Origin of the sequence: Paenibacillus sp. Soil787, assembly GCF_001429545.1 — a bacterium.
Taxonomy (GTDB): Bacteria; Bacillota; Bacilli; order Paenibacillales; family NBRC-103111; genus Paenibacillus_E.
In genome coordinates this window covers 334,010-391,680 of the sequence record NZ_LMSP01000023.1, presented here as the reverse complement: position 1 = coordinate 391,680, position 57,671 = coordinate 334,010, and the positions used below count along the sequence as shown (strand labels likewise).

Genomic DNA, 57,671 nt, shown 5'->3' with positions numbered 1-57,671 from the left:
ACATTCGGCGCAGGCAGCTGTTTTCAGAGTTGATAAGCGGTGTAAGCACGATAACGGAGAAGGATTGGGAGGAAGGAGTACCGGCCTTTCAAGAAAAGGTACCATTTCAAGAAATGGGTGTTATCGTCGCTGAAATGGAAGGCTACGATGCCTTTATGAAACAACACGTGCCAGAGGATCAAACCGTTCTCAAATTGGCACTGCAAAATATTATGCAGCAATTTTTTAATGCTCATTTGTCTGTCTGGAGTGAATGGATCAGCAGTAACCGATTAGGTATCGTCTATGCAGTGCCCCAAAACTTGGAGTCAGGCACAAGTCATCTTGTCGACCTTATCGAAACCGGTCAGCAGTGGATTGAAGAGCATTTTGGCATAACCTTTGTCTATGCGGGAGGCACCACGGTTCAGGATTGGCAAGAACTTCACGGTTCCTATCGCGCAGCTTTGCAAGCACTTGGCCATAAGCTGACGCGGGATCGTAAAGCGTTGATCATGATCGAGCAGCTGTCAGGCCGTTCTGCAACAGAGACTTACAGCTATTGGCCTAAGGCGGCTGATATCGCCAAATCATTCCGGTTGACGCAAGATGGTTGGCGGCAGCAGCTTGCCGAATTGTTTGCTGACTCCAAACGCTTCGTATTACGTGATGAAGACATTATCATGATCCTTGAAACGATGATTAAGCTGCTGGAGCGGGAAGTTGGCAATGGGATAGGCGCATCGGATAATATGAGACTGGCTTGGGAACAGTCGGATTTGCAGCGCATCGTTCGGGACAGCGCTACGCTTCAGGAACTTGAAGCCAGAATGATAGGTTCTTTAAATGAATTGTACCGGACGTATGTATCCGTTTGTGAAGCCAACAGTTACCAGGCTGTTATTATCGAAATGAGAAATTATATCGAAGAGCATTTCGAGGACCCTGATCTTTCTTTAAAGCATTTGAGCGATAGGTTTGGGATTAGCGGCAAAAGTGTCAGCCACATGTTTAAAGAAGCTTTTGGGATGAAGTTCGTAGATTTTCTTATGGATTTAAGGACCGAAAAGGCGAAGCTTTTATTGACGGAAACCGAATTGGCCCAACAAGACATTGCTCAGCAAGTCGGATATTCCAATTCCATTACATTTGGGCGCATGTTTAAAAGGATTGTTGGTGTAACACCGGGTGACTACAGGAAAAAGCATTCGCTTAATCGATAACTTACCAGAGCAGGAAAGGCGAGAAGACGTTTTTTTTGCATCGCCTTAGGAACGGACATTGGCGGAGCCATCGTATTGGATTCCAAGCTCTACAAAGGATCTCACTCCCGCGCTGTCGAAATAGGATATATGCATTAGAATCTCATGCAGAACAGCATCTATGAGACGAGAGCCTCCATTTCGGCGCTGGTCAACGAGGTAATTGCCGGACTGAACGATGAGAAGCCAGCTGGCGCTTTACGGCAATGAGGCAGGAATGCTGGGCACAGTTTCTCTGTTTATCAACTTGAGCTACCAGGATGAAAGGAATGTGAAGACAAAGTATGACAGAGCATATGAGGGATGAACAACGTTACTTGATTCATCACGCAATGGCTGATATGGATGGAAACTATGACCAGGTGATGAAATTATTGCGGGACAAGGAAAACCCGGATCAGCATTATACACGGGGGAGCGCTCACTATGCTTTGGGGCTCCTCATGCGGAACGCACCTGGAGATTATGAAAGAGCTTGCGAAGTGCTAGGAAAGGTCTTAGATATGCAGTATAACTGTCCGGATGAAATTTATCATGGAACTTTTCGTACTGCGCCTCAAGAACCTCATCCTCCCATTGGCAACTTTCCTTGGAAAACCTTTGCGCCGGGATTTGCCTACTTTCTGAATGATACGTTTGAAAAGATATCGGCACAGCTCATCGATATGTTATCCTCAAATACGTCTGAGGCATCCAATAGCTTAGATGTTAAGAACATCTTTCAATCGGCTGTGAATCAAGTGCTTCCTCCCGTGTGGAAAAGCTATGATCCGAATTGGCGCGAATTTATTGCTTGTGCCTTTGCCGTTATCCTTTCAAATTTTGAAAGAACGCTGCCGAATAGTCTAATTGACCGGATGGATGCTAGCATGATCAAAGCCGTTGGCGCTTCCATCGATCGGCGTTTGTCGGATGCTATACCAATGAATTCGAATATCGAATTGATGCATATATTCATTTGCCATTTTTTTGGTCACCGATACGATAATAAGGACTGGGTTTCTCATGCCGAGCAAGAAGCGCTGAAGTTTTATGAAGCATTCAAAGAATTTGGTTCGTTTGCGGAATTTAACACAACAACTTATTATGGCGTGGATCTCACTGTGCTGGGGCTTTGGAGAAAGTATGGAAAATCGGATGCATTTAAACAAATCGGTCACGAAATTGAAAAAGGCCTTTGGGAAAATATAGCATTATTCTACAATCCAAATCTGGAAAACCTTTCAGGTCCGTTCTCGCGAGCCTACGAAATGGAAATGAGGGATCATAGTTCGATTGGTGTGTTTCTCTTCCTCACATTAGGGAAAGGGTATGAATACCTGGCAGCCATCAACTGCGAATCCGAGCACGATCCGATGATTGCATTGGTCGATGTTGACGTCCCGCTGGCGATCAAGCCGTCGCTAATGACACATCATAGTGATCGACTGGTCGTGAAACAGTTTAGGGAGCTTTGCGAACGAGACGAGCCTGGTGCGAACACGAATCTTTGTACAGCGACAGCTTGGATCGAGAAGAATCTCATGATTGGCGGCATGTCCGGAAGCCGTAATACCAATGGACAGATGCATCCTGCAACCGTACATTGGATGACGGAGCATGGAGACAAGTATTATATGAGGTTAATACGTCGTGAATTAGGCGGACATTGGAACTCGCATCTGAGAGGCATCACATACGAAGCGAAAGCAAATAAGGATCTGTTAGTTGTTGATGTTCATTTGGATACGAATAAAGAAATCGAGCTGTATTTTGAAATCAGAGGCAAGAACATACTCGCGGAAAACGTGACTCCTAATGTTTGGACATTGCCCGGATTGACTTGCAAGTTAGAAACTGACGCGCCAACACCTTTAATCAACGAATATGATGAAAACATTGAAGTGATATATCGATATCAACCTCAAGTATCCAGCAACCATATGAGCTTTACATTCCGTTTGGTGCAGCAATAAAACAAATCAAAGATCAGGTTAAAGAATATCTTATTGGATAGCTGCCCTCGTGCAGCTTTTTTGCATGGAGTTCCTCTGTTATAATGATTTTTATAATAATATGAACTATGAGGTGCCAGATGAGGGCTTATTTAGATTTATTAAAAGATATTATGGAACAAGGGGTAAAAAAAGAAGATAGGACAGGGACTGGGACACTTTCAGTCTTTGGCCGCCAAATGCGTATAGATTTATCACAAGGGTTTCCCTTGCTAACAACCAAAAAATTACATGTAAAGTCCATTGTTCATGAGCTGCTTTGGTTTTTAAGCGGAAGTACAAATGTTCAATACTTGCGAGATAATGGGGTTACAATATGGGACGAGTGGGCAGACGAGGAAGGTAATTTAGGTCGAGTTTATGGCTCTCAGTGGAGAACCTGGCAGGGTCCCAATGGTCAGATTATTGATCAAATATCATCACTGATTACGCAAATCAAAAACAATCCTGATTCACGGAGACATTTGGTTAGTGCATGGAATGTTGCAGAGATTGAAAGCATGGCATTGCCGCCTTGTCATTATGCTTTTCAGTTTTATGTAGCAAATGGACGTTTGTCGTGTATGTTTCAAATGAGATCCGTAGATACTTTTCTTGGGTTGCCATTCAATATAGCTTCCTATGCACTCTTAACCTACATGGTCGCACAGCAGTGTGATTTGGAGGTTGGGGATCTGATTTGGACCGGTGGAGATGTGCACATCTATTCGAATCACTTCGAGCAAGTTAAAACCCAGATTTCCAGAGAGCCATTCCCGTTTCCTAAAATGGTAATCAAGCGGAAGCCGGATTCGATCTTTGAATACCGTTTTGAAGATTTTGAATTCGTTGACTATCAATCGCATCCTGGTATCAAGGCGCCAATCGCCATTTAAAACGAGCTATTCTATAATCATGTGACGAAAGGAGGGGCTCTGCATGAGTATCTCATTCATTTTTGCAATGGATCGCAACCGAGCCATCGGTGTAAATAATACACTGCCTTGGCATTTACCAGGGGATCTGAAGTTTTTCAAATCCGTGACGATGGGTCACCCTATTCTTATGGGGCGGAAGACATATGAATCCATTGGCAAGCCGTTACCGGGCAGACGCAATATCATTCTCACTCAAAATCCGGAGTTCCAAGCAGAAGGCTGTGAGGTCATTCACTCTGTGCAAGAAGCGGTGGACGGCTTCCTTGTTCAGGAACTGTTCGTTATTGGCGGAGCGGAAATTTTCCGATTGTTCGCTTCTGCGGTGGACAAGATGTACATTACACACATCGAGCATGAGTTTGAAGCGGATACGTTTATGACCGAACTAAACTTGTCCGACTGGACGTTGGTATCCAGTGAACAAGGGGAACGGAATGAGAAAAATCCTTACGAGTATTATTTCCGAATATATGAGAAAAAGAAGGCATAGTGACTGAAGGCTATGCCAGTTCTCCCTAACCTTTAAGTACTGAGCAAGCAATCATAAAGGGGATAACCTCCCCACGTAACCCTCAAAAAAACTCTGAGTAGTCCGCACTTTGGATAATTCAGAGTTTTTTTTTATGGTCATAAGATTCATTTGACCTATTTTACGTCATTTTTTCTCCCAATTTATCCTGATACAAAGCTAAATTAGCTTGCTATTCTCTCTTTTATAAAGAAAAATGATTTCGTATTTTAAAAAGACCAGAGAAATCAATCATTTTTTGCAATAGAATGGAGTAAGAATAGTCTGAAAATTGATTTGTTTGACCTAGACATAGGACGTCTAGCAGGGAACTAAATCAGCCAATGGTCAAATTCCATTTAATTACAATCTGTCCCGAGTGACCATAGACTTACCAACCTAAAGACCTAGTCATAGTTGAATTGACCTATTCACAATTTCAGATTGAATTTACAGTGGGAAAATCATCCAGCCATAAAAACCTGCGCACACCCCTTGACTATAGGATTCTTTCGGAATTTAGGCGATGGCAGTTAAAACATACATATGCCTACATAATTGAGTTTCAATAAACATAAAAGTAATAAAATGTAAATTAAATACGGATTTTTATTGTGTTTTATAGCAAAAAAGATCTTAAATTTCCCAAAATACACAATTCTTTATCAAATTTTGGGATTTTAAATAATCTTAAATGACTAAGTAATACACGACTCTGCTCCCTAATTGTTTAGAGAGTAGTATGTCATACTTTATGTATAACGTTGAATAGGTAGAAGGGAGCGAGTTTGTTGATCGACATCCATAGCCATATTCTATGCAACCTGGATGATGGGCCCAGAACGTTGGAGCAATCACTTGAACTCGCGCGATTGGCCGTTCAGGAAGGAATTACAATGATTCTTGCGACGCCTCATCACCGAAACGGGAGGTATCTGAATGAGGCACATGCCATCATCGAAGCCGTTGCCGTGTTTCAAGAACAACTTAATCAGAATCAAATCCATTTAAAGGTATGCCATGGACAAGAGATTCGGGTGTATCCGCAACTGATTGATGATTATGATGACGGCTCGCTTTTGACACTTCATGGTTCATCTTATATGCTGATCGAATTTTCAACGGGTAAACTGCCTGAGAGAATGGATGAGATGATCTATGAACTATCACTTATGCAAATTACACCTATCATTGCCCACCCTGAGAGGAATAGAGAAATTGCGGATCAACCGGACAAGCTGCTGCGCATGATTGAGTTAGGAGCGCTGAGCCAGTTAACTTCCCATTCCATTACAGGTAAATTTGGGTCTCATACCAAAAGGCTTGCCATGGAACTTTGCAAAAGGAACCTCGTGCACTTTATTGCCTCTGATGTTCATGATGCCATACATAGACCCTTTCATTTACAACAAGCCTATGACTCTGTGAGGCGATTGCTAGGTGATGATTACGTAACTTACTATCAGCAAAATGCAGAACATGTCATTCGAAACACACCCATCGAAAGATGGACACCGGCCGTTAAGAGGAGAAGTAGATTCTCTCTGCAAAGAGTATTAAACATATTGGGCACATAAAAGAAATAGGAATCGAGGTATCGAAGACATGCCAAGGGAACTTGATTTGAAAATGCTCATGGGTGTAATGAGAAAGAGATTATGGTTAATTGTTCTGATTGTCGTTTTAAGCTGCACAGCAACGGGGGTTATTAGTTATTTATTCATAAAACCGACCTACCAAGCCTCAACGAAGCTCATCATTAACTCATCAGCTGATCAAACCGGACAAGTTAAGCTAGATTTAAATGCCGTTAACACGAATATTTCACTCATCAATACTTACAAAGAAATTATCAAAACACCAGCAATTATGGATATTGTATCGAAGGAACACCCGGAGTTTGCTTTAACTGCAGACGAGCTAATCAACAATATCAAGCTCAGCTCTGTGAATGAGACCCAAGTTCTTACCATTTCCATTGAGGATAGATCCTATGAGAAAGCATCACAAATTGTAAATGCCGTCTTCCATGTTTTTCAAAACCAGATCCCGAAAATTATGAAAGTTGATAACGTAATCTTGCTAAATCAAGCGGACGCCACTAAACTTCATAAGCCAATAAAGCCGAATGCAAAGCTAAACATTGCGCTCAGCTTTCTGGTCTCCCTAATGATCTCGATCGGTTCTGTCTTTCTGCTGGAATACTTCGATGATTCAATTAAAACAGAAGCTGATGTTCAGCGATACCTTAGTCTGCCGACCTTAGCTTTGATTATACAAATGGGAGAAGGGGATATGAAACGCCAAGGAGATATCATCTCATCCCAGAGAAAGGTCGGTGAAATATCCAATGTTCAGATCCGATAAGCGCCGGCCTGTAATCACGATGATTAACCCCAAATCACCTATTTCTGAAGGATATCGTACGTTGCGGACCAATATTCAGTTCTCTTCCGTGGACAAGCATTATCAAACGTTAATGATCACTTCCTCGGAACCGATGGAGGGTAAATCGACAACGATCAATAATTTAGCTGTTGTTTATGCCCAAATGAATAAGAAGGTGCTTCTCATTGATGCCGATCTAAGGAAGCCCACGGCACACCATACTTTCCAAGTTTCGAATCGTCATGGCCTTACTGATTTAATAACCAATCAATGTTCGCTAGAGATGGCGATTAAAGAAACCGATATTCCGAATTTATATATTCTCACTGCAGGTTCAATTCCACCTAATCCGTCCGAAATACTTGCCTCTCAGAAGATGAGCGGGCAATTGGATGAGCTGAAAGAGCTATTTGATTTCATTCTAATCGATACACCTCCCGTTCTGGCAGTGAGTGATGCGCAAATTATTGCGACCAAATGTGATGGAGTCATTCTTGTCGTGGATGCCGGGAAAGTGAAAAGAGAGCTAGTACAGAAGGCGAAGAGTTCTTTGGAGTTTGTAAAAGCGCACATATTAGGTGTAGTTCTTAATAAAATTTCTCAAAAGGAGATTGCTAATTCTTATTCCTATTACGGAGGAGAAGTCGAATGAATTATTCCAAAAGAACAGGGATCTTAGTAGCAATTGATTTGTGCTTGGTTTGGCTAAGTGTGTACTCAGCATTCTATCTTTTTTATCATAGCACGATCCCTGCCGAGAAGGTTGATCTATGGTTAATGTATGGTGTCATTTCATCCGTCGTAAGTATAGTATGCATGTTTCATTTTAAGCTATACAACAGGATCTGGCAGTATGCCAGCATCGGTGAGTTGATTTCGATTGCGAAGACAGTGATGGTTAGTACCGTAGGTGTTTATCTCCTTGCTAACCTCATCACGATGGGAGACATTCCTGTATCTATCCTCCTGCATACAGCGGAAACTACGCTGCTGCTGTTAGGAGGAAGTCGTTTTGTATGGCGTGTATTTTGCGAAAAATTCGGAACTAAGAAGCTTGTTCAAGGTACTAATAAGTCTAAAAAAGCTCTTATTATTGGCGCAGGCAGCTGCGGAACCCTTTTTGCCAAAGAACTGAAAAACAATGAAAACTATGTAACCGTACCGTTCGCATTTGTAGATGACGATCCTTATAAGCAGAATCTTCAGGTTTATGATTTACCCGTCTTAGGTGGCAGCAAGGACATACCTGCTATTGTGGAAAAGCACGGTATCGACGAGGTCATCATCGCGATGCCATCCGTGTCCAAAGCACAAACGACGAAGATTATCAACATTTGCAAAACGACGAAAGCACGCGTGAAAATCATTCCGTATTTGCAAGAAATTATTCTTGGTAAGACGACGCTTAACCAAGTGCGTGATGTGCAGGTCGAAGATTTGCTGGGCAGAGATCCGATATGCACAGATTTACAAGGAATAGCGAACTATGTAGACCATAAAGTCGTGCTCGTCACTGGTGCCGGCGGTTCCATTGGTTCAGAATTGTGCAGACAAATCGCTCCATTTCATCCGAAAAAGCTGCTGCTGCTGGGTCATGGAGAGAATAGTATTTACACAATTGAGATGGAGATGCGCAGACTTATCCCCGACTTGGAATTGGAGACCATTATCGCCGATGTACAGGATCGCGCTAGACTGGAAGAACTGTTTCACATTCATGCGCCACAGGTTATTTTTCATGCAGCAGCTCATAAGCATGTGCCCTTAATGGAGCGGAATCCTTCCGAAGCGATTAAGAACAATGTGTTTGGTACGAAAAATGTTGCGGAATGTGCTGACCAGTTTCATGCAGAGCGCTTTGTGCTGATTTCTAGTGATAAGGCGGTCAATCCGACTAGCGTAATGGGGACGACCAAGCGGATCGCCGAAATGTTCATTCAAAGCTTGGACAAGCAAAGTGAAACCAAATTCGTTGCTGTTCGCTTCGGTAATGTCCTTGGTTCGAGGGGAAGCGTCATTCCTCGTTTCAAGGAGCAAATTCAGCAGGGTGGGCCAGTGACCGTGACGCATCCGGAGATGGTTCGTTATTTTATGACGATTCCCGAAGCGGTCCAGCTTGTCATTCAAACAGGTGCTCTAGCGCAAGGAGGGGAAATATTCATTCTGGATATGGGTGCCCCTGTCAAAATTTATGACTTAGCCGCCGATTTAATTCGTCTTTCTGGGTTCGAGCCTCACGAGGATATCGCGATTCATTTCACTGGCATGCGGGAAGGCGAGAAGCTGTATGAAGAGCTGCTGACGAACGAAGAGGGGATCTCCTCTACGATGCACGATCGCATTTTCATTGGGAAGCCTATGAATATTAACCGGACTGAGCTCGAATTCGAGATTCGGAAGCTAGAGAAAGTGCTTGGCAATGGACAGAAAGAAATTCGTGACATGCTGAAGCACATGGTTCCAAGTTATAGTAACGTATCGTAAACGAGCTTGGATCACCTTTGGATCAAATAAAAATTAAAATTAAAAAGAAGGTAGCTATGAAGGCAAATAACTTGCATCCGGAATCCAATATGGCTAGGCTGCTCGCGAAAAGCGGTTCCTTATCTTTCTTACTCAATGTGGCAGGTGTTGGCTTGGCCGTGCTTATGCAGGTTGTTCTAGCCAGGGGACTAGGCGTTACGAGTTACGGTAATTACGCTTTTGTCATGACGGTTATTACGTTTCTCGTATTTCCCGCCAATCTAGGATTCGATACAGCGATTGTACGCTACGTCTCTTCCTACAATTCAAGTCAGCTATGGGGAGAGATCAAGGGACTTTTGCGCAGAGCGAATCAACTAACGTTTCTCGCTTCCTTCGTTATTATGGTCATAAGCAGTTTAGTGATCTATGTTATATATGGTAGTAGTCCCGGTGAGTTATATCAGACGTTCTTAGTTAGCTTGCTGGTTATTCCTTTAATGGCAGTGACTACCTTGCGTCAAAGTGCTCTACTCGCGATTAAAGAGGTCATGTTTGCTCAGTTTCCTGAAAAAGTGATGAGGCCAGTATGCTGCATGGCAGCTCTGCTACTATACAAAACAATCTTTCATACGCAAGCAAGTGCTTTAGATGCGATGATCATCTTCTTCGGCTCAATGATTTTATCTTACCTGGTAGGCGCCTGGGTGCTGCATCGCAAATTAAGCCCTAGTACGAAGAACCAAGCAGTCAAATATCATACGAAGCACTGGCTATCAGAATCTACGACGTTAATGGTGAACTCCGGGATGTATTTGATCCTTGGACAATTAAGTGTTGTCATGGTTGGCATGATGCATGGTACGAGTGAGTCGGGGATTTTCTCAGCGGCCGTAAGAATCGCAACGATGGTATCTTTCGCGATTACATCCATTAATATGATCGCAGCTCCGATTATTTCCGAGTGCTATGCCAAAGGTGATATGAAGCAAATGCAGCGAATCTGTACACTCTCCGGCAGATCGGGATTTCTTTTCGCGGGACTTGTCTTCTTGGCGGTTTTGCTGTTAGGGCCTTGGCTGCTTGGAATGTTCGGGGAGGAGTTTCGTGCAGGTCAACCTGCTTTACTTCTGCTGTCTCTTAGTCATCTGATCCACGCCTACTGTGGGCAATCGGGAACGGTGATGACGATGACCGGGCAGCAACGGGCCTCCAGCAGATACCTAATGATCGCCACAGGCATGAATATCGTGCTGAATCTGCTGCTCATTCCAAGCATGGGCATGGTCGGAGCCGCAACAGCAGGACTCGTTTCAACAGCATTCTGTTACTTTAGCATGATGGTTAAGGTGAAGAAGACGATGCACATTACGACGGGTGTTTGGATGGGGAGAACAGGATGAATAAAATAAAAATTTTGCATGTTGTAGGAAAAATGGATCCCGGTGGAATCGAAACGCTGCTCATGAATATTTACCGTAGCATAGATAGAAAGCGTTATGAGTTCCATTTTGCCGTACAATATCCGGAAAGCGGATATTATGATCAAGAAATTCGAGAACTGGGTGGCCGGATTCTGATTCAGCCCCATCCCAGAAGAGGGTTGAGCATATTCCGCAAGCAATTTATACATAATATAACGAATTATGGGCCTTACGATGCTATTCATAGCCATATATTTCAATTCAGCGGATATATCGTCAAAATGGCCGCTTATTTACGAATTCCAGTGCGTATTACCCATAGTCATACCGTATCCCCCCAAGGGCGAACGACATGGCGGCGCAAAGTGTATCAGAGCTATATGAGATGGCTCATTTCGAAACATAGTACACACCTGATTGGATGTTCGGAATCCGCTTGTGAATCTCTCTTTGGACGAGCATGTTGGGGTGATGCGAGAACCGAGCTGATTCCAAATGCCATCAATCTGGCCCCGTATGAGCAACTGCCTGCCGATCGAATTCGGTTGAAAGAACGCCTAGGTGTTACGGATCCAGCTGTACAGATCATTGGACATATCGGTAGATTTAGTGAGGAGAAAAATCACCGTTTTTTGATCGAAACGTTTGCGCTGTACGTGGAACTTCAGCCGAATGCACGCCTCGTCTTGGTTGGGGATGGGAAGCTAAGACATGAAATGGAAACTTTATCCGAGAAACTGGGGATTAGAGATCAAATCATGTTTTTAGGGATTAGGAAAGACATTCCTGACCTTATCGGTGCTTTCGATTTGTTCCTGCTGCCGTCGCTCTACGAGGGACTGGGGATGGTCGTGATTGAAGCACAAGCGGGGGGAGTGCCGAGTATGGTATCTGAACATGTGCCTCCGGAAGCGAATCTGGGGCTAGATATGGTGAAGCACCTAAAGCTGCAATCGCAAGAGTGGGTAGAGGGCATGACAAGAATGAGTAGACAATCCGCTACGCCGGATTGGTCGATAAGATATAGCCGCTTACAGGAGCAAGGCTACGATATTCACTCCAATATTCAGAGGTTGGAGAAAATTTACCATGCTTAGCCGAGATGGAGTGGGGAGGGAGCTGCAGGCAAAGAAAGGTCTGAATCCGACTCAAAGCACGCTGATTTGTTTCTATCTTTGCGTGCTGCTGCTCATCACCAAATGGAGTGGTGAGTGGGACCTGGACATGGGAATCGTTGTTTTTTTTATCCTCATGATTCCTTTTTATTTCATGCTGAAGTGGCCCCATCAGCCGGTTGTCCTCTATGTTGGTTTTATGGTTATGCTGTTGGGAAAGTTTGTCTACGCCATAACGACAGACCCACTATTTGGCCCTGATGCCAAGCACTATTATAGTCAGGTTTCCTTCTATCCGAGTTTAACAGACTTTCTGCAGTATGCTTACGACCATATTACAACGTACTGGCTTAATTCATCAGCTTATCCCATTTTTGGACTGTTATACATGCCGTTCTTTAAGTTCCTTAACATGACAGATCCGTTAGTGATTATTACATTGAATTCCTTCTTATTAATCTTATGCTGTAATATCACGTACCAGCTCAATGAAAGGTTTTTCACCTACGAGCTGCCGGAGCAGCGTGAATCCGTGTATCGAGCCATCATCATTGTCGGATTATTTGCTAGTCCAGCGTTTATGTACATGTCGTCTGTTTTTGGAAAGGATATGGCCTGTGCCTTACTAGGCTTGTTATGTACACAGCTCTTATTGAATCGAAGATACTTGCTTTTCCTGGTTGCTTTATTTTACGCAAGTATGCTTCGAGACTATTCCATCGTGTATGTCCTATCTTTCTACTTCCTGTTTCGCCAAAGTCTTAAATCAGCGATCACAATGCTAATTACGGCTATAAGCGTTGTTTTGTGGAAAGTGGGGGTAATCGGTTTGTTCAATGCCATCCTGTTGACATTATTCCTATTCACTTCGCCCAATCCGTTCAAAGTACTGAACTGGGATGCTGAATTCGTTATGCGGACGCTTGAGGCTGTGTATATGATGGTGACTTTCGTAATGGCTGCAATCGTTTGGACCGTACATAAAGAAACACGTTCCTTCTATACCATGTGTTTAATTTTGTTATTCACCCTAGGTTGCACCCTTATACTCGTCGGCTATATTACGGTAACAGAAAGGGAGCTCGATTATGGCATAGGTACCGTCGGGGATAACATGGTACGAAAGAAAGTACCTATACTTCCTATTCTTTATATGCTCAATGCTTATACCATTTGCTGGCTATTTAAACCAAAAACCGCTTATTCCAAGGAAGGAGAGGCTTACCATCAGAGGCAGGGACAAATTCAATCGCTTCAAAATCATACTGAACATGCTAATCGCCCTGTTGGCCATCCTGCCAAAACCTTTACTCAAAATGATGTGGAGCGTGACGGATCTGCTTCCAGACAGTGCGGGACTAGCAATGCGTTATTGCCTGCTGAAAAGGTTGATACCGACTTGCGGGGATAACGTGTTCGTTGGCCGGTCGGTTGAAATAAAAAATTGGGACAACTTAACGATTGGCAGCCATGTCAGTATTCACAAACAGTGCTATTTGGATGCGGTCGGCGGCATACATATCGCTAATGATGTTTCGATCGCTCATCAAACCTCTATCATTTCATTTGAGCATACGTGGGAGGTATCGGCTCTTGCCATCCGGGACAACCCTGTGAAAGCCTCTCCCATCACGATTCATTCAGATGTATGGATTGGCTGTGGCTGCCGCATTCTGGCAGGTGTCGAAATTTTCAGCAGATCGATTGTCGCTGCCGGCGCCGTTGTTACCAAACATGTACATGCGAATACAATCGTAGGCGGCGTACCTGCAAAACCAATTAAAACCATATGAGAAGAGGGAGATAATGAAAGTATTATGGGCGCATGATCATACCTTTTACTTTAATGATTCAGGTAAATTTTTCTCCAGTGGGAAGCTGCCTTATGCCGTATGGGAAAGATATTTATCCGTATTCGATCAAATAACCGTTGCCTCCAGAGCGAAAAAGATTTCCTCTGGGACGGAAATCGCGAATAAAAGCTTATCTAGCGGTAAAAATGTCGATTTCATTGTGCTGCCGTCGCTAAGTAATCCAGTGAATAAGCTAACGAAGAAGGGCTACATCGAACGTATATTAACCGAATCCATCCGACAGTCGGATGCGGTTATTGCCAGATTGCCAAGTGAAATAGGTTCAGAAGCAATAGCCATTGCCAAGAAACTAGGCAAGCCTTTCGCTGTTGAAATGGTCGCATGTGCTTGGGATGCTTTGTGGAATTACGGCAATGCCCAAGGTAAAGCCTACGCCTTGTTTGCGACGATGAAGACGAAATCGCAAGTGAAGGATGCTCCTTTTGCCATTTACGTTACCAAGCAATTTCTCCAGAATCGTTATCCGAATTCGAAAGGATATACAGAAGGTTGCTCCGATGTCGAAATCCCAGAAACTTGCGTAAGTGTACTCAACCAACGTATGGACAAGATTGAGTCAGACACAGACAATCCTATCGTTCTTGGGCTTATCGGCAACCTTAACGGGAAAGTCAAAGGGATTGCAACAGTATTGGAAGCACTCGCCAAAATTCAATCGAAGCTCCCACCGTTTCAATTCCGTATTCTTGGTGGCGGTGAGATCGGTCCTTGGAAAGTACTTGCTGCTAAATATGGTTTGCAAGATCGTGTGTTTTTCGATGGTGTCCGGGAGAGCGGCGATGCCGTTTTTGAATGGTTAGATCGTGTAGATGTTTACTTACAGCCGAGCTTCCAAGAGGGGCTGCCAAGGGCAACCGTTGAGGCGATGAGCAGGGGGTGCCCGGTTATCGGGTCGACGGCAGGCGGTATACCGGAGTTGATTGATAAAAGTTGTTTGCATAAGCCTGGCAGTGACAAGCAATTAGCTCGTCTGATCGAAGAGAACATCACGAATAAAACATGGCTAGCGGAGCAAGCAAGAACTAATTTTGTGAAAGCAGGCAGCTATACCAAAGTCCAACTGGATCAAAACAGGCAGGAATTCTGGGAGAAATTCTCGAGATTCGTTCAAGAAGGAGCCAACTAAATATGAAGATACTAGTTACCGGATCTGCTGGCTTTATTGGCTATCATTTAACGACCAAACTACTGCAAAATGGTTATTCCGTTGTAGGAATTGATAATATGAACGACTATTATGACATTGAGCTCAAGGAAGACCGATTAAAGGGATTGACAGCTTATAAGAATTACACTCACTATACCCAAGATCTCTGTAATCAGGCTTTATTGAATCATGTATTTGCTTCTCATACGTTTGCGGTTGTTGTTCACCTAGCGGCACAGGCTGGTGTCCGCTACTCCATGGTGAATCCAATGGCTTACATCGATTCGAATATTACCGCATTCACTAACATGCTGGAGCTTTCCCGCAAGTATAGCCTCGCCCATTTCATCTATGCATCCTCTAGCTCAGTCTATGGTGCAAATGTGAAAATGCCGTTCTCTGTCCATGATGCGGTGGATCATCCTGTTAGTCTATATGCAGCTACCAAAAAAGCAAACGAACTTATGGCTCATACGTATAGCCATCTATATGGATTGCCGACTACGGGGTTGCGGTTCTTCACCGTCTACGGTCCTTGGGGCAGGCCGGATATGGCGTACTTCTCTTTTACCAAAGCGATTTCGGAAGGGAAGCCTATCCAAGTGTTCAACGAAGGACAGATGATGCGTGATTTCACCTACATCGAAGATATCGTGGCTGGCATCGTGAAGCTGTTGAAACGTCCTCCGGCTCCTAATGAAAGCTGGAATCGTGAGCAACCGGACCCTTCAACCTCTTATGCACCTTATAAAATTTATAATATAGGTAACAATCAGCCCATTTCCTTGATGACTTTTATTCAAACTATAGAACAATGTTTAGGGAAAAAAGCCATCATCGAATATAAGCCGATGCAGCCTGGGGACGTCCAAGCGACTTATGCCGATATCGATGACCTTACAAGAGACATTGGATTTCGTCCTCAAACAAGCATTGAAAGTGGGATTAAATCCTTCGTATATTGGTACTCCCATTACTATAAGAAGGTATTTGTATGAAGAAAGTGGCTCATATTTGCACAAGCAGTATTTCTCATAAAATACTGGCAGACAAGCTGACTGTTCTGAAGCAGCAGGGTTATGACGTTCATCTGATTTCATCAGCGGATGGATATGAAGAATCCTACATGAAACCATACAATATCAAGTTACATTTTCTGACGATGAACCGCAAAATCCACCTGCTGGATGATATCCGTTCCATTTGGCAGATGCGAAAGTTATTTCGAAGAGAAGGCTTTGATATCGTTCACACGCATACAGCAAAAGCTGGACTTATTGGACGTATTGCAGCTTGGCTGGCGGGGACACCGATGATTTTGCACACCAGTCATGGGCTTCCTTTCTTTGATGGGCAAAAGAAGAGCAAAAGCTTCGTGTACCGCAGCTTAGAAAGATTTGGTGCCCTATTCTGTGACGCTCTGTCCTCACAGAACCGGGAGGATATCGCCAAACTTCAGGACTTGGCACCGGGTAAGCCTGTTTATTATGAAGGCAATGGTGTGGATCTGAACAAGCTTGATGCTGCTCAGGCGCAAATTACTCAAAATGACTTGGAACTACTTCGGATAAAGGCCAATATCCCAGTAGGTAAACGAATTATTCTCATGGCTGCAAGACTGGAGCCGGTCAAGGATCATGCCTTTTTGTTAGATGCCCTACATATGTTAAAAGCTAATTTCATCCATGAATTTGTTTGTCTGATCGCCGGCAAAGGCCCTCTGGAAGCGGAGATTCTTCATCAAATCAAGGCGCTAGGACTGGAGAACGAAGTACGGATGATTGGCCATCAAGCGAATATTTACCCTTGGATTCAGCTGGCAGATGTCGTTGTTTTAACTTCGGAGAAGGAGGGAATCCCGCGTTTTCTGATGGAATCTATGGCGTTTCGAAAACCCGCAATAGCCAGTGATGTGCTGGGTACCAAAGAATTGGTCAAGCATGGGGAGACCGGACTCTTAGTTCGCTATAAGCATATTGAAGGATTTACCCTAGCACTTAACGAGCTTTTGAAGAGTGACAGCCTGCTTAAAGAGTTAGGTGAAGGGGGACGCAAGGTTATTGAAATGACGTATACCGAGCATGCCGTAGTGAAGAGGCTTCATCAGATGTACGGTGAGATTGAACAAATGAAACTGGCGAAAAGATGGCTTATTCAAGGGCTCAAACGCTTTTTGGATTGTTCAACGGCCGTCATGGCAGCCATTTTACTTAGCCCGGTGTATGTACTTGTTGCGATATTGGTTCGTACCCGATTGGGCTCGCCTGTCATTTTCAAGCAGCAGCGCCCCGGCTTATATGGTAAGCCATTCTATGTATATAAATTCCGCACAATGAATAATAAACGCAATGTACATGGTGAACTCCTGCCGGACGAAGACCGTCTGACGACATTTGGCAAGCTGCTCCGGAAGACGAGTCTAGACGAATTGCCGCAGCTATTCAACGTCATTAGCGGCAAAATGAGTTTAATTGGCCCAAGGCCGCTGTTGATGGAATATCTCCATTTGTATACAGATGAGCAAAAGAAGCGTCATTGGGTAAGGCCGGGTATTACCGGTTGGGCGCAAGTTAACGGTAGGAATGCCATCTCATGGGAAACCAAATTCAAGTTCGATGTCTGGTATACCGAGAATCATAGCTTATTGCTGGACGCAAAAATCCTTTGGATGACCCTTAGGAGGGTATTTCATGCAGAGGGTGTACAGCAGGCAGGCCATGTGACGACAAGTAAATTTACAGGCAAACGACAGGTGGAGGGCTTCTAATGAAGAAACTTATCCTTATTGGTGGTGGAGGTCATAGCAAAGTTGTTCTCGATATTATGCTGGCCCAGGGCCAGTATGAGCTTGCCGGAATCGGTGACGATAAGTATCTCCATACGTTCTCCGAATTTGGCATTGCCCATGGCCCTATAGCTGATATGTTAAAGCTGCTGGAAGAGGACAACTACTATCTGATTATTGCGATTGGGAGTAATCACGCTCGTTGTGCTGTTGAGCAGCGATTGGGACTATCAGAGCATAAATATGCTGTGCTGATTCATCCTAAGGCCACTATTGGCAGCGGTGTAACTGTTGGTAAAGGCTCGGTGATCATGCCTGGAGCCGTAATGAATTATGGTTCAGAGATTGGAAAGCATTGTATTATCAACACCGGCGCAATTATCGAGCATGAGGACACGATTGGAAACTATGTTCATCTCTCCCCGGCTGCGGCATTAGGCGGAGATGTCACAATCGAAGACGGTGTACATATCGGGATTGGAGCCAAAATCATTGAAGGAAGAACAGTTGGCTGCTGGAGTACTTTGGGAGCAGGAGCTGTGGCCATTAAGGATATTCCGCGATATTGTACGGCTGTTGGTGTACCGGCCAAAGTTGTTAAGTTTGTTCAGAATCCTGAAATGATACAGAGGAGGACGTAACCGATGCAAGGTCATCAAAGAATCTATCTATCTCCACCTCATATAGGGCAAGAAGAGCAACAATGGGTAAATAGGGCATTTGAGACGAATTGGATCGCGCCGCTTGGCCCTAACGTCGATGTCTTCGAGCAAGACATCGCTCGTTATGTGGGTACACATGGTGCACTAGCGCTTAGCTCAGGAACTGCGGCGCTCCATTTGGCCTTACGGCTATTGGATGTAGGTCCAGGGGACAGTATCTTCTGTTCAACACTCACCTTCGTAGCCAGTGTGAATCCGATTCTTTATCAAGGGGCTGAACCTGTCTTCATTGACTCGGAACCTGCTACTTGGAATATGTCCCCAAAAGCATTGGCGCGTGCTTTAATTGTGGCCAACCGTCAGGGTAAGCTGCCGAAAGCGGTCATTGTCGTCAATTTATATGGACAAAGTTCCGATTTGGATCCAATCGTTGAACTGTGTGACGCCTACAATGTGCCTATCATTGAGGATGCCGCAGAATCCTTGGGGGCGACCTACAAGGGGAAAGGCAGCGGGACGATCGGTCAGTTTGGTATTTATTCGTTTAATGGTAATAAAATTATTACCACTTCCGGTGGAGGCATGCTTGTTTCCGACGATCTTGCAGCATTGGAGAAAGCAAGATTCTGGGCGACGCAAGCGAGAGATCAAGCTGTGCATTATGAGCATAGCGAGGTTGGCTACAATTATCGTATGAGCAATGTGCTGGCTGGTATCGGAATTGGACAGCTTCGTGCGCTGCCATCACGGATCGAGGATAGACGCGCCATTTTTAATAAATATGTACAGGAGCTTGGCTCCCTGGAAGGTTTCAATTTCATGCCGGAAGCGAGTTTTGGGATGTCGACAAGGTGGCTGACTGCCTTAACGGTCGACCCACAGCGGGCGGAAATAACGGCAGCTGCCATTATTCAAAAGCTATCCGACGTCAATATTGAATCCAGACCGGTATGGAAGCCTATGCACCTTCAGCCGCTTTTCAAAAATTGCCTATATATCCCTCATACCGAGTCGCTTAGTGTGTCCGATCAGCTCTTCGAGCATGGATTATGTTTGCCATCGGGTTCAAGCTTGACTGAACATGAGCAAGAACGTGTTATTAGTGTCATTAAATCACTCGTATATGGAGGCCTAGCCCATGAAAGTGCGTAAAGCTATTATTCCCGCAGCGGGGCTCGGGACACGTTTCTTACCAGCGACGAAGGCGCAGCCGAAGGAAATGCTGCCTATCGTGGATAAGCCAACGATTCAATATATCATCGAAGAGGCGATTGCTTCGGGAATTGAAGATATTCTTATCATCAGCGGACGCGGAAAGCGAGCAATTGAGGATCATTTCGATAAATCCTTTGAGCTGGAAGAGACTTTGGACAAAAAGGGAAAACAGAAGGAACTTGAACAGATTCGGGCGATCTCCGAGATGGCAAATATTCATTATATTCGTCAAAAGGAGCCCAAAGGGTTAGGCCACGCCATTTGGTGTGCGCGAAGTTTTGTAGGTGATGAGCCGTTCGCCGTCCTGCTTGGTGATGATATTGTCCAGTCCAAGGAGCCTTGTCTCGGCCAGCTTATGCGTGTTCATGCTCGGTACTCCTCGACGGTTGTCGGCGTCCAGAAGGTGAGTGATGAGGATGTATCCAAATATGGGATCATCGCTCCTCGTGGCGCATCGATTGAACCCGATGTTTTCCTTCTGGAAACGTTGGTTGAGAAGCCGGCGAAGAAGGCGGCGCCGTCCAACTATGCCATTATGGGCAGATATATTCTGACTCCCGATATATTTGATATTTTGGAACGGCTTCCTGCGGGGGCCGGCGGTGAGATCCAACTGACGGATGCACTGAAGAGGCTGAATGAACATAAACCAGTCATTGCCTATAACTTTCAAGGCATTCGTCATGACGTCGGGGACAAATTCGGTTTCATCAAAGCTACAATTGATTTTTCCCTGCAGCGTGATGATTTGCGAGATGACGTTCTGAACTATATCCAAATGGTCTATGAAGATCAGCCCAAATTAGTTAGTAAGGTGGCGAGATGATCATATGCAGAAAATTACAGTAATTGGTACAGGCTACGTCGGCTTAGTATCCGGGACATGCTTTGCAGAGATGGGAAACCGGATCGTTTGCTGTGATGTGAATAAAGATAAGATTGCGACGCTGCGCAAAGGAGAAATCCCCATTTATGAACCGGGTCTGAAGGAGTTGGTTGCTAAGAATGTAGCGGAAAACCGTCTTTGCTTCACTTCCGAGGTTGGCGAGGCGATTGAGGACTCCGACATTGTCTATATCGCTGTAGGTACCCCGATGGGAGAGAACGGGGAAGCCGACATGCGATATATAAAAGAAGTCGCCAAAACAATCGGTAAACACTTGAACACCTATAAGATTATAGTGAACAAAAGTACCGTTCCTGTAGGAACAGGAGAGCTTGTACGAACGATCATCAGCAACCATAGGACGAATGACCGGATTCATTTTGATGTGGTATCGAATCCCGAATTTCTGCGCGAAGGCTCGGCGATTATGGATTGCATGAATATGGATCGAGCGGTCATCGGTACGGCGAGCGAAAAGGCTGCTAGAGTCATTGCCAAGCTCCATGAACCGTTGAATACGAAAATTTTCATTACTGATTTACAAAGTGCTGAAATGATTAAATATGCAGCAAACGCGTTCTTGGCAACGAAGATTTCATTCATTAATGCGATTGCCAACATCTGTGAACGCGTCGGGGCCGATATTACCCAAGTGTCAGAAGGAATGGGACTCGATAGCCGTATCGGCGGGAAATTTCTTCAGGCTGGAATTGGGTATGGCGGTTCTTGCTTTCCGAAGGATACGCTGGCTCTTTCCCATATGTCGGATCAGGCTGGCTATGACTTCTCCTTGTTGAAATCCGTGATTTCCACGAATGAGGCTCAACCGCACGTCTTGTTGGACAAGCTGGATCAGATGATTGGTGATGTTTCCGGCAAGCGAATCGCCGTGCTGGGGCTAGCCTTTAAACCGAATACGGATGATATGCGCTGTGCCCCATCCCTTACTATCATTCCTGAACTACTCCGAAAGGGCGCGATTGTTCAGGCTTACGACCCTGTAGCAATACCGAATGCGAAGACGCAGCTTCCTGCTGAAGTCGCTTATTTTCAGAGTGTTGAGGCGGCTGTAGCGGATTGCGATGCCTGTCTCATATTGACTGAGTGGGAGGAGATTGTCGGTATGGAGCTCTCGGGCATCCATCAATTGATGAAGACTCCTCATATTGTAGATGGACGTAATTGTTTCGCGTTAAGTACGATGATTGATCAGGGTTTCGTTTATCACTCCATTGGCAGACCTGCAGTGAAATCGGCAAGGAGTGAATCACATCCGGTCAATTATTAAATTTCTTCCCTTAGCGCCTGTATTGCTGTGGACGCTGCTCATCTTTCATTTTTCTTCTCAGTCACATCAGGAGCAGAGCATACAGCCAATTTTACATAAATGGTTTACAAAGGAGGGGATGCTTAGCGTAGTTCCTGAATTAACAGTCCACTACCATCATGCTACGATTAGGGCCAAGGAGCAGCCATTTGAGTTTATTGAATTTGTATTTCGTAAAAGTTCCCATTTATTTATATACGCCGTACTTGCTGCTGTCAGCTGCTGGGCGATATTGCCATTAAAACGGATATTTACGCAGCTGCTGATGGTGGTCTTGTATGTTACGTTGATTGCCTGCGCAGATGAATGGAACCAAATGCGAAGCGTGCAGCGTACGAGCGCAATACAGGATGTCGTGCTGGATATATGTGGCGGTCTCCTTGGCTTAATCGGGTTCCTAACAGGCTTGTTCCTTTTTCATAAAATCAGACGTGGTCGCACACTTTGGAGAGGTGAGGTTAGATGGCAGCGAAAATGAAAAAAAGAGTGATAATTGGCCTTTTACTCGCATTGTTACTGATTGGCGTATATTTTGCTGCACAAGCAAGTGAGAGTGCTTTTAACACTTCGGCAATACCAACGTCATCCGCAGTTCCAGATTTACAGGTCGAATCCGTCCCGACCGTCACTGCAGATGACCTTGACGTGAATGCTCATCCACCTGCTTCGACACCTAAGCCCTCCAAGGAAAGCTACTCGGCTGAGGTTTCTCATGATAAGGCGGCTCAGGTTAAGGATGAAATTTCACTTTCGGAACAGATGAAAATTACCGCCATTCTGCTAAATAAGCTGAGTGCTAGCGATCTCAAACTGTTCCAGAATTTGTTTGACAGCGGTATGTCACTCGAAGAGAAGAAGAAGGCGAAGGAAGTCATTATGAAGAAATTGACGGAAGAAGAGTATGATGAACTGATTGCAATTGCTTCCAAATATGGCTTAAGTAAAGGCAAAAGCTACGAGGAATCTCTAAAAGAACAAAAATAAAAAATGAAACAAGGAGTGACTTAAATGAAAGTTATCATTAACAAGCGTAATGCAGCTAAAGTGCTATCTGTTGCTGCATTGGCAGTCCTTTTGACAGCCACTGTACCTGTTAAACAGGTGGAAGCGGCATCCATAAATTTTCAAAATCAAGCCCCTCTTACCATTCAAATTAATGGTTCATCCGTTATCTTGGGCTCTTTCCTTGAAAACATCTATGGTTTTGCAAAATGGACTAACAGCAGTAACGTAAATCCAAACGGCAAGCAAGAACCTAAGAAAACAGAACCAACTAAACCCGAGCAGGCCAAACCGGACAAAGATAAGGGCAAGGACAAGGACAAGGACAAGGACAAGGACAAGGACAAGGACAAAGACAAGGATAAAGACAAAGACAAAGACAAAGACAAACCTCAGCACGACAGTAAGAAAGAGTATGAAGCGATTACGAAGGAATCTACAAGTCAACTAATTAGCCTGCGTAATGAGAGCAAGCAGGAATTAATGGAGATCGCGATTGAAGCAAAAAGTACGAAAGACCCCAAAGTCAGAGCGCAGCTTTTTGAAAAAGGTCAAACGGTCTTTGAACAGAAAGAAAGCAAGTTTAATGCCATCATTGACAGCGCTAGAAGTAAACTGGAGGCTAAGGGATTGAGTACAGAAATCATTGGCCAATATCAAGCGGAATTCACCGAAGAAGTAGAAGCAGGCAAGAGCTTGTTAAAAAACTTAATGAAATAACTTACAAATATTGTAAATTAAAAGGCCCTGAGTCTTCTGTTATTATCACAGAGAGCTCAGGGCCTTTTTATTATTTACGTTTTTTTGTAAGCGACACGATCAGGGACAAAGCTCCAAGTACGACTGCCGCAATGGAGAGGTAGAGGGAAGTGTTGGATGTAGTTCCGCTGGCTGCAGCACTTCCAGCCGTTACCTGTCCGTGGCTGTCTGTCGTAGCACCGGTGGCTGCTTTGGCTTTGACCGTCGTTACGGAAGCAGGTTTGTCTGATCCATTAGCGCCGACCCATTCAACTACGCTGCCATCTTTATAAGTTTGATAAGCTTTCCACACGATCTCGGTAGCAGTATCAGCCACTTTGCCTTGCATATTGAATTCACCGAATTCCGTACTAGCCAGTCCATCTCCGGTTGCTTTCCAAGTGACACCTGTAATTTTACCAGCTGTATCTTTGGCTAGCTCGTAGGTCCAACCTGCTTTGGGCTCGAAGCGAGAAACCGCTACAGCATCCATAGGGAATTTCACTTCTACTTTCACAGTAGGAATGTCTTTCTCAGAAGGTACGCGAACAGTGAATTTCTCGTAGCTGCCTTGTGTGGATTCTTTGGGATATACAGTAACGTGTGCGCTGGCGATACCCGCGAGAAGCATAGAACCAATCAACATAATACCTGCATTTAAAATAAGCTTTTTAAACATAAATCGTGTTCCCCTTTCAAGTTAACTCTTATCATGTTGTCCATATTACCTGATCGACAAGCATAAGAGTATGACTCGACTGGGCTATTTTTGAGGGTTAGTTTTGTCCTTTTCGTGTCAATCCGTGCTTAATGGCGAATGCGGTGAGCTGAACACGATTCTCGAGTCCAAGCTTTACCAATATATTTTTCATATGATTTTTAACTGTATGTTCGGATATCAGAAGCTTTTCTGCAATCTGCCGGTTGTTATCCCCTAAGGCAACATAGGCGGTAATTTCCTGTTCACGATAGGTCAACATGCTCGGTGTCGGGCCTTCCGTATGCGTACCCATGGGTGCGCGGAATCGTTGGAAAAGCTTATCCGCCATCCCCCTGGCGACTTCAGAATTATCATCGAGCAGCGCGCGTAGGTAAGTGAGCCATTCGTCAGGATCCATGTTTTTTAACAAATAACCTTGAGCTCCGAATTGCAGCGCTGTAAAGAGGTCTGCGACATCATCGGACACGGTGAGCATGACGATGCGAATAGCCCCGTAGGCTTGTTTAATGCGCCGCGTTGCTTCAAGTCCATCCATAGGGGACATATGTATATCCATCAAAATCACATCAGGCGCGACCTCACCGCAAAGAAGAATAGCTTCTTCACCGCTGCTCGCTTCCCCCACAATATAGAAATCGGATACAGGCTCCAGCATGCTGCGAATTGCTTTCCTAGCCAGTGGATGATCGTCTACGATCAGAATACGGAACGGCTGATTGCTCAGCATTAGATTTTCCTCCTATCTGCTTGTACCAAAAGTGTAGTTCCGGTTGCCATCTCGTCATGTTCTTTCATCTTAAGCTCGAAAGATGCACCTAGCTCGGCCGCACGCTTCTGCATTAATTCAATGCCATAGGTCTTCCCCTTTGATGCTCCGTGATCCAGCCCATTTCCGTTATCCGTAATCTGTAGTCGCCATGCCTCAGGACGAGCTTCCAGAACAATTGAAGTTTGCGTTGCCATGGAATGCTTGCGTATATTGGTGAACGCTTCTTGTATAATGCCGAAAAGCTGAACTTCTTCTCCAGAAGAGAAGCTGTTCCCTTCAACAGCTAACTTCTCATGAAGCTCAATACCCGTCACCAATTGCCAATTCTCCAGAAATTTATGGATACGCTGCTGGAAGTTAGCTCCTTCCTCCGGTGGTGTTCTTAGGTTAAAAATGGCTTGTCGCAGTGAGTTATCGATTTCGGACACAGCTGCTCTGGCTTCTTCTAAATCTCCTTGCTTCAACTTCACATTAAGGAAGAAAAGGGTTTGAGCCAAGTCATCATGCAGTTCTCCGGCCAAACGCTCGCGTTCTTCATAGACGGCTCTGCGGGCTTCACCGATTGTCACTTTCTCATTGCTGCGCTCAATACTTTGAAACATCCACGAAGCGAAGAGATAGGAAAGCAGCAAAGTAATGATGGTAATCGTGAAATTACCAGCTTCCATGGTTAAATAATTAAGTAAAAATTCATGACGAATATACTCAAAACCGCCGATGATGAGAACGGGCACAAGAATCGTAAAAAGCTTGAAAACACGAAGAGACATAGGGTCGATCCATTCCTTTCCGTAGTCCATCTTTGGAACGGTTTCTATTATATCAGATATGTGTTAGATTTCTTCACAATAAATGAGGTAAGTACTTCTCAAGCCATGCACACGTGTGCTACATTATTACTAAATCGTAACACGAATAGAAAGGCAGGGTGTCAAACATGTGGAAATCAATTCTACAGCAGAGAAGAAGCTGGGCTGGATACGTTGGCGTGATCGTCCTCCTACATATATTCGGGCTTATAGGATTGTATAGTGTAGCGAAAATGACGCCTGCCTTTTGGGGGATTGGGCTCCTTGCCTACACGTTAGGGATGCGGCATGCTTTCGACGTTGACCATATTGCAGCGATCGATAATACCGTACGCAAGCTCGTTCAGCAGAAGAAGAATCCATTGGGTGTTGGTTTCTACTTTTCATTGGGACACTCCTCTGTCGTGTTCGTTATGGCCATTGTAACTGCTTTCTCCGTACAATGGGCAGAGCGCGAGCTTCCTTGGATGCAGCGTTTTGGGGGTGTTATCGGCGCTTCGGTTTCCGGTCTGTTTCTTGTTATTATTGGGATTTTAAACTTACTCATTCTTATCAATCTATATAAAATGTTCTTGAAATTTCGTGGCGGCACCAATGATGATAAAGAGTTTGAGGAGCTTCTTGAGTCCCGTGGATTCATTGCTCGAATGATCAAACCACTCTTCTCTTTCATAGGCAAAAGCTGGCATGTCTACCCGTTAGGTTTTCTCTTTGGTTTAGGTTTTGATACGGCGAGCGAAATTGCGCTGCTAGCGATCTCAGCCCACGCGGCGAAGGAAGCTATCCCTTTCATTGGCGTCATTTCACTTCCTCTGCTGTTCGCGGCAGGGATGAGCCTCTTCGATACAGCGGATGGGATGTTCATGACCAAAGCTTACAAATGGGCATTTCATACACCGGTACGTAAGCTTTATTACAATTTAACTGTGACTGCTTTGGCTGTCATTGCTGCTTTAATCATTGGCGTGATCGAACTAGGTCAAGTTCTCTCTGAAGAATTCAGCTTGGAAGGGACTTTCTGGACGTGGCTGCAGGAGATTGATTTCGGGACATTAGGCTATATCTTAGTTGCTCTGTTCGTGGTGGCATGGGCCATTTCCATTGCGGTTTGGAAAGGGCTGAAAATTGAGGAACGCTGGCGTGCTAAAGTATAACCCACCCGCGATAATTGTGGTCTCAGTTCGCTTATGAGGCCACTTTTTGTTATGGATAACAATGGAATATGAATATTTTCTAAAGGTTAGGATAGAAAAAAGGATTTTGCCGAAATACGTTGAAAGTAGTCTGTCTGAACTTCAGATAATCTGTAGAAGAAAGTAGGACTTATATGATTGAGTTTAAGCATATTTCCAAAGTATATCCTAACGGAACTGTTGGTTTAAATGACATTAACTTAACCATTCACCCCGGAGAATTCGTTGTTATTGTAGGTCTATCGGGAGCAGGTAAGTCTACCTTACTGCGTTCCATTAACCGTTTGCATGAGACGACCGATGGACAAATATTAATCGACGGTAAATCGATTACAACGGCGAATGGTGCCGAATTGCGCCGCATGCGCAGAGATATCGGGATGATCTTCCAAACCTTTAATCTGGTCAAGCGTTCAACCGTGATTCGAAACGTATTATCGGGCCGTGTAGGCTATCATTCCACCCTGCGTACAGTTCTTGGTTTGTTTCCCAAACATGATATCGAGCTTTCCCTGAAAGCGCTGGAAAGAGTCAATATTCGGGAAAAGGCTTATTCACGCGCCGATGAATTGTCCGGCGGTCAACAGCAGCGTGTTTCCATCGCAAGAGCGCTGGCACAAGAAGCGAAAATCATTTTAGCGGATGAGCCAGTAGCCTCACTAGATCCATTAACGACGAGACAAGTGATGGATGATTTGAAACGGATTAATACAGAGCTTGGCATAACGACTGTCGTTAACCTTCACTTTATTGACCTTGCCCGTGAATATGCAACTCGCATTATCGGACTTCGCGCAGGTAAAGTCGTATACGACGGACCTGTAGCAGAAGCCACGGATGATGTATTCTCCGAGATATATGGCCGGGCGATTAAGAAAGACGAGCTGTTGGGGGTGCAGGAGGAGTGAGTGTAGCGACCGTCAAGAAGCCTCCTCGTACGAAGATCTATCTTATTGCCCTGATCATGGTGCTTTTCCTGATTGGGAGTATTTATCAGACAGATGCGACGCTGACGAAGCTCGTGACCGGTACTCCGGAGATAATTAAATTCATAGCCGAGATGTTTCCGCCGGATTGGCTGTTTTTCGCTGATATATGGAAGCCAATGGCACAAACGCTGCAGATGTCCATTATCGGTACAGCAATTGGAGCCCTGTTTGCATTCCCGATGGCATTGTTAGCAGCTCGAAATGTTACTACAGCACCATGGTTGTTCTATCCAGCTAGACTTATCATGAATCTATTCCGAACAATTCCAGATCTGCTCTACGCAGCACTGTTTGCCGTTCTAGTAGGCTTTGGCCCAACGGCCGGTACACTTGCACTAATCTTCTTCACCTTTGGTATTATATCAAAGCTTTCTTACGAATCAACGGAAGCTATTGACCCCGGACCGATTGAAGCCATGACGGCTGTTGGCGCTAACAAGCTCAAACTCATTCGATTCGGCGTCATTCCTCAGGTTGCGCCTACGTACTTAGCTCATTTATTGTACACATTCGAAGTTAGTATTCGCGCCTCAGCCATTCTCGGTTTGGTTGGAGCCGGCGGTATTGGCTTGCTGCTCAAAAACACGTTGGATCTGTTTCGTTATGATCAATCCTGCGCCATTGTTATTTATACCCTATTAGTTGTTGTTATTATTGATTTGGTCAGCACACGATTCCGTTCCTATTTGCTAAAAGGCAGTGCGAAACCGATGTCAGCTTCGCGTTCAACGACGTATAAGGCAGCAGGTTGGATTGCCGTCATTGCCTTATTCATATGGGCACTAACCGGTCTTGAGTTGACGGGTTTCCAACCAACGACTTGGATACTCACGAAATCCATGTTATCTGGTTTAGTACATCCTGACTGGGCCTATGTGTATATCCCAGAAGGAGAAGATTTACTTCGATCCTTGCTTGAAACCTTATCGATTTCCTACTTAGGGAACTTTGTTTCAGCGGTTGTCTGTATCCCGTTTGCCTTCTGGGCAGCAGCGAATATGAGCCGATTCCGTGCCGTTTCAGGCACAGGGAAATTGTTCTTAAGTGTCGTGAGAACAATACCGGAGATTATTATGGCTTTGATCTTTATTAAAGCTGTAGGCCCGAATGCCTTTGCTGGGGTTATGGCATTAGGACTTCACTCTGTAGGGATGCTCGGCAAGCTTTATGCAGAAGCCATTGAGAATATGGATATGGGACCTACGGAAGCCATGACAGCTGTAGGTGCTAACATTTGGCAGCGGATGGCGTTTGCCGTGGTGCCGCAGGTCATTCCCGATTTCATTTCGTATACCTTATATCGCTTTGAAATTAATGTTCGTTCAGCGACATTGCTAGGGGTTATTGGTGCAGGTGGTATTGGTACGCCACTTATCTTCGCTCTTAACGCAAGGCAGTGGCCGCGAGTAGGTATCATCCTTATTGGTATTATTGTCACCGTCTCTGTCATTGACTACATCTCAGGTACACTCCGCAAACGTATTGTGTGAGGACTTGGGGAAGTTAAGAACAAGTGAAATTTAGTTGAAAAAAGCCTCCAATTCCAGCTTTCTTAGTGGTTTTGGAGGCTTATTTGTTTGCAAATGGGGGCTTTTTATATAGGTTGGCCCAACTAGGGCAGTACAGTTTGTTTGTTTAAGGGTATAAAAGGATGGCTGTTTTTCGGATTTCGCGGATCGTGGAAAAGACAGTTCGGAGGAAGATTTTTACAACGATATAGGTGCATTAGCTCGCGGAGCTCTCGCCGAAAGCGCGGTTTTCGCGCTTATTTGTTCGAGCGCTCCACATTAAGCGCGGTTTCCGCGCTTTCAAAGCACACAGGCGCGGGACTGACTACTGAGAAGTCGATTTTCGGCTTCTCAGGCATTACCGACGAGCATTGGCTCGCGGAGCTCTCGCTGAAAGCGCGGTTTTTGCGCTTATTTGTTCGAGCGCTCCACATTAAGCGCGGTTTCCGCGTTTTCACAGCACGCAGGCGCAGGACTGACTACTGAGAAGTCGATTTTCAGCTTCTCAGGCTCTACCGACGTATAGATTGTTGTACAAACTACAAAATAAAACTTCCTTAAGGGGAGATCTCTATTTAATCATTAGCTGTAGTGCCTTCCTAGGGCAACCAAGCGAAGTGATCTATTTCCACGATGTGTCTTTGATTGGGTGAATGAATCCAAGACCGGTTCTAATACTTCAATTTGTTCGATCAGCTCTATAGGAATCAAGACGTTATTCAATTTCAAAAGTCGAAAAGCAGGATAGTAGTTCGTAATAACCCCCCTTATCTCGTCTTTATCGCACCGGATAGAGACTTCTTTTTTGCAGCTAATAAGCATTTCGAACATTCAATTTTTCACCTCACTATGATATATGACAGGTCCAGGTAAACGTTTGTCATGCAAAAGTAAAAAAAAATTTACGCGGACGTGCCACATTCATAGTATGCAAGGGAGGTTCGGTGTAGAATGTAAAAAATACCTCTACATGATTCAAAAAGATCATGTAGAGGTATTTTCATTTCCAGGGAGCTAAGCTTATTTCAAGCCCATTTCTTTGTTAACATCACGAACGATGTTAAATTTGGCATCATCAGAAACTACATAGCCTTTGTGTGAGTAAACATCGAAAATGACTTTTTGACCTTCTGGGTCGTTACCAATAGCAATGAATGCGTCTTGGATTTTCTTTTTCCATGCTGCATCCATATCGGGACGAACAGCAATTGTATCATTTGGAATTTTGTCAGAGTAGCTAAGCACGCGAGTTTGTTTGAATACATCTGGGTAATCTTTCAACATAGTTGTACGAATGTCTTGGAATACGCCTACAGCGTCAACTTGACCGTTAAGAAGAGCGATAACTGCTTTATCATGGCCTTGGAATGGAACGCCAGTTACATCTTTAACTGGATCTACGCCAGCTTTTTTCAGTACGAATCCTGGGTAAGTGTAGCCAGCAGCGGATGTAACACCTTGCCAGCCCATTTTCTTGCCTTTCAGATCAGCAACTGATTTGATTGGGGAATCTGCTTTAACTAGAATTTCTGATTTATAGAAATCAACTAAATCCTTCGTTGGTTGGCCTGTTGCATCGTCAACGCCTAAGCGCGTTGCTTGTAAAAGCAGGTCTGCTGCTTTGCGAGTGTCATGAGCAACAACGTAGTTACTTGGAGGCAAAAAGCCAACATCCACTTGTTTGGAGGCCATTGCTTCGATAACAACGTTATAATCTGTTGAAACGGAAACCTTAACTGGGATGCCCAGTTTGTCTCCTAATAGTTTCTCAAGCGGCTTTGCTTTTGCTTCAAGCGTTTCTGCATTTTGGGAAGGAACGAACTGTACTTTAAGCTCTTTAGGAACGAAGCCTGCAGCTGCAGCTGGTGTAGCGGAAGCTTTCGCAGATGCGGATGCAGCAGGAGCTGTTTCCTCTTTTTTAGCACAGCCTGCAAGAACACCTGCAGCAACGATCATGGACAAACTAATGACAGTAAATTTTTTCATCATCTTTTTTTGACCTCCGTCTAATTGTTTACTTTTATCTATGATGTACTATAACATTATCATATAATATATGGAAGATAGTGTGAAGTATTTGTTAACCTATGACAATTGGTATGTGTGGCGTCACAAAATAACATCTTGGAGTGAGTAATTTGACTCAATCTAGCAAGCTTGAGAAAAGTAGAGTAACTATATTAGAAACAAGTGATCTGCATGGAAATATGCTGCCTATTCACTATGCAAACAATCAACCTAACGATGTGGGTCTATCCAAAGTGGCTGCGCTGATTGCCGCCGAACGTAAGAGAGAAGCTCATGTTGTTGTGATCGATAATGGGGATCTGATTCAAGGAACGCCACTTGCGTATCATCATGCTAGATTGAATAACGAGCCGATAGATCCAATGGTTCTTGGTCTGAACTATATGGATTATGATGCGGCCGTTATTGGCAATCATGAATTTAACTATGGACTTCGTGTGCTGCGAAAAGCGGTTCAGGAATCCAAGTTTCCTTGGTTATGTGCCAACATTGTGGATGCGGAGAGCGGAGAACCGTTCCTAGGAAAGCCATATTTGATTAAAGAGTTACCGGACGGCGTTCGCATTGGCATTCTAGGATTGACAACTCCCTATATTCCGAATTGGGAAAATCCCGATCATATCGAGGGTCTACGGTTCGAAGATGCTTTGGAGTCAGCTAAAAAATGGGTTAAGGTACTCAAGGAGCATGAGCAAGTGGATGCCGTTGTTGTCTCCTACCATGGCGGTTTTGAAAGACATCTAACGACGGGTGAGCCAACGGAGCCTCTAACGGGAGAAAATCAGGGCTTTCAACTATGTATGGAAGTAGAAGGTATAGATGTACTGCTTACAGGGCATCAACACCGAAGCATTGCGGGAGTAGAAATCAATGGTGTCGTCATTGTTCAACCAGGAACTGCCGGTGTAACACTCGGTAAAGTTGAATTAGAGCTCTCGAAGAAAGATGGCAAATGGCGCATCGATGCCAAGAAATCGGAGCTGCTTTCTGTGGCAAATGTTGAAGCGGACAGTAGATTGATAGAGCTTGTTAGTGCTTATGAAGCGAATACTCAGGAGTGGCTTGACCAACCAATTGGTAAGCTGTCCGGAGATATGCTCGTCAAAGATCCTATGCAAATTCGCTTGAAGGACAATGCGCTAATTGAGTTCATCAATCGTGTTCAAATGGAGCTCTCGGGAGCAGCTATTTCCAATACTGCGCTATTTGATAACGTATCGCCTGGATTTCCTTCGGATATTACAATGAGGGATATTGTCTCCAACTACATTTACCCCAATACACTGAAAGTGATTCGGATTTCCGGACAAGACATCAAGGATGCTTTAGAGCAATCAGCAGAATACTTTGAGTTAACATCAGCTGGTGAAGTTCAAGTAAGCAGCAAGTTTAGAGACCCGAAGCCGTCGCATTATAACTATGATATGTGGGAAGGGATTACCTATAAATTGAATATATCCCGTCCAATCGGCATGCGTGTCGTACAACTGGAATATGAAGGGAAACCACTGGATCTTGAAGCCTCATACGATGTTGTTATGAATAATTACCGAGCTGCAGGCGGAGGCAATTATGCGATGTTCCAGGATAAACCGGTCATCAAGGATATCCCAACGGATGTAGCAGAACTTTTGGCAGGATACATCATGGAGCGAGGTACTATTGAAGCTAGCGTGAACGAGAACTGGGAAGTCATCTGGGACTAGAGTGTTGCCATAAATAAAGCCGTACATAAGAGAGCGTGTAGACTCTTTCTTGTGTACGGCTTTTTGTTTATTCGCGAATATATTCCCTGTCCCCTGATCTAGGATTGTAATACACGCGATAGGTGAATCCATCCTTTGGATCAATGAACACTTCTGACGTTGAGACAAAGCCGTTTGAAGGCTTGCTAGGCGTCGTTGAACCGTTGTTCTTATAGCGTTTATCATAGATGAAATAGCCCAGAAGAAGGAGAATAATAAAGCCGATAACCCATGTTCCATAGATAAGCAAAATCGGACCGAGTCCACTCATAGCCTGCGTGTCCGGACGGCGGTGCCATAAGCGACGATTTCACTCATATTTTGTCCGATGTCACCGCTATCGAAACGCATCATTACAATAGCATCAGCGCCCATAGCTGCGGCATTTTTGACTAATCGGTCCATGGCTTGCTTACGCCCGTCTTCTACCATCTGGGTATACTGCGTGACTTCCCCGCCAACAAGTCCTTTTAAAGAGGCAAGAATATCACCACCAATCCCTCTGGCTCTTACAACGACCCCAAATGTACTGCCCAACACTTCCGTGACTTCATAGCCTGCGATGTTTTCAGTTGTAGCTACGATCATAAAGATCATCTCCTTTTTTTGTAAAATAGACTCTTGCTACTTGATTGAGATTCGATATTATTAACTTAGTACGAAAATGAACATAGGGGGTTTCACATTGAGTATGATAAAAACGATTGAATTATGGCCTGGAGCATCCAAGATTAGCATAGGTGAATATAACCAAGGATGTCCGAGTTTAACTTTATACCCTGTGTCTAAGGAAGGCCTGAGCTCTGCAGTTATAGTATGTCCCGGAGGAGGCTACGGTAGGCGTGCTTCTCATGAGGGAGAGCCCATTGCCAAATGGTTAAATGGACTTGGGATTTCAGCTTTTGTTTTGAATTACCGCGTAGCTCCTTACGAACACCCAGTTCCACTCCAAGATGCGCAGCGGGCAATTCGAACAGTAAGGCATTATGCGGAAGAATGGCAAATCGATCCGAACCGTATTGGTATTCTCGGCTTCTCAGCAGGTGGACACCTAGCTTCTACAGCAGGCACACATTACGATGCAGGGGATCAGGAGTCCGTCGATCCGATCGATAGACAAAGCAGTCGTCCTGATGTGATGGTTCTCTGTTATCCCGTTATTTCATTCTCCGGAGAGTTTGGACATGTAGGTTCGAAGGTTAATTTACTGGGAAAAACGCCGGATGAGAAGTTGGTCTCGCTGCTATCCAATGACCAACAAGTAACAGAGCATACGCCACCGACTTTTCTATGGCATACAGCTGATGATGAAGCTGTTGCCGTTGAGAACAGTTTGTTATTTGCAGGGGCGCTTAGCCGCAATAAAGTGCCTTTTGATTTGCACGTTTTTGAGAGCGGGCATCATGGTATTGGCCTAGCGGATGATCATCAGGAAGCTTACATTTGGCCTGAACTATGTGCGAATTGGCTCAAAAAGCAACAGTTTGCATGACCAAGCTCTCTTACGAATGCCATATGCTTGGAGATTCGGCTATTGTGATTAGGCTTGGTGCGGACATTGATGTATCCATTCTAAATCGAGTACGTCAGTTAACAGCTTATTTAGAGAATAATCGTTTTGAAGGTTTTATCGAAATCGTAACGGCTTATACAACAATCACGATCTATTATGACAGCTTCCAGGTGTACAACCACTATTCAGAAAAGGGAACCACCCGCAAAAATGGGCGTGCCAGCTGGACGAATACGTTACTACCCTTTGACATTGTCTTATTACATATACTACATCTCTTGGATAATTATGAAAATGAAAATGAGGATGATGACATCGCGCCTGATCGAATCATTGAAATCCCAGTTTGTTATGGTGAAGATTATGGTCCAGATCTTGCGGATGTTGCGGCCTATCATCATGTTAGCAAGAAAGAGATCGTGAACCTTCATGCCTCGCAGGTCTATCCGGTATATATGATTGGCTTTGCACCTGGATTTCCTTATTTGGGTGGATTGAATGACAAGCTAGCTACACCAAGGAAATCGGTACCTCGGACGAGGATACCTGTCGGTTCGGTAGGCATTGGAGGCGCTCAAACAGGCATTTACCCCTTTGAAACGCCGGGCGGCTGGAATTTGATTGGTCGTACCCCGCTGGCTTTATTTCGTCCAGAATCCGATCCGCCATCTCTACTGAAGGTAGGAGATCAAGTAAGATTTGTTTCCATCACAGCTGAGCAGTTTCAATATGAAGAAGAGAGGAACAGGGGAAATGGGCTTTGAGGTCATCAAGCCGGGATTATTATCAACCTTGCAGGATGAGGGACGGTATGGACAGCGGAAATATGGCGTCATTACTTCAGGCCCCATGGACCTCTTTGCGCATAGAGCAGCCAATATAATCGTTGGGAATGATTGGGACGCAGCTGTTCTGGAAATGACACTGCTAGGACCGAGCATGGTAGCGAAGAAGAATATGCTGCTGTCTTTATGCGGAGCTGATATGGAAGCTGATGTGGATGGTATTCGAGTGCCATTGTGGCGACCATTTCTGATCCGCAAAGGATGCCAGCTAAATGTTCATTATGCCGTTAAGGGCTGCAGAGCCTACTTAGCTGTGCATGGGGGTTTCGAGGTGAAACCTGTGTTGGGCAGCAGAAGCACCTATTTACGTGCAGGAATAGGCGGTCACCAAGGCAGGGCATTACAAGCGGGGGATGTTATGCAGGTAAAACAAGAAGTGATAGGCGGTAATCTTCATCATCCTGGGTCTGTGAGTGCCTTTATTCGTCCGGATTATGAAGAAAATCCAGTGGTGAGAGTCGTACTAGGGAAGGAGGCCGCCTTTTTTACAGACGTAAGCAGACGGATCTTGCTGGCTCAAAGCTATATCGTTACCGCACAATCCGATCGAATGGGTTATCGGTTGGAAGGGGTGAGGCTTGAACTATCTGATGGCGTACCGAGTGAGATGATCTCTGAAGCGGTCGTCCAGGGTACGATTCAAGTACCCCCAAGCGGTCAGCCGATCCTGCTGATGGCGGACTGCCAAACAACCGGAGGCTACCCGCGTATCGCGCATGTCATCACAGCCGATCTTCCCTTAGTTGCGCAGGTTAAACCAGGCGGAAAGCTTCGTTTTCGGGAAGTCAGCCACCGGGAAGCCCAGGAGCAGATCTTGCTGCAGATGATGGATTTGCAGCTGCTTGAGGCTGGGGTTCGGGCTTGGGTACGGGATCGTGGGGGGATTTAGGAACTGAAGGAATGAAGGAATGAAGTGCTAAAGAGTTGAGTTGCTTAGGGCTGAGGAAAGAAGAACAGAAGAATAGAAGAATAGAAGAACAGAGGAAATGAAGAGCTTAGGACTGAAAAGAGCAGGGAATGAAGTAATGAAGGAAAGAACTGAGGAACCGTGGACTATAAAGAAGGAAAGAACTGGAGAGTTGGGAGTGAGAATTCTGCGTATTGACTTGAATTGTGACATGGGCGAAGGCTTCGGCGCTTATCGCCTTGGCCGGGATGAGGAGCTGCTCGACTTCGTCAGCTCAGCCAACATCGCCTGCGGGTTCCATGCAGGCGATCCCTCAACCATGCGCAGCACCGTGCAGCTGTGCTTGCGCAAAGGCGTTGCGATCGGGGCCCATCCGGGCCTTCCCGATCTACAAGGCTTCGGCCGGCGCGAGATCGCGATCACGCCGACCGAGGCTTACGAGCTGACGTTGTATCAGCTCGGGGCGCTGCAGGCGTTCGTCCACGCCGAAGGCGGACGCCTGCAGCACGTCAAGCCGCATGGCGCGCTCTATCACATGGCTGCGAAGCGCCATGATCTCGCCGCGGCCATTGCGGCTGCGACCGCCAACGTCAGCGCGGAGCTGGCGCTGTTCGGCCCGCCCGGCAGCGAGCTGCTGCGGGCGGGTGCCGCCGCGGGGCTGCGGACCGCGAGCGAAGCCTTCGCGGACCGCAGCTACCAGCGGGACGGCACGCTGACGCCCCGCGATCAGCCGGGGGCGGTGCTCTCCAGCGCCGCCGACGCTGCGGCGCAGGTCGTAAGGCTTGTCCGCGAAGGGAAGGTCCTCTCCCGAGAGGGAGAGGATCTGAGCATGCGCGCGGACACGATCTGTATCCACGGCGATGGTGCGCACGCCGTGGAGTTCGCGCGCGACATCCGCGCGCTGCTAAACAGCAGCGGCATCGCGGTAATGGCGCTCGGGCATTAGATCTCTCCATTTTGGTCTAAACGTAAGTTTTGAAAGTTTGGTTCACCCTGACGTTTACAATTTCATAAGGTATGAGTTCAATTACTAGAGGCTGCTGACATTAGGTCGGTGGCTTTTTCTCTTCTACCATTTATTTTGAATGTCCAATCAGGTTGTGGTTCTCGACATAGAATAAGTTGACACTAATATCCCTAAATTGCTCTGTTGAGATGTCATTACTTGAATGGGGGATGCTGCCTTGATTAAAATGGACGAGTACATGAAAAGGAAAATAAAAGGGAAGAAATACATTGGGGCTGGGGGAACGAGAGTTGTATACGATTTAGGTAACGGGTATGTGTTGAAGATAGCAAAATCAAAAAAAGGAATCAGATGCAACAAAATGGAAGTAAACCTGTATAAATCATCTTTGAAACCGATAAAAAAATATCTTGCGCAAATTATTGATTACGACACGGCATATCGCTGGGTAACCATGAAAAAATATGATCGAAAATTTCCCGATTCTCCAATATATAGACGACAACTTATGAAATTAGTAAAGAAATTTATGGGCAATAACATCATTCCATCAAATGGTGTGGGTCAGTATTATGACCCCCATACTCCTAACCTGCGTTTAAAACGGAATAATCAGATCGTGGTCATTGATTATGGGGGATTTAAATATGACCATTCGAAATAATCCATACCCATAAAAGAATCAAGCAGGCAATTACTTAACTTTCTGCGAGTTTAAGTAACTGCCTGCTTCTTTTTTTCTAAGACTGACCAATTAACATACTGTTAAGTAAGGAAATGGGTGCGAAAATCAACTTCAGATTCATCTTTCTCAGCTCAGGATCATCACTCCAAATAGGCAGTTAACGGCATGTAGGAGATTGTCTATTCATTGTACGGTGAATAGACAGCCTCCCCAGGTCCGTTAAACGTCTATTTCCGGTTGGTTTCATTAGCTATGTGCGTTAATTGGTCTGTCGTAGTTTTTTTCGCTAAGCAACACGTTTTGCAAACAAATAGCGATCTCTCCAATACGTATTAAAATCAGTAAACGTAACACCGGGTTCCCCGTACGTATTAATGAATCGCCCATTACCCGCATATATCCCCACATGGCCTACAATGCGATTGTTGGCAAACCGCCCAGGTGTGTAAAAGAACATCAGGTCACCGGTTTGCAAGTTATTGATGTCTACGGTTTGTCCTACTTGCGCTTGAGATTGTGAAGATCTTGGCAGATCAACGCCGAAATGGGAATACACATACTGGACGAAGGAAGAACAGTCAAACGTATGCGTACTATCGTAGGGTCCCGATGAAAATACGTACGGCGTTCCTAAAAAGTTCTGGGCATAGCTTATTAAGTTACTTTTATCTACATTACTCACGGATAGGCTCTGTAATTGTTTTGTTGAATTTCCGTGCTGCTGTACAGATGCACTTTGTTGTTCGGACAACGCATTTTGATTGATCGGATTAAAGACAACCTGCGAATTTTGAGCGTTCCAATTTACTGGGGTACCCATCAAAGTTGATAACGCCTGTGTTGTCATATAAGGTTTGTGATCGAATAATCTCGGAGCCTGCGGAAGTTCGATGGGTTTATCGCCTACAAAAGCTTGAGTTTGATTCATTTTAACGGAATAAACGGGGTCCGTGGCACCCATTGTGAAACTGTCGCCCACGTAGTGCAAATCAAAATCTATCGATGCAGAGGTTTCCTCCAGCGGTACCCAGACTAGTCCGTTTGTTTCACTGTAAACCTTAACATTGGAAAATGTCGAATTGTTCGATACAAACATGCTGGCACTCTGGCCGGCTTGGGCAGGGGCAGGGGCAGGGGTAGTCGTAGGCGCACCGATGTTTTGAGTTTGTTTATTTGTACAACCTTCACCCATGAAGATCATAGTGATACAAAGAGTGGTTAAAACAAACTGCCATTGCGTTTTCTTTTGAAGCGTCATAAATAAAACCCCTTTACCAGTTATTATGGGGTAGTTTTTGTCAGGAAAAAATAATTATGCATGAAATAGACTCGCTACAAGAATGTTATAACTAGGAGAAAACGAATATAACCATTCTTTCACTTGAGAACAAGCTGGAAATATGAGTAAATATAGAGGTAGCCGGCCGGCTAATTCCTTCGGAAAGGAGTGATCAAGGTGATTACAACAAATGCAGAGGTGGTCTCTGCGTAAGCAGAGACCATCGTTCCAAACGGGGGTCGCTAGGCCCCCGCATAATTTTTACTAAGCGAGTAGACAGCGAGATGCTTTTTACATATAATGAGAATGTGAACACGTAGTGAACACCAATATTTAGGAGAGACTTTGCTCTCCAACCCAAATCCCAAAATACAACTATAAGGTGAAAGGAGTGCTTTTTAATGAACACAATGACAGTAGCGATGAATGTTGCGGCCGCCGCAGAGGTACTCGTCTCCTAACTGAATATCATTCGTGGAATAACCGTTCACCTGAAGTGTATAATTGCATACAACCGGCAGGCACGATTATGATCGTGTTTTTTTTATTCCATTTTTTGAGAATGGTAGGAGGTTATGGGGCGATGAAGATACTCTCTGCAAATCAGACAAAGTTTAACTTTGCTCGACAATTTGAGGAGGTTTTCATCCATGAGTTACAAGAACGGGAAAGACGTTCTTCCCCCTAACCTATTAAAACAATTACAAGAGTATATCCAAGGTGAAATTGTATATATCCCTAAGAAAGAGCAGAAGCGCGCTGGATGGGGAGAAAATAACGGAACACGCATTATCATTGAGCGTAGAAATCGAGAAATTTTCCGGTTGTACCAAACGGGTTCCACCGTGATGGAACTAATCAAAGTCTTTCATTTATCGGAAGACAGCATCCGTAAAATCATCGTGAAAACACGCGAATTAACAACTAATAAAGCGTAGAAGCGGCATCCCTAGAGGTGCTGCTTTTTTTTCTTCGACGGACCAATTCACGCACACAGCAAAAGAAACCAATCCGAAATAGACGTTTAACGGACCTGGATGCCGTTAGAGCGATGATTCCGAGCTTACGGACGTCAGCGCCGTTATTCGGTTGCCATAAAGTCGATTAGGAGACCAGATAAAGACTGCTTCGAGCGGCTTGTCGGAGAGGGGAACTGTTCGCTTATCTCGATTGGGTCCGCCTATGCAGACTCGCTCGTCCGCTGCGTTCATTGATGTAGTGACTCATTTAGGCATCAATCACCGAACTGCCGTTCGAACGCTACAGTCGCTCTGTACGAAGGGGTGGTTTTTCCGCTGTCACAGGGGCAGCAGTCAAAAACGTCGTGCGATACGATCTTCAACGAAGCGCAAATCAGCTTTTGTAAAATGGCTGCATGTATACATCCTTTTTACCTCTTATTTAACTCGGTAAATAAAATCTCTGCAAAAATACACTTTTTCGCAGCTACTTCTGAGGTACAGGCAGAAATGCTGCAATAATACTGTATATTTGCAGGAATTCCTTCCTAATCGTCGGACTCGATTGAAAAGACTGCACTTATGCAGGCTTTTTCAGCAGATAAAGAAAGTATAAGTTTTATACATTGATTCGCAACTACCTTGACAAACGCGCTCGTCCCAGAAGGACGACGGAGTTGTTTATCCTTGGACCGCGTAACTATTTTTATGATGGTAAAGCCTACTGTTGCATACGCCAATGGGAACGACGATGCGCTATTCGTCGAAAAAACTGCCTTTTTGAGCATTAGGGGGAACGTGGGTGCGCTATGTAACCATTTCTGGCTAAAATTCGGCGCTCAAGGGGGAATTAGCGATTCGACGTTCCGCAACGATAGCTTTATAACCACTTATTAGAAAAATAGCGCATCGACGTTCCCATTCGTGTAGAGTGGAAAGAAAACGATGATCCATTCCGGTGCCAATCGGAAAACATGTTTGATTGCCGTCAAATTAAAGGAAATGCTTTTATTTTCTTGAAATTAAAAAGAAAGAATATGTAAATGAGCGTCCGGTCCGCTCTGGAGGTGGTGCAAGATAAATGCAAGATGAGCTGGATATACGAAGTTTTATCGGCACACATGATGCCGATTTTTATGATGATGGATTTCACCGTCATTCGGCTGTTGAAATCAGTATCGTGTTGGAAGGACGGTGCTTGTTCGAGTGGTCGAGGCGAAGCTGGATGGAAGCGGGCCATATCGTTATTATCCCGTCAGACTTGTCACACAGGTTTGAAGCCGTGACGAATGTGAGGTTTGGGGTTATTTTGCTGCAGGGCGTAACGGCACGTACGATGGAGCTGGTCGCAAAGCTCGGAGGCAGCGGATTTACTGGCGACGGAGGTGCAGATAGCTCACCTTTCTTCCTTGCTTTATCCCGATTGGATAAAGAGCGATTCGAGCGATTGTTCCGGGAGTGGCTGCGGATGAAAGCGTCGTTCTTAAAGGAAAAACAAGCTAATTATTCGGCATGGATGGAAGTGCTGCTGCTTTTTTTGCTTGAACACTCGCAGCAGGATTTGCAGGGGATGACGGTGACGAAAGCGGCTGATTACATCCGTGAAAATGTGCAGGATTCGGTTCACATTTCTGATTTGGCTGAGATGGCCGGTTTTACGGAGGCTGCTTTTCGCCGCGTTTTTGAACAAATGTACGGCGTTAGCCCAAAGCAATATCAGCAGCAATGCCGTTTGCAGGAGGCAAAATGGCTGCTTAGCTCAACAGATAAGGATATACGTGAAATCGCCGAACAGGTAGGCTTTTTCAGGCTGCATTCCTTTTCACAATGGTTTAAGGAGCAAGAAGGACACCCGCCTACCGTTTGGCGAAAAAGTCAACGGTTGCAGCACGGTTCGGTGCTGGACTAGCTTCGTTTTGCGTAAATTGCTGTTCGGTTTCCCTAAATACAAGCGCTTTCTGATCCGATATGCTAATGGAGTAAACGTAAACACTTAGGGAGGGTACGACAGATGGAAAAAGTAAGAGTTGGATTTATCGGTGTAGGCGGCATGGCGGAGTACCACATGAAAACATTGCAGCAAATCGATGACGCAGTGATTACGGCCGTATGCGACATGAACGCAGATCGTGCGAGGGAGATAGCTGAAACTTTCGGCGCAAAGACGTACGAAACTTTGGAACAAATGTTGGATGCTGGGGTAATCGATGCGCTTTATATATGCACGCCGCCTTTTGCTAGGGAAGGGATTGAAGAAGCGGCTGCCGCTCGAGGCATTCATCTGTTATCGGAGAAACCTACCGGCTTGCATATGGAGGAAGTGCGTCGTAAAGAACAGATCATTCGTGAATCTGGCATCATTCATTCGTCAGGCTATTGCCTGCGCTATCTGGACACTGTACAGAAGGCAAAGACGTACTTGGCTGATAAGCAAGTAGATATGGTGCTCGCGTACCGAATTGGCGGCATGCCAGAAGTAGGTTGGTGGAGGCTTATGAATCTTTCGGGCGGTCAACTTGTTGAGCAATCGACGCATCAAGTGGACTTAATTCGTTATTTGGTTGGTGAGTTTGACTACGTCCAAGCGAACTACGAGCAGCGGCATATCCATCGAAATTATCCAGAGGCAACGGTGTATGATGTGGGTATCGTATCCTTCGGCCTCCGCAGCGGGGCCCTAGGCACGATCAGCAATACGGTCTTGTCCCGTCAAATTGGACGCGGGGATGTGGAGTTTTTCGGGCATGACTTCTACGTATCAATAAGCGGTATGACGGTTCGGATAGTGGATGACACGCAAGACATAACTTTGACGTCGGAGATGGATTTTTACCTTGAGCAGAATCGGGCGTTTGTCGCAGCTGTGAAAACAGGACGGCAAGAGCTAGTGCTCGGTGATTATAGCGAAGCGGCAGCGACACTTGAGGTTACATTGGCAGCGAATGATTCGGCGATTGCGAAGCAAACGATAACGATCACTTCGGCATAAGCATACGAATGTTTTTATTTTGAAATACACGAAGGAGGTTTAGGCATGTTAAAAGGAGTAAATCAATGGTGCTTCCCCGAAGGGCTGCCGCTTCAGCAGTTATTCTCGATTAGCCGTGAGGCCGATTATGACGCGGTTGAGCTGAATGTTAATCCATTAGGCGGCGTTGGTTTGACCATGGAAACGACGGCGTCGGAGGCAGAGGCGATTGGTCGCTTGGCAAAAGAGCACGGTATTCAGCTTCGAAGCTTGTCTACCTCTTTGCTGTGGCAATCCCCGCTATCTTCCGCGGACGCGACTGTACGTGAGCAGGGACGTCGCGTTGTCGAGAAACAGCTGGAGCTAGCGGAGCTGCTAGGCATCGATACGGTGCTTGTCGTACCTGGAGCCGTCAACGAGATGACTCCGTATGATGAGTGCTATGACCGCAGCCGTGCGGAACTAGCTCTGTTGGTGAAAGAAGCAGAAAGACGTCGCGTTCGCATTGGCATCGAAAACGTGTGGAACAAATTTTTGCTTTCGCCGCTTGAAATGCGTGCTTATGTCGACGATCTTCAATCTTCTTTTCTTGGGGTTTATTTTGATGTAGGCAATATTTTGCATAACGGTTACCCGCAGCAGTGGATCAAAATTCTTGGTTCACGTATATTCAAAGTACATGTGAAGGATTACCGACCAAGCGTAGGCAATGGCAACGGCTTTGTCCCGCTGCTTGCAGGAGATGTCAATTGGACGGCGGTCCGCACAGCACTAGAGGACATCGGGTATGCCGATACGGTAACGGCTGAAGTAGGTCTTTATGCAGAAACTCCGCTGCAGACGGTGTATGACACTTCTCGGCACTTGGATATTATTCTTGGCGGAGCTGCGCGGTAGTAGAGAAGTCAGAAGAATCGCTTCCATGAGAAGACCCCGGCACATCAAGTGTCGGGGTCTTCTCATATCAAAGTGATTGGACTCTAAATCTTAAATACGTGTCAGCTCCGAATGAACGACGCGATGTGCTGCAACATACTTGTTTTTAGGGCTGATACCGAATACAGCAAACAGTATATCCCTATCGTTCGACGAAAATTGCACCTCGTACGCTTTCGCCTTGGAAACATCAATGATTTTAATCGCAGAAGACAACGGACCGACTACAAAGGAGAGAGAAGCAATCAATCGCCGTCTTCCATTTAAGGCAAATACTTTGACGTGAACTTTTTCCTGATCGTCTCGACCACGATGAGCGGCATTAATAATAATATTTTTCGAAACAATTCTGTTGCTGAAAGCAAGATTATTTAAGGGACCGGTTGAATATTTTATCATTGCCAAGGATTCAACACCTCCATCTTCAGATGGAATACTTTATGTTATGAATCATAGATTGTCACGGCTAACTTTACCCATTGTTAGAATCAGCGCACAGAAGACATACTGTCATGCAGTATGTCTTCTGTGCGCTTGAGAGAAGGGATGCTTTCATGTCTCAGCGAATTAATGGAATTAAATGAGAAACATCTGAATTCATCGATTAGGTAGGAGGAGTTATTATGATTTCTGTATTCGTTTACGGCACATTGCTTGCGGGAGAGAGTAATCATCATGTTGCTGCACCTTTTTTACTCTCCGTGCAACCGGGTACGATATTTGGACGTCTATATGATGTAGGCCTCTATCCAGCTCTTGCTCTTACGGAGGGGGATCATAAAGTGATTGGCGAATGGTTCGAAGTAACAGAGGAAGGGCTGCAAGCGATGGATATTCTGGAGGGTTACAACGGTCCCGGTGCCACTAATGAGTATGAAAGAGTGTGGGTCAGCGATGTTAATGGCTCGCGTGAAGGCTGGGTTTATATTTGGGGAAATATTAGCGGGCTCGTAGAGATTAACAGCTCCTCATGGAGAGCCTATTCAGCCCAAAAAAACAAGTGAAAAGTTCGGTTTATTTCGACTAATTTCTATCCTGCCAGAATGCATGATGCTATAATTAAGTTAATTTATTTAGGTCGAGGAGAACGCCATGTCTGTTTATAAAATATTGCTTGCAGATGACGAAATCGCGCTGCGTTTTCTGCTTACTGAAACTCTTTCTGATGAAGGTTATGCCATCTCGGAAGCTGAAGATGGTCAACAAGCGATGGAGCAATTGCAAAAAGAAATCTACGATCTGATCATACTTGACTATATGATGCCGGAGCGGACGGGTGTTGAAGTCTGTGAATGGCTGCGGCATAGCGATAATGCCAATCGGGATATACCGGTTATTTTGCTGACGGCTAAAGCCTTGGATAAGGACAAAGAAAAAGCCAAAGCAGCAGGGGTAACCACCTATATTGTTAAGCCATTCAGCCCTCTTCAATTAATTGATACGGTCGGACAATTATTACAACGTTAATTCGAACTATATAAAGATTATTTTATATATAAAAAAGGATGATTGGTTGTCATGAGTTATACGAATCTAAAGGGGTTGAAGGACTCCAAGTCAGAATCAAATAGAGATGCAAGAATTCTTAGACAAGGAAGAAAGCTGTTTATCCATGAATTTGAAAAACAGCTTAAACAGCTTAACTCGCTGCTTGATACGATTCAGTTGACTGCTGTAGCCGATGATTTAAAACAGTTTTATCGCATTGTACATACGCTTAAGGGCAGTGCGCCTATTTTTGGTTATGTCCGGATCGGTAAACTGGCTGAGGATATGGTTCGTGCCTGGGAATGGACGCAATCCATGGATAATGACGGAGAAGAGTTACTCTTGGCGATCAACCCGATTATTGAGAGCGCAGAACGCAGCATACAAGCACTTCGTGAAATGCATATGGAATATGATATCGGTGTAACGGAAATACAGATGGACGAACAGCAGGATCCTGGAGGCGGCTCTTTGCTTGGTTCTATGAAGAGTCGATTGCTGCTTGTGGATGACGACGAGGTGCTGCGCACTTATTTGACCCGTCGACTTCGACTCGATGATTGTATTGTTGATGAAGCAGCCGATGTGGAGAGCGCCATGAAATTATTACGTGAACATACGTATGATTTAGTGACGCTAGATCTCATGATGCATCCTCAGTCGGGGTACGAGCTATTTGAATTTCTCAAAGAGGATCCGACATTGAAATGGTTACCGCTTATTGTATTGTCGGGACGTAACGATTTGAATGATAAAGTCCGCTGTTTCCATTTAGGAGCCGATGATTATGTGACGAAGCCATTTCAGTACGAGGAGTTGGCTGCAAGAATCTATGGATTGCTCAAAAGGACTAAAAATTTCGAACAGCTTGCCTTCCGTGATCCGCTGACCGGGGTGTTCAACCGTCGCTATTTTGATCTTCAAATTGGTATGGAATTGCAGCGTATTGAGCGCTATCCGGCACCGATCGCTTTAGTTTTTATAGATATTGATTGTTTTAAACGGATCAATGATACTTACGGACATCACGTAGGAGACTTGGTGCTCCAAGGTTTAGCTCATTTGCTGCAAGTGAACTTGCGATCGACAGACCTGTTAGCACGTTTTGGCGGCGAAGAGTTCGTTATTGCCCTACCGAATACAACAGTGGAGCAAGCATTTGCAACCATGCAGGCCATTCTTAATAAAGTACGTTTTAATGCCGTTGCACAGTACGAGGGTCAAACCTTCTCGATCACTTTTTCAGCAGGTGTTGCAGAGTGGCATAAGGGGATGACGGTTTCGGAGTGGGTGGCTGAGGCTGATGATGCGATGTACCAAGCTAAGCAACAAGGTAGGGATAGAATTGTTAGCGCTTCGGAAGAGGATGAATGGTCAGAGCAACGAAAGTTAACAGCGAGTCCGCAAATTGACAAGAAAAATCTGCTCATTGTGGATGATGATCCGATTTTACGAGCGATTCTCACTTCACATTTAGAGCATTTACCGATTACCATTACCCATGCTTCCGATGGAGATGTTGCGCTCGGCTTGCTGCTCTCCAATACCTATGATGCTTGTATTCTCGATGGAATGATGCCGAAACTTGATGGGTTCTCTTTGTTGTCGCAGATAAAGAAAGATCCGCGTCTAAACGTTCGGGATATGAAGGTACTTATGCTTTCAGGTAAGAAGAAGGAAGATGATCTAGCCAAAGGCTTTCAAATGGGAGCAGACGACTATATGACGAAGCCGTTCTCGCTCGTTGAGTTGGAAGTTCGCGTGAGAAAGTTAATGAACTTAGTGTGATAAACAAATATAAATTGCAAGGCTGCTTCTGCCATTTATGTAAAAATATTGCTCGCGGAACTTAGAGACCTTATTTTGCTCAAAACCGCTTATTTCCAGTTTTCGCGGAACTAGGGACCGCTATTTCCTGTATTCGTGCTGTAAAAGCCGTGAAAACACCAAAATAGCGCCGCTACGTTCCGCGTGCCAGCGCCATATCGGCATTTTCGCCGAAATAGAGGATCCTCATTCCCCGTCAACCATCTCAAAATGTATGGGTTTGCATGCAAAAGGACCGTCAGGGTGATTCCCTGGCTCCTTTTTTATTTGCTAGAGAATTTTTCTATGTGGAATAAAAAACCGATAATCATTTCGAAAAATAAATGATATAATCAGAAGCGTCTATGTATAATAACGGCGCTAATTATCCAGTGTATTCAGTCAGAGTGAAAAAGGAAGGTTAAGGAAGAATGATATGCATAATTGGTCAAAGACACTAAATCTCAGAACTCCTTTTAAAATCTCTTTGGTCTATTTGCTTATAGGAAGTCTATGGATTATCCTGTCCGATAGAGTTATGGACATTCTTAACTTATCAGGGGCAATCACTATTCATTCAACTAAGGGTCTATTTTATGTATTACTTACAGCGTTGGTTCTATATTGGTGGGTAACACGTTTGAAGAAAGCCCTTACAGAAAGCGATGAACGGTACCGAATACTTGTAGAGCACTCACCAGAACCGTTAGTTGTTCACAGTAAAGGAACAATAGTCTATATCAATCCAGCCGGTGCGGAGATATTTGGCGCAGCTAGCCCAGAGGAACTTATTGGTTATCCCATAATGAATTTGGTGCATCCTGATTTCATTGACATTGTTAAGGAACGAATTAGGCTGATCGAAGAGGAGAAGATGCCTTCTGCTCCCATCCAGCAGAAATTTCTTCGTATTGATCGTCAAGTTATTGATGTAGAAGCCAGAGCGGTACCTATTATCTACTTAGGTAAACCGGCAGTTCAGCTTATATGTAAGGATATCACTGAGCGTAAACGAGCCCAACGTTTGCTGGAAGAGAGAGAACAGAGTTATAAGTCCCTTGTTGAAAATAACCCCGATGCTATACTTGAATTAGATCTAAATGGACGAATACTTCATCTGAATCAAGCTACGGAAAGGATTACGGGTTATCAGAAGGAAGAGCTGCTTCATCAAACCTTTTGCCGTTTGATGGTAGGCGAAGATTACCTTAAAGCAAAAAGTCTGGTTGAAGCTTCGACAAAAGGTGAATCAAACAACATCGAAGTCGCCATTACGAATAAACGAGGCTACAGTGTCGAATTAAATTTAAAGACGGTTCCAATTATCATAAATGATAAGATCGATGGTGTTTATGGCATTGCAAGAGACATAACCGAACGTAAAAGGACAGATGAACTTCTGATAAAGTCAGAAAAGCTATCGGTCGTAGGGCAGCTAGCCGCCGGAGTTGCTCACGAGATTCGAAATCCATTAACTTCACTTAGAGGATTTGTCCAATTATTACAAACCAAAACGGATAATTATAATGAGTATTTTCAAATCATGTTGACGGAATTAGACCGAATTAATTATATCGTGAGCGAGTTTTTGGTTATTGCCAAGCCGCAGGCAGTAAGTTTTGAGATGAAGGATCTTCGCAAAATTCTGCATGATGTGATCTCGCTGCTTGATACACAAGCCATTCTTAGTGATGTGCAAATTCATACGACGTTTGATCCAGACATTCCATTAATCAATTGTGAAGAAAATCAATTAAAACAGGTCGTTATTAATATTCTTAAAAATGCGATTGAAGCGATGACCGAAGGCGGTATTATCGAAATTATTATGAAGATAGATGACAATAAAATTGTTATTCGGTTTATTGATCAGGGATGTGGAATTCCTGAAGAACGCATAGGGATGTTAGGAGAACCCTTTTATACGACAAAAGAAAAAGGAACTGGATTAGGATTAATGGTGAGCCAAAAAATCATTGAAGCCCATCACGGGAGTCTTAATATAATGAGTCAGATCGGTATAGGAACAACAGTTGATCTTATTTTACCTTTAAATCCAAAATAGATAGGCTTGTGTATGAACTCCTGTATAGGGGTTTATTTTTTTTCTGAAAATACGATGACTTGACAAACAAATTACCCTAAAGTTAGCATAGTATTATGACAACTGGGTGGAGTGGAGAATAAGAAAGGATTTACACCAAAGGAGGAACGATCATGTACCAGGGAGACGAACAAAGCCAGCTTGATTTAAGACTATTCCGAATCTGGATTAAAGCTTCTAAAGCTATAGCAGATAATGCCAAACGAGATATCGAAAATCATGGAATCAGTCCTGACCATTTTATGATTCTAGAGCTCCTTTACAACAAAGGGCCTCATCCTATTCAAAGGATTAGTGAAATATTTAGTATTCCAAGCGGGAGTATTACCTACGTGGTAGATAAGCTTGAGCAGAAAGATTATGTAAGACGACAATCAAGTCCTACGGATAGAAGAACCTCCATTGTCGCTCTTACTGAGAAGGGGGAAACCTTATTTAACGAGATTTTCCCGAAACATGCAGCTGTTATATCTGAGAATCTCTCCTTTATAAGCAATGAGGAAAAACTTCAGATGATCGTTCTGTTAAAGAAACTGGGGTTTGGAGCACAAGAACTCGGTAAGGATAAATAAGGACAATACGAATCAAATCAAGTTATCCAGGAGTTGCTGGATAGCTTTTTTTATTTAGATTTCTTGTTAAAGATGGTTGACAAATAAATATCCTAATGGTAGTGTATATTACAATAACATTAGGATATCTAATTATAGGCTATCTGTATGGTGAGAAAAGGGGAGAGTTATATGCATATGATATCAATTATTATTCAAATCATTTTAGCGCTGGGGTTTCTGATGTTTGGAGCGCTGAAGCTCGGTTCGAAGCAAATGGTGGATGAATTCACACGTTATGGGATGCCTCAGTGGTTTAGGGTTATAACTGGATTGCTCGAAATTGCCGGTGCCGTACTCCTTGTTGCAGGAATCTGGAATAATAGTCTTGTTGCTATTGGGGGTTGGCTCTTGGCCGTTATTATGGTTGGTGCTGTCATAACGCATCTACGTATTAAGGATCCCGTATCTAAAATAGGCATGCCCATTATTTTAATTATCCTTACGTTGGTTGTCTTGTTTATAAAATGAGAAGTACTGCTCTAATGTTCAAACTAATAAATGCCGGGTCCTGTTCAACAGGATCCGGCATTTTGACCACATAAGCGTATAAGATTACGGTTGTAGTAAATAAACCTGCAATTATACATGCTTTTTTTCTTTGAATAGCTCCAATTCGTAAATTCCTGCAATCTTGCAGGCTTTTTCGGTCTTTTTTTAATTTCAGGGTGGTAAAGCTAAAAATTCCTGCATATTAGCAGGCTTTTCCTTTATTCAAACGATTTTTAGCAAAATACCTGCACTTTCGCAGTTATTTTGGCTCTTGACTAATAGTTCTCCTCGACAAAAGCGCTTTGAATCCACATCTATCTCTCCCATGCATAAAAGAATGGGTTACACCAAGGACCAGCCTGAGGTTTTTTCTCAGTAGATAAGACTTCCATGCCGCATTGCGGCACCAATGATGAATGAAAATTTTTAATTTTCAGGGCAGAAAGTATAAGTTTTATACTTTTGCTTCGCATCTACCTTGACAAACGCGCTCTTCCTAGAAGGATGACGGAGTTGTTTATCCTCATTATTATTTTGCTTATACCCACTCGCCTTTTGCTGTATATATGGTTTTACCGCCGATTTGAATTGAGATATGGTCTTCCTTATGAGATGCTCGATGATACAGAATGGAAGGACGCATGATTTCAAAGCCTTGTTCAACGCTGATATCGATGGATTCATTGCCGAAATAGCGATACTTGACCAAGTATCCGGCCAAATCGCCATTGGCTCAATGAGTTGGAAATATAGATCACGATTCACCTTACAGCACTGAACGTCTTTCAAGCTTTTTAGAGGGACAATTAGGGCTGGCAGCCCAGTAGAAACCTCCTGAATAGGATAGCGTGAATCAATGCCCGACGCTGGAATTCCTAGAACTGATGCGATTGTATCTAGATCGATAATCTCTCCAAATACAGGCGGCTTCTGCTGCATCCAAGCCATACTGGGGTTATCCTCATCAAAAGTGACCGGTATTTGACCGATTTTTAAATTAAGCGCAATTTGATGGACAGGGTGTCCTATGATATCTTGTTGAATGATGTACGCTGTACCTAAAGTCGGATGACCGGCGAACGAAACCTCCTCTTTCGGGGTGAAAATACGTACATCATATCCACCATTAATAGGCTCTTCGGACATGATAAACGTTGTTTCGGAGAAGTTCAACTCGCGGGTAATGGCAAGCATTTCCTCTGATGAATACACCTTACCATATTGTGTTTAATTTGCGAATTCAATCCGGCTAAGGTTTGCGGCAGAGCTGCTTTCTGCTAGAGTAAGGGTATAGGAAATGATACAGGAAAAGGAGTGGGGCGGTTGTCTGACAAAGAAAATCTTGTACGCTTCGGTATCTCCATGCCGCAATCTCTCATAGAGCAATATGACCGGCTCATTGCTTTACAGGGCTATGATAATCGTTCTGAAGCCATACGTGATCTTACGCGCAAAGCGCTGTTAACTTCTAGCAGCATGCAGCCCGACGAAACCGTAGCTGGAACGATCGTGATGGTATATGACCATCATATTCATGATTTGCCGATTACCTTGATGGAGCTGCAACATGATTACCACTCTGCGATTATTTCAACGATGCATATCCATTTAAACCATCAGCAATGCTTGGAAATTTTAGTTGTTCGCGGTAAGGTTCAGAAACTCAGAGAGCTTCAACAGCGAATTCAAGTACTCAAAGGTGTAGGTTATGCGGAGCTGTCTGTTACGCATGTGGACGAGCATGGGCACTCGCATGAGCATCCTCATTCTCATTTGTAGAATTCGTAGTTGTCATGTTTTTTTGTTAAAATTACCGTACGGAGGTGCGATATGTCGGTTAAAAAGTGGTTCAGTTTAGAAGAGGCAAATGACATGCTGCCGTTTGTTGATCAGGAATTGAAGAAAATGCAAGCATTGAAGCACAATTTTGAGGAAAAATATGCAGAGCTCCGTATAAAGAAAAACGACCATGCAGAGAAACCTGGCGCAGAGAAGGACCCGTTTTTCGTCATGGAAGCAGAGCTGGAATTTCTTCAAATCGAAGCGCGAGGGCTTATTCACAATTTTCAGCTTACGGGTGTGGAACTCAAGGATATAAATACTGGTCTTGTCGATTTTCCCGCGTTGATGGAAGGACAAGAAGTACTGCTTTGTTGGAAACAGGGAGAGGATAGAATTCGTTATTACCATGGCAAACAGGATGGATTTGCTGGACGTAAACCGATTTCGGAATAGAGGAACTTACGATGCAAAGATCTTTACGGTATACGTTCAACCGCTTTGTGATTATGCCTTCATTGTTGATATGCATGTTCGCCTTCATTCTCTTGAGCGCAGTTGCTGTTCCTCAGACGGCCTCTGCTCATGCGTCATTAGTGCAGGCCCAACCTGAAGCGGGCACCAAGCTTGAAAGCTCACCCCCTCAAGTTGCTGTTACCTTTAATGAACAGTTAGATGCAGGACTTTTTTATATCAAAGTATTGGATCATAACGGTGACGAAATTACAAAGAATAAAGCTTATATGAACAAAGAGCAGACTGGTTTAATTCTTGATCTGCCGAAGTTAGCTGAGGGCTTTTATTTGATCAGTTATCACGTCATTTCCGCTGACGGTCACCCCGTTGCAGGGAGTTATCCGATAACGATTGGCAATCCGCCGCAAGAAGAAGCTCTTGATCTGCCTTCCGTATATGGTGGGCACAATCATGGAACGGGTCAGTTAACAACGAAAGATATTCTCCAATATGCGTCTCGCGGACTTTGGTATTTGATGATTTTGACGCTATCTGGATGGGTAATCTGGTTAAGGTTGTTGAGAGCTAGTGGGGCAGAGACACGGAAATCACTTTCAGCTTGGACACTCAATCTCCAGCGTGCACAATTAGTGGCCCTATTGCTGCTCATTTTCACACATATCGAAGATCTTCTTGGTGGCGGTGGGGTGGAAGAGATATGGAAATTATTTAGTGCAACCACTATCGGTATTTCCTGGGCGTTTATGCTAGTGCTATCCTTCCTTGGATTTGTACTTGTAGGCAGGTCAAAGTGGTTAGATTTATTATGGCCTTTGTGTTTCCTGGCTGTGAAAAGCTTTAGCGGTCACGCGGCTTCCTTCACTCCTATATGGGCAACAATCGGGCTGGATTTTATTCACCTCGTCGGCGCGGCATGTTGGGTTGGGGGCTTAGTGCTGCTCTATGCGAAATGGCGTCAAAAAAGTGATGATGTCAGTTCCTATATGCAGCAATTTTCGAAAATGGCTTTGATCTCCATCCTTGTACTAACCCTATCCGGATCTTTATCCGTCTTGTTGTTCCTGCCAAACTTACGTTACTTGCTTTACACTTCGTGGGGAATATTGATGCTTGTGAAAATTAGTGCTGTAGTACTTGTGATACTCATTGGTTTTATTATTCGGCTCAATTTGCGCAAACAAAAGGCGAAACAATCGGTTGTCTGGATTAAGGTTGATCTTACCTTTATGGTGATTATCGTGCTGCTGGTAGGGCTCATCACATATATGGCGCCAATTCCTGTCAATGAGCCGCTGCAGTGGCATCAGATGGGCGAGAAGGTCCACGTATCTGCTGATATTACGCCTAAAATCCAGGGCACCAATACCTTCGTAGCGAAAGTATGGCTTCCAGAAAAAGCAGGGAAACCGAAGCAAGTGCTTATGCTGCTTCATTATTTAGACGATAAAGAAATGGCGCCAATTTCTGTGCCAGTAACAATGTACGAAGACAACACACAAGAAGAATCTTATGGGTTTGTGAAATTCAGTTACAAAGCACAGGGGGCATACCTGCCGTTCCGCGGTAATTGGGAATTAGAGATGCGTGTCATGGACGCGGATGATAATGAAACAGTGTACAACAAAGAATTTATGGTGTATTAAAATGGTTTGAATACATGATGGCTGAAGGTGGGTGGCGATAATGGCATGGATTCAAGTGCTCGACAAACAACATTTGTCGGTCAAATTTGATGATCAGGATGAGATGGCATTGCTGGAGATCAATGATGGCGGCATCTCGCCTAATTATGTAACCATTCGTTTAAATGAAAATGAGATAGATGATCTGATCGAGGCTTTACAACGTATTAAACAAGCCATTCAATAGGATGGCTTCTGTAGGAGGAGGGGCACATTGTGCCCCTTTTTGCGTTGATAAGGGTACGTGTAGTTAGTGCGACACATTCCTTAACTCCCTCTTAGATAAACCCACCATTGACGCGGATGGTTTGACCCGTAATCCATTGGGATTCTTCACTTGCCAAAAATAAGACAACACTCGCAATATCGTCAGGCTCACCGATTCTCCCAAAAGCGTTCATTTTGCGAATGCCTTCAATTTGCTCTTCTGTTTTTCCCACTGTAAAGAGTTCTGTATTAACTGGACCGGGGGCTACTGCATTAATCGTAATGCCTTTTGGACCAAATTCCTTCGCAAGTTGGCGAGTAAATTGTTCAACAGCTCCTTTGGTACCGGCATAAACGCTGTAGGTCGGGAACATACTACTGAGGACAGAGGTTGAGAAGTTAATGATTCGGCCTTTCTCACTTAAGTATTTGGCTGCTTGTTGGTAAGCAAAGAAAGTACCTTTGACGTTGGCGTTAAACTGTTTATAATCTTCTTCGGTGATATTGGCTTAGTAATCATTAGGCCAGCGTTATTGATCAAAATATCGACTTTGCCATAGGCTTCAATTGTTTTCTGGAACATGAGCTCAATGTCCGATACGCGGCTAATATCAGCGTGAATGGCTGTTGCTATTCCACCGTTCTGTTCAATCCCATGAACGACTTCCGCTGCTTTCGCTGGATTGCTGGCATAGTTTACAACGACTTTAGCTCCGTTTCGAGCCAACTCCTCTGCGATCTCACGTCCCATTCCTCTAGACGCTTCTGTGACTAACGCTACTTTACCTGCTAATTTCTTCTCCATTGTAGTTCCTCCTCATATTGATTCTTACAGATCCGTTGATTCAAACTTCGTTGATATGGATTTGATTATAACAGGCGTGAAACGAAAATCGAGTGACAATAATATTTTTTTGTCATTTAATTAATAGAATAATAGCTTTCCTTCTGACTCTATCCAAAATGCGTATATCATGATATATTAAAGGTATCGTATGATATAACATTTGGTTGAGTGCAGGGGGTAGGTAGCATTGTCAACGGATTCGAGACCCATTTACGAGCGAATATTCGAAACGCTGCGTGAAGAAATAATACAACGTAAATATAACGTTGGAGACCGCGTTCCTTCCGAGAAGGAACTGGCGGATGAATATAACGTGAGTCGTATCACGAGTAAAAAGGCGCTGGAGATGCTGGCAGAAGAACGTCTCATTGTGCGTAAGCCAGGGAGAGGCTCCTTTGTCATGGAAGGCGGGGGAATTCCCTCTGAAGGACTATCTGTGGGTGAAAGAACGAAGCATACGCTAATTGGCTTAGTCATTACGGATTTCGGCAATACCTTCGGTACGGAGATGATTTATGGGATGGAGCAGGCTTCGGCTGAGCACGATAGCTTTCTAGTATTGCGCAGATCGTTTGGTGTGCCTGAGAATGAAGTAAAAGCTATTCGATCGTTTCTTGAATTAGGCGTGGATGGCATTATTGTGTTTCCTGCACAAGGGGAGTTCTATAATGATGAACTTCTGAAGCTGGTCATACAACAATTTCCCTTAGTTCTAGTTGACCGTCATCTCAAAGGGGTAGCCGCGGCTTCGATTAGTACGGATAATATAACCGCTGCTCGCACGGGTGCTGACTATTTACTTGATTTGGGGCATAAGCAGATTTGCTTACTTACGCCGCCGCCTATGGATACTACAGCTATTGAGGACCGTATTGAAGGCTTCGTGCGAGCTCATGCGGAACGCGGGGTCATGGTTGACCGGTCACTCTGGTTAGATGAAATCACCTCAACACTGCCCAATTCTTTTCATTCACCTAATATTGATAAAGATATCGATATGATTAAGGAGCACCTGCGAAGCAATCCGCAAATTACTGCCTTGTTCGCTATGGAGTATAATATTGCTCTATTAGCTAAGGCAGCCGTGGAACAAATGGGACTTCAGATACCTGAGGATATTTCAATTATTTGTTTTGATAGCCCTCCTACGACGCTTGGCAGCGGCTATCGCTTTACCCATCTGATCCAATCGGAAGATGAAATCGGCAAGCTCGCTGTAGAGAATGTGTTAAAACTGAAGCGAGGCGAGAAGGTAACCAATAAAATAAGTCTGGAAGCCAAACTAATCATTGGGGAGTCAACGGGACCCTCCAAATGATCGGTGAATAAATCAGCATGGATATCGAAACTTGAGACTGCTAATCTAGTAGTCTCTTTTTAATTGATACATTAAACGATTTAAATGATATATAAATAGTATGATAAATATATATTGACATACCGTGTGCATACCAATATAATCGTAAATGTAAGCGGTTTATTTATCGGAATAGATAAGGTCTTACGGCTTCCAGCCGGGAGGAAAAGCTGCGTATCCTTGATATACTAGCCGACACCGATGCAGGAACCGGACTGATGCATGAGGGCTTCCACGTAGACGATCCATTGCAATTACGCGGCCATGGTTCTCTTGGGAGAACTCCATGTTCAGCGAGTTGGTGTTAGACGTAT

55 protein-coding genes and 4 pseudogenes (2 of these 59 running past the window's edge) are annotated in these 57,671 nt (G+C 44.5%); 49 read left to right on the top strand and 10 right to left on the bottom strand.

Annotated features, from left to right (window positions below):
* The 23 genes and pseudogenes from ASG93_RS21305 to ASG93_RS35955 form a co-directional block, all read left to right on the top strand.
* Positions 1-1,202, top strand: the 3' portion of a protein-coding gene (locus tag ASG93_RS21305; RefSeq protein ID WP_056834979.1) for an AraC family transcriptional regulator. Its footprint begins 1,042 nt before the window's first position; only the last 1,202 of its 2,244 coding nucleotides appear in the window; its start codon lies beyond the left edge, outside the window; its stop codon occupies positions 1,200-1,202.
* Between the two features lie 323 nt (positions 1,203-1,525).
* Positions 1,526-3,196, top strand: coding sequence for a hypothetical protein (locus ASG93_RS21300; RefSeq protein ID WP_056834977.1), 1,671 nt, complete (start codon positions 1,526-1,528; stop codon positions 3,194-3,196).
* Positions 3,197-3,315: 119 nt separating this feature from the next.
* Positions 3,316-4,110 (top strand): thymidylate synthase, encoded by a 795-nt coding sequence (gene thyA, locus ASG93_RS21295; RefSeq protein ID WP_056834976.1) that lies wholly within the window; start codon positions 3,316-3,318, stop codon positions 4,108-4,110.
* A 43-nt stretch (positions 4,111-4,153) separates the two neighbouring features.
* Positions 4,154-4,642 (top strand): dihydrofolate reductase, encoded by a 489-nt coding sequence (locus tag ASG93_RS21290; protein ID WP_056834974.1) that lies wholly within the window; start codon positions 4,154-4,156, stop codon positions 4,640-4,642.
* Between the two features lie 809 nt (positions 4,643-5,451).
* Positions 5,452-6,237, top strand: a complete 786-nt coding sequence (locus tag ASG93_RS21285; protein WP_056835172.1) for a tyrosine-protein phosphatase — start codon at positions 5,452-5,454, stop codon at positions 6,235-6,237.
* A 28-nt stretch (positions 6,238-6,265) separates the two neighbouring features.
* Positions 6,266-7,027, top strand: coding sequence for a YveK family protein (locus ASG93_RS21280; RefSeq protein ID WP_056834972.1), 762 nt, complete (start codon positions 6,266-6,268; stop codon positions 7,025-7,027).
* Positions 7,011-7,700, top strand: coding sequence for a CpsD/CapB family tyrosine-protein kinase (locus ASG93_RS21275; RefSeq protein ID WP_056834970.1), 690 nt, complete (start codon positions 7,011-7,013; stop codon positions 7,698-7,700). The genes ASG93_RS21280 and ASG93_RS21275 overlap by 17 nt, the downstream gene beginning before the upstream one ends.
* A complete protein-coding gene (locus ASG93_RS21270; protein WP_056834967.1) occupies positions 7,697-9,532 on the top strand; it encodes a polysaccharide biosynthesis protein in 1,836 nt (611 codons plus the stop codon). Before ASG93_RS21275 ends, ASG93_RS21270 begins: the two co-directional genes overlap by 4 nt.
* A gap of 56 nt (positions 9,533-9,588) precedes the next feature.
* A complete protein-coding gene (locus ASG93_RS21265) occupies positions 9,589-10,914 on the top strand; it encodes a flippase (RefSeq protein WP_056834964.1) in 1,326 nt (441 codons plus the stop codon).
* A complete protein-coding gene (locus tag ASG93_RS21260; protein ID WP_056834962.1) occupies positions 10,911-12,032 on the top strand; it encodes a glycosyltransferase in 1,122 nt (373 codons plus the stop codon). Before ASG93_RS21265 ends, ASG93_RS21260 begins: the two co-directional genes overlap by 4 nt.
* A complete protein-coding gene (locus ASG93_RS36500) occupies positions 12,025-13,461 on the top strand; it encodes a hypothetical protein (RefSeq protein ID WP_082615004.1) in 1,437 nt (478 codons plus the stop codon). The genes ASG93_RS21260 and ASG93_RS36500 overlap by 8 nt, the downstream gene beginning before the upstream one ends.
* 1 nt (position 13,462) lies before the next feature.
* Entirely contained in the window at positions 13,463-13,843 is a 381-nt protein-coding gene (locus ASG93_RS21255; protein ID WP_235550926.1) for an acyltransferase, read from the top strand.
* Positions 13,844-13,856: 13 nt separating this feature from the next.
* A complete protein-coding gene (locus ASG93_RS21250) occupies positions 13,857-15,050 on the top strand; it encodes a glycosyltransferase family 4 protein (RefSeq protein ID WP_056834958.1) in 1,194 nt (397 codons plus the stop codon).
* Between the two features lie 2 nt (positions 15,051-15,052).
* A complete protein-coding gene (locus ASG93_RS21245; RefSeq protein WP_056834956.1) occupies positions 15,053-16,069 on the top strand; it encodes an NAD-dependent epimerase in 1,017 nt (338 codons plus the stop codon).
* A pseudogene (locus tag ASG93_RS36495) lies at positions 16,066-17,115 on the top strand (glycosyltransferase family 4 protein); the annotation flags it as partial. The gene ASG93_RS21245 and the pseudogene ASG93_RS36495, both read left to right, overlap by 4 nt.
* Positions 17,116-17,199: 84 nt before the next feature.
* Positions 17,200-17,838, top strand: a complete 639-nt coding sequence (locus ASG93_RS36490; protein ID WP_268796042.1) for a sugar transferase — start codon at positions 17,200-17,202, stop codon at positions 17,836-17,838.
* Entirely contained in the window at positions 17,838-18,497 is a 660-nt protein-coding gene (locus tag ASG93_RS21235; RefSeq protein ID WP_056834951.1) for an acetyltransferase, read from the top strand. Before ASG93_RS36490 ends, ASG93_RS21235 begins: the two co-directional genes overlap by 1 nt.
* Positions 18,498-18,500: 3 nt before the next feature.
* Positions 18,501-19,670: a DegT/DnrJ/EryC1/StrS family aminotransferase gene (locus ASG93_RS21230; RefSeq protein WP_056834949.1), complete on the top strand. Its 1,170-nt coding sequence runs from the start codon at positions 18,501-18,503 to the stop codon at positions 19,668-19,670.
* Positions 19,657-20,559, top strand: coding sequence for a UTP--glucose-1-phosphate uridylyltransferase GalU (galU, locus tag ASG93_RS21225; RefSeq protein ID WP_056834947.1), 903 nt, complete (start codon positions 19,657-19,659; stop codon positions 20,557-20,559). The genes ASG93_RS21230 and galU overlap by 14 nt, the downstream gene beginning before the upstream one ends.
* A gap of 4 nt (positions 20,560-20,563) precedes the next feature.
* On the top strand, positions 20,564-21,907 hold the full coding sequence (gene tuaD / locus ASG93_RS21220; protein ID WP_056834946.1) for a UDP-glucose 6-dehydrogenase TuaD: 1,344 nt from the start codon (positions 20,564-20,566) through the stop codon (positions 21,905-21,907).
* Positions 21,882-22,424 carry a VanZ family protein gene (locus ASG93_RS21215; RefSeq protein WP_082615002.1) on the top strand — a complete coding sequence of 181 codons (543 nt, stop codon included), beginning with the start codon at positions 21,882-21,884 and terminating at the stop codon, positions 22,422-22,424. Before tuaD ends, ASG93_RS21215 begins: the two co-directional genes overlap by 26 nt.
* Positions 22,409-22,930, top strand: coding sequence for a hypothetical protein (locus ASG93_RS21210; RefSeq protein ID WP_056834941.1), 522 nt, complete (start codon positions 22,409-22,411; stop codon positions 22,928-22,930). The genes ASG93_RS21215 and ASG93_RS21210 overlap by 16 nt, the downstream gene beginning before the upstream one ends.
* A gap of 24 nt (positions 22,931-22,954) precedes the next feature.
* Complete coding sequence (locus ASG93_RS35955) at positions 22,955-23,668, top strand: hypothetical protein (RefSeq protein ID WP_056834939.1); 714 nt, start codon at positions 22,955-22,957, stop codon at positions 23,666-23,668.
* 70 nt (positions 23,669-23,738) lie between these two features.
* Here ASG93_RS35955 and ASG93_RS21200 read toward each other — a convergent pair whose 3' ends face one another.
* The 3 genes from ASG93_RS21200 to ASG93_RS21190 form a co-directional block, all read right to left on the bottom strand.
* Positions 23,739-24,365 carry a YcnI family protein gene (locus ASG93_RS21200; protein WP_056834937.1) on the bottom strand — a complete coding sequence of 209 codons (627 nt, stop codon included), beginning with the start codon at positions 24,363-24,365 and terminating at the stop codon, positions 23,739-23,741.
* A 97-nt stretch (positions 24,366-24,462) separates the two neighbouring features.
* On the bottom strand, positions 24,463-25,134 hold the full coding sequence (locus tag ASG93_RS21195; RefSeq protein ID WP_056834934.1) for a response regulator: 672 nt from the start codon (positions 25,132-25,134) through the stop codon (positions 24,463-24,465).
* Positions 25,134-25,946 carry a sensor histidine kinase gene (locus tag ASG93_RS21190; protein ID WP_056834932.1) on the bottom strand — a complete coding sequence of 271 codons (813 nt, stop codon included), beginning with the start codon at positions 25,944-25,946 and terminating at the stop codon, positions 25,134-25,136. The genes ASG93_RS21195 and ASG93_RS21190 overlap by 1 nt, the downstream gene beginning before the upstream one ends.
* Positions 25,947-26,113: 167 nt before the next feature.
* Between ASG93_RS21190 and ASG93_RS21185 the strand changes: the two genes are divergently transcribed.
* The 4 genes and pseudogenes from ASG93_RS21185 to phnE (ASG93_RS21175) all read left to right on the top strand — a co-directional run bounded on the left by ASG93_RS21185 (position 26,114) and on the right by phnE (ASG93_RS21175) (position 29,657).
* Complete coding sequence (locus ASG93_RS21185) at positions 26,114-27,139, top strand: HoxN/HupN/NixA family nickel/cobalt transporter (protein WP_056834929.1); 1,026 nt, start codon at positions 26,114-26,116, stop codon at positions 27,137-27,139.
* A gap of 173 nt (positions 27,140-27,312) precedes the next feature.
* Positions 27,313-28,086, top strand: a complete 774-nt coding sequence (gene phnC / locus ASG93_RS21180; protein ID WP_056834927.1) for a phosphonate ABC transporter ATP-binding protein — start codon at positions 27,313-27,315, stop codon at positions 28,084-28,086.
* Positions 28,083-28,844, top strand: a pseudogene (gene phnE / locus ASG93_RS34365) (phosphonate ABC transporter, permease protein PhnE); the annotation flags it as partial. The gene phnC and the pseudogene phnE (ASG93_RS34365), both read left to right, overlap by 4 nt.
* Before the next feature lie 33 nt (positions 28,845-28,877).
* A complete protein-coding gene (gene phnE, locus ASG93_RS21175) occupies positions 28,878-29,657 on the top strand; it encodes a phosphonate ABC transporter, permease protein PhnE (RefSeq protein WP_056835170.1) in 780 nt (259 codons plus the stop codon).
* A 1,038-nt stretch (positions 29,658-30,695) separates the two neighbouring features.
* Here phnE (ASG93_RS21175) and ASG93_RS21165 read toward each other — a convergent pair.
* On the bottom strand, positions 30,696-31,664 hold the full coding sequence (locus ASG93_RS21165) for a phosphate/phosphite/phosphonate ABC transporter substrate-binding protein (protein ID WP_056834924.1): 969 nt from the start codon (positions 31,662-31,664) through the stop codon (positions 30,696-30,698).
* Between the two features lie 149 nt (positions 31,665-31,813).
* On the opposite strand from ASG93_RS21165, the gene ASG93_RS21160 reads away from it, so the two are divergent.
* The gene (locus ASG93_RS21160) at positions 31,814-33,409 is read left to right on the top strand and encodes a bifunctional metallophosphatase/5'-nucleotidase (RefSeq protein WP_268796038.1); all 1,596 of its coding nucleotides are present in this window, start codon (positions 31,814-31,816) and stop codon (positions 33,407-33,409) included.
* A gap of 67 nt (positions 33,410-33,476) precedes the next feature.
* Here ASG93_RS21160 and ASG93_RS21155 read toward each other — a convergent pair whose 3' ends face one another.
* Both ASG93_RS21155 and ASG93_RS21150 read right to left on the bottom strand, forming a co-directional pair.
* Positions 33,477-33,719: a hypothetical protein gene (locus ASG93_RS21155; protein WP_056834922.1), complete on the bottom strand. Its 243-nt coding sequence runs from the start codon at positions 33,717-33,719 to the stop codon at positions 33,477-33,479.
* Complete coding sequence (locus ASG93_RS21150) at positions 33,716-34,036, bottom strand: heavy metal-binding domain-containing protein (RefSeq protein WP_029194039.1); 321 nt, start codon at positions 34,034-34,036, stop codon at positions 33,716-33,718. Before ASG93_RS21150 ends, ASG93_RS21155 begins: the two co-directional genes overlap by 4 nt.
* Before the next feature lie 103 nt (positions 34,037-34,139).
* On the opposite strand from ASG93_RS21150, the gene ASG93_RS21145 reads away from it, so the two are divergent.
* From ASG93_RS21145 to ASG93_RS21125, 5 genes are all read left to right on the top strand, one after another.
* Positions 34,140-34,940, top strand: coding sequence for an alpha/beta hydrolase (locus ASG93_RS21145; RefSeq protein ID WP_056834920.1), 801 nt, complete (start codon positions 34,140-34,142; stop codon positions 34,938-34,940).
* Positions 34,904-35,725 carry a 5-oxoprolinase subunit PxpB gene (pxpB, locus tag ASG93_RS21140; RefSeq protein WP_321166697.1) on the top strand — a complete coding sequence of 274 codons (822 nt, stop codon included), beginning with the start codon at positions 34,904-34,906 and terminating at the stop codon, positions 35,723-35,725. The genes ASG93_RS21145 and pxpB overlap by 37 nt, the downstream gene beginning before the upstream one ends.
* A complete protein-coding gene (locus tag ASG93_RS21135; RefSeq protein ID WP_235550924.1) occupies positions 35,691-36,695 on the top strand; it encodes a biotin-dependent carboxyltransferase family protein in 1,005 nt (334 codons plus the stop codon). The genes pxpB and ASG93_RS21135 overlap by 35 nt, the downstream gene beginning before the upstream one ends.
* A gap of 202 nt (positions 36,696-36,897) precedes the next feature.
* Positions 36,898-37,659: a LamB/YcsF family protein gene (locus tag ASG93_RS21130; RefSeq protein ID WP_056835167.1), complete on the top strand. Its 762-nt coding sequence runs from the start codon at positions 36,898-36,900 to the stop codon at positions 37,657-37,659.
* 238 nt (positions 37,660-37,897) lie between these two features.
* Complete coding sequence (locus ASG93_RS21125; protein WP_056834916.1) at positions 37,898-38,344, top strand: hypothetical protein; 447 nt, start codon at positions 37,898-37,900, stop codon at positions 38,342-38,344.
* A 307-nt stretch (positions 38,345-38,651) separates the two neighbouring features.
* Here ASG93_RS21125 and ASG93_RS21120 read toward each other — a convergent pair whose 3' ends face one another.
* The gene (locus ASG93_RS21120) at positions 38,652-39,623 is read right to left on the bottom strand and encodes a C40 family peptidase (RefSeq protein ID WP_056834914.1); all 972 of its coding nucleotides are present in this window, start codon (positions 39,621-39,623) and stop codon (positions 38,652-38,654) included.
* Between the two features lie 671 nt (positions 39,624-40,294).
* On the opposite strand from ASG93_RS21120, the gene ASG93_RS21115 reads away from it, so the two are divergent.
* The 4 genes from ASG93_RS21115 to ASG93_RS21095 all read left to right on the top strand — a co-directional run bounded on the left by ASG93_RS21115 (position 40,295) and on the right by ASG93_RS21095 (position 44,468).
* The gene (locus tag ASG93_RS21115) at positions 40,295-40,582 is read left to right on the top strand and encodes a CD3324 family protein (RefSeq protein WP_056834912.1); all 288 of its coding nucleotides are present in this window, start codon (positions 40,295-40,297) and stop codon (positions 40,580-40,582) included.
* Between the two features lie 1,102 nt (positions 40,583-41,684).
* Positions 41,685-42,512, top strand: a complete 828-nt coding sequence (locus ASG93_RS21105; RefSeq protein ID WP_056834908.1) for an AraC family transcriptional regulator — start codon at positions 41,685-41,687, stop codon at positions 42,510-42,512.
* Positions 42,513-42,614: 102 nt separating this feature from the next.
* Positions 42,615-43,592, top strand: coding sequence for a Gfo/Idh/MocA family protein (locus ASG93_RS21100; RefSeq protein ID WP_056834906.1), 978 nt, complete (start codon positions 42,615-42,617; stop codon positions 43,590-43,592).
* Between the two features lie 45 nt (positions 43,593-43,637).
* The gene (locus tag ASG93_RS21095; protein ID WP_056834904.1) at positions 43,638-44,468 is read left to right on the top strand and encodes a sugar phosphate isomerase/epimerase family protein; all 831 of its coding nucleotides are present in this window, start codon (positions 43,638-43,640) and stop codon (positions 44,466-44,468) included.
* Between the two features lie 90 nt (positions 44,469-44,558).
* Here ASG93_RS21095 and ASG93_RS21090 read toward each other — a convergent pair whose 3' ends face one another.
* A complete protein-coding gene (locus ASG93_RS21090) occupies positions 44,559-44,912 on the bottom strand; it encodes a hypothetical protein (protein WP_056834902.1) in 354 nt (117 codons plus the stop codon).
* Between the two features lie 218 nt (positions 44,913-45,130).
* On the opposite strand from ASG93_RS21090, the gene ASG93_RS21085 reads away from it, so the two are divergent.
* The 6 genes from ASG93_RS21085 (at position 45,131) to ASG93_RS21060 (ending at position 50,987) form a co-directional block, all read left to right on the top strand.
* A complete protein-coding gene (locus tag ASG93_RS21085) occupies positions 45,131-45,511 on the top strand; it encodes a gamma-glutamylcyclotransferase (protein ID WP_056834900.1) in 381 nt (126 codons plus the stop codon).
* An 88-nt stretch (positions 45,512-45,599) separates the two neighbouring features.
* Positions 45,600-45,974: a response regulator gene (locus tag ASG93_RS21080; RefSeq protein WP_056834898.1), complete on the top strand. Its 375-nt coding sequence runs from the start codon at positions 45,600-45,602 to the stop codon at positions 45,972-45,974.
* A 51-nt stretch (positions 45,975-46,025) separates the two neighbouring features.
* Positions 46,026-47,783, top strand: coding sequence for a response regulator (locus tag ASG93_RS21075; protein ID WP_056834896.1), 1,758 nt, complete (start codon positions 46,026-46,028; stop codon positions 47,781-47,783).
* Between the two features lie 658 nt (positions 47,784-48,441).
* Complete coding sequence (locus ASG93_RS21070) at positions 48,442-49,866, top strand: PAS domain-containing sensor histidine kinase (protein ID WP_235550923.1); 1,425 nt, start codon at positions 48,442-48,444, stop codon at positions 49,864-49,866.
* Positions 49,867-50,018: 152 nt separating this feature from the next.
* Positions 50,019-50,477: a MarR family winged helix-turn-helix transcriptional regulator gene (locus tag ASG93_RS21065; RefSeq protein WP_056834892.1), complete on the top strand. Its 459-nt coding sequence runs from the start codon at positions 50,019-50,021 to the stop codon at positions 50,475-50,477.
* Between the two features lie 171 nt (positions 50,478-50,648).
* Complete coding sequence (locus tag ASG93_RS21060) at positions 50,649-50,987, top strand: DoxX family protein (RefSeq protein WP_063891919.1); 339 nt, start codon at positions 50,649-50,651, stop codon at positions 50,985-50,987.
* Between the two features lie 447 nt (positions 50,988-51,434).
* Here ASG93_RS21060 and ASG93_RS21055 read toward each other — a convergent pair whose 3' ends face one another.
* Positions 51,435-52,220 (bottom strand): PhzF family phenazine biosynthesis protein, encoded by a 786-nt coding sequence (locus ASG93_RS21055; RefSeq protein ID WP_268796037.1) that lies wholly within the window; start codon positions 52,218-52,220, stop codon positions 51,435-51,437.
* A gap of 111 nt (positions 52,221-52,331) precedes the next feature.
* On the opposite strand from ASG93_RS21055, the gene nikR reads away from it, so the two are divergent.
* The 4 genes from nikR to ASG93_RS21035 are packed head-to-tail and all read left to right on the top strand — an operon-like array spanning position 52,332 to position 55,133.
* A complete protein-coding gene (gene nikR, locus ASG93_RS21050) occupies positions 52,332-52,787 on the top strand; it encodes a nickel-responsive transcriptional regulator NikR (RefSeq protein ID WP_082615001.1) in 456 nt (151 codons plus the stop codon).
* A 51-nt stretch (positions 52,788-52,838) separates the two neighbouring features.
* A complete protein-coding gene (locus ASG93_RS21045; protein ID WP_056834888.1) occupies positions 52,839-53,243 on the top strand; it encodes a DUF2203 domain-containing protein in 405 nt (134 codons plus the stop codon).
* Positions 53,244-53,254: 11 nt separating this feature from the next.
* The gene (locus ASG93_RS21040) at positions 53,255-54,907 is read left to right on the top strand and encodes a copper resistance CopC/CopD family protein (protein ID WP_056834886.1); all 1,653 of its coding nucleotides are present in this window, start codon (positions 53,255-53,257) and stop codon (positions 54,905-54,907) included.
* 40 nt (positions 54,908-54,947) lie between these two features.
* Positions 54,948-55,133, top strand: a complete 186-nt coding sequence (locus ASG93_RS21035; RefSeq protein WP_056834884.1) for a hypothetical protein — start codon at positions 54,948-54,950, stop codon at positions 55,131-55,133.
* Between the two features lie 91 nt (positions 55,134-55,224).
* On the opposite strand, the pseudogene ASG93_RS21030 reads toward ASG93_RS21035, so the two are convergent.
* Positions 55,225-55,958: pseudogene (locus ASG93_RS21030) on the bottom strand (SDR family oxidoreductase).
* A 229-nt stretch (positions 55,959-56,187) separates the two neighbouring features.
* Here ASG93_RS21030 and ASG93_RS21025 point away from each other — a divergent pair.
* On the top strand, positions 56,188-57,318 hold the full coding sequence (locus tag ASG93_RS21025; RefSeq protein ID WP_056834882.1) for a GntR family transcriptional regulator: 1,131 nt from the start codon (positions 56,188-56,190) through the stop codon (positions 57,316-57,318).
* A 179-nt stretch (positions 57,319-57,497) separates the two neighbouring features.
* Positions 57,498-57,671: pseudogene (locus tag ASG93_RS36485) on the top strand (glycoside hydrolase family 125 protein) (its annotated part continues 59 nt past the right edge of the window); the annotation flags it as partial.

What these genes read in the sequence shown, in the direction of transcription:
- ASG93_RS21300 (WP_056834977.1), top strand. Translation starts at nt 1,526, where the DNA reads ATGACAGAGCATATGAGGGATGAACAACGTTACTTGATTCATCACGCA.
- thyA (WP_056834976.1), top strand. Translation starts at nt 3,316, where the DNA reads ATGAGGGCTTATTTAGATTTATTAAAAGATATTATGGAACAAGGGGTA.
- ASG93_RS21290 (WP_056834974.1), top strand. Translation starts at nt 4,154, where the DNA reads ATGAGTATCTCATTCATTTTTGCAATGGATCGCAACCGAGCCATCGGT.
- ASG93_RS21280 (WP_056834972.1), top strand. Translation starts at nt 6,266, where the DNA reads ATGCCAAGGGAACTTGATTTGAAAATGCTCATGGGTGTAATGAGAAAG.
- ASG93_RS21275 (WP_056834970.1), top strand. Translation starts at nt 7,011, where the DNA reads ATGTTCAGATCCGATAAGCGCCGGCCTGTAATCACGATGATTAACCCC.
- ASG93_RS21270 (WP_056834967.1), top strand. Translation starts at nt 7,697, where the DNA reads ATGAATTATTCCAAAAGAACAGGGATCTTAGTAGCAATTGATTTGTGC.
- ASG93_RS21265 (WP_056834964.1), top strand. Translation starts at nt 9,589, where the DNA reads ATGAAGGCAAATAACTTGCATCCGGAATCCAATATGGCTAGGCTGCTC.
- ASG93_RS21260 (WP_056834962.1), top strand. Translation starts at nt 10,911, where the DNA reads ATGAATAAAATAAAAATTTTGCATGTTGTAGGAAAAATGGATCCCGGT.
- ASG93_RS36500 (WP_082615004.1), top strand. Translation starts at nt 12,025, where the DNA reads ATGCTTAGCCGAGATGGAGTGGGGAGGGAGCTGCAGGCAAAGAAAGGT.
- ASG93_RS21250 (WP_056834958.1), top strand. Translation starts at nt 13,857, where the DNA reads ATGAAAGTATTATGGGCGCATGATCATACCTTTTACTTTAATGATTCA.
- ASG93_RS21245 (WP_056834956.1), top strand. Translation starts at nt 15,053, where the DNA reads ATGAAGATACTAGTTACCGGATCTGCTGGCTTTATTGGCTATCATTTA.
- ASG93_RS36490 (WP_268796042.1), top strand. Translation starts at nt 17,200, where the DNA reads ATGAAACTGGCGAAAAGATGGCTTATTCAAGGGCTCAAACGCTTTTTG.
- ASG93_RS21235 (WP_056834951.1), top strand. Translation starts at nt 17,838, where the DNA reads ATGAAGAAACTTATCCTTATTGGTGGTGGAGGTCATAGCAAAGTTGTT.
- ASG93_RS21230 (WP_056834949.1), top strand. Translation starts at nt 18,501, where the DNA reads ATGCAAGGTCATCAAAGAATCTATCTATCTCCACCTCATATAGGGCAA.
- galU (WP_056834947.1), top strand. Translation starts at nt 19,657, where the DNA reads ATGAAAGTGCGTAAAGCTATTATTCCCGCAGCGGGGCTCGGGACACGT.
- tuaD (WP_056834946.1), top strand. Translation starts at nt 20,564, where the DNA reads ATGCAGAAAATTACAGTAATTGGTACAGGCTACGTCGGCTTAGTATCC.
- ASG93_RS21210 (WP_056834941.1), top strand. Translation starts at nt 22,409, where the DNA reads ATGGCAGCGAAAATGAAAAAAAGAGTGATAATTGGCCTTTTACTCGCA.
- ASG93_RS35955 (WP_056834939.1), top strand. Translation starts at nt 22,955, where the DNA reads ATGAAAGTTATCATTAACAAGCGTAATGCAGCTAAAGTGCTATCTGTT.
- ASG93_RS21200 (WP_056834937.1), bottom strand. Translation starts at nt 24,365, where the DNA reads ATGTTTAAAAAGCTTATTTTAAATGCAGGTATTATGTTGATTGGTTCT.
- ASG93_RS21195 (WP_056834934.1), bottom strand. Translation starts at nt 25,134, where the DNA reads ATGCTGAGCAATCAGCCGTTCCGTATTCTGATCGTAGACGATCATCCA.
- ASG93_RS21190 (WP_056834932.1), bottom strand. Translation starts at nt 25,946, where the DNA reads ATGTCTCTTCGTGTTTTCAAGCTTTTTACGATTCTTGTGCCCGTTCTC.
- ASG93_RS21185 (WP_056834929.1), top strand. Translation starts at nt 26,114, where the DNA reads ATGTGGAAATCAATTCTACAGCAGAGAAGAAGCTGGGCTGGATACGTT.
- phnC (WP_056834927.1), top strand. Translation starts at nt 27,313, where the DNA reads ATGATTGAGTTTAAGCATATTTCCAAAGTATATCCTAACGGAACTGTT.
- phnE (WP_056835170.1), top strand. Translation starts at nt 28,878, where the DNA reads ATGTCAGCTTCGCGTTCAACGACGTATAAGGCAGCAGGTTGGATTGCC.
- ASG93_RS21165 (WP_056834924.1), bottom strand. Translation starts at nt 31,664, where the DNA reads ATGATGAAAAAATTTACTGTCATTAGTTTGTCCATGATCGTTGCTGCA.
- ASG93_RS21155 (WP_056834922.1), bottom strand. Translation starts at nt 33,719, where the DNA reads ATGAGTGGACTCGGTCCGATTTTGCTTATCTATGGAACATGGGTTATC.
- ASG93_RS21150 (WP_029194039.1), bottom strand. Translation starts at nt 34,036, where the DNA reads ATGATCGTAGCTACAACTGAAAACATCGCAGGCTATGAAGTCACGGAA.
- ASG93_RS21145 (WP_056834920.1), top strand. Translation starts at nt 34,140, where the DNA reads ATGATAAAAACGATTGAATTATGGCCTGGAGCATCCAAGATTAGCATA.
- pxpB (WP_321166697.1), top strand. Translation starts at nt 34,904, where the DNA reads ATGTGCGAATTGGCTCAAAAAGCAACAGTTTGCATGACCAAGCTCTCT.
- ASG93_RS21135 (WP_235550924.1), top strand. Translation starts at nt 35,691, where the DNA reads ATGAAGAAGAGAGGAACAGGGGAAATGGGCTTTGAGGTCATCAAGCCG.
- ASG93_RS21120 (WP_056834914.1), bottom strand. Translation starts at nt 39,623, where the DNA reads ATGACGCTTCAAAAGAAAACGCAATGGCAGTTTGTTTTAACCACTCTT.
- ASG93_RS21115 (WP_056834912.1), top strand. Translation starts at nt 40,295, where the DNA reads ATGAGTTACAAGAACGGGAAAGACGTTCTTCCCCCTAACCTATTAAAA.
- ASG93_RS21105 (WP_056834908.1), top strand. Translation starts at nt 41,685, where the DNA reads ATGCAAGATGAGCTGGATATACGAAGTTTTATCGGCACACATGATGCC.
- ASG93_RS21100 (WP_056834906.1), top strand. Translation starts at nt 42,615, where the DNA reads ATGGAAAAAGTAAGAGTTGGATTTATCGGTGTAGGCGGCATGGCGGAG.
- ASG93_RS21095 (WP_056834904.1), top strand. Translation starts at nt 43,638, where the DNA reads ATGTTAAAAGGAGTAAATCAATGGTGCTTCCCCGAAGGGCTGCCGCTT.
- ASG93_RS21085 (WP_056834900.1), top strand. Translation starts at nt 45,131, where the DNA reads ATGATTTCTGTATTCGTTTACGGCACATTGCTTGCGGGAGAGAGTAAT.
- ASG93_RS21080 (WP_056834898.1), top strand. Translation starts at nt 45,600, where the DNA reads ATGTCTGTTTATAAAATATTGCTTGCAGATGACGAAATCGCGCTGCGT.
- ASG93_RS21075 (WP_056834896.1), top strand. Translation starts at nt 46,026, where the DNA reads ATGAGTTATACGAATCTAAAGGGGTTGAAGGACTCCAAGTCAGAATCA.
- ASG93_RS21065 (WP_056834892.1), top strand. Translation starts at nt 50,019, where the DNA reads ATGTACCAGGGAGACGAACAAAGCCAGCTTGATTTAAGACTATTCCGA.
- ASG93_RS21060 (WP_063891919.1), top strand. Translation starts at nt 50,649, where the DNA reads ATGCATATGATATCAATTATTATTCAAATCATTTTAGCGCTGGGGTTT.
- ASG93_RS21045 (WP_056834888.1), top strand. Translation starts at nt 52,839, where the DNA reads ATGTCGGTTAAAAAGTGGTTCAGTTTAGAAGAGGCAAATGACATGCTG.
- ASG93_RS21040 (WP_056834886.1), top strand. Translation starts at nt 53,255, where the DNA reads ATGCAAAGATCTTTACGGTATACGTTCAACCGCTTTGTGATTATGCCT.
- ASG93_RS21035 (WP_056834884.1), top strand. Translation starts at nt 54,948, where the DNA reads ATGGCATGGATTCAAGTGCTCGACAAACAACATTTGTCGGTCAAATTT.